We start from the raw sequence: 57,671 nt of genomic DNA on the forward strand, positions 1-57,671 counted from the left end.
AAAATTAAAAATTAAAAATTAAAAATTAAAAATTAGAGAATTAAAGAAATGAAAATAATAATAATCTCAATCGTATGTGCTTTAACTATGATTAGTGGCTATGCCTCAATATTGAAAACTAACTTAAAACTAGATGATACATATTATGCCGATATTTGGTCTAATGAAGATGATGATTTCTGGTATGAGAACTATAATTATCAAAGAGTAATTAACTCAAACGAGAGATTATTTGTTAGAGCAAAAAAAGACCTTAATTTTTTTAATGAACTACCTGGTCAATCAAACTTTTCAGAAAACGTAATGTATGCAGTGACGACAACTTACGAACCGATAAATTATCAACAATCAAGCTCTCAATATAAAGTCACACGCGTTTTGACTAAAACGGATCTTGATGCTATTCAGTCAGCAATAGATCTTGATAAAGAACAAAAGAATCAGTTAGTGATGGAATTGCAGAGGCAAGCAGAAAGACAGAAGCGGAAGGAACAAGAAGCTGAAGAAATAGCAGAAAAACAGAAGCGGAAGGAAAAAGAAGCTGCAGAAATCGCAAAAATAGCAGAAGAAAAGGCTAAAAATGCTGAAAAAGAAAAGGCGCTAGTAGAGGTCAAGAGTTGGCGGAAAAACAACTTAGCCAACGCTAATTTTATCAATGCGGTATGGTTTTTAAAATACCCTAAAAACACCAATTACGTAACTGACAAAAGCGATTGGACTAAAGCTAAATACAGCACAGACGACTGTGTTTACGCCGACTGGTTTGGCTCAAGCCTTCGCGAAATTGATTTCAATCGAGTGAACTGGAAATCTCAAAAGGTAGATGGGAATGCTTGGAGCGCAGGGGACTATGCGGGCTACAACACATACATCACAGTCGAATGTGTTGGCAAATGTGATAATGGCAGCAACAAGATGCAATTCAATACCGAAGACATATCCCGAACACAGCGCGCATTAAGAGACATCAAAGAAATGTGTCCAGGTGTTGATCTGCCTTATTGAGTGGAAGAATATTGCTATATTCTGGTCACGTCTTCCACGTAAAGCGACATTACTTCTATACTAAAGCATTTTATGGAGTGGCGCTTTAGTAACCCAAGGGTGAACAATGTGATTCATTATCTACTGAGTTGATGCTATTTTTAGCTTGCAGATAGTTAGGTAACATATAACTATCTGTACCTAAACGTGTTGCATAAAAAAACAGCAGCTAAGGTTGTGGTATTTTTCAATTTTTCCATGCTGAATCTGTACTTTTATTAAGAGATGGATGTTTTTTGTGAGTTGGCAGGCAGTAAAAAAGGTAACCTAAGTTACCTTTTTTACTGAAGACAAAAATATTAAAGAAAAAATTTAAGCGGTGCTATTTAATAAATAATATTAACGTTATTCGAGACAGTCTTGGCATTATCAATGGCTTCTTCAACTGTTTCACCACGTGCAATTGCGACACCTAAACGCCGATGACCATTAATATCCGGTTTGGCAAATAATCGAATTTGCGCACCGGCAACGCTGCCGAGTGCTTTACCCAGGTTGGCAAACTTAATATCATCAGATACGCCATTACCTAAAATAACACTCGATGCGCTTGGTCCATATTGAATAATACGACCAATAGGAAAACCTAAAATGGCGCGAACATGCAAGGCAAATTCTGAAGCATCCTGTGACACCAAGGTCACTAATCCGGTATCATGCGGGCGAGGGGATACTTCGCTAAAATAAACCTGATCGCCTTTGACAAAAAACTCCATGCCGAATAAACCATATCCGCCCAGTTCAGTGACAACTTTTTTGGCGATATCTTGTGCTTGCTGAAGTGCTAGCGCTGACATTGCTTGTGGTTGCCAAGATTCACGGTAATCGCCGTCTTCCTGACGGTGACCAATAGGGGCGCAGTAATGAATACCGTCAACGGCACTCACTGTTAATAGCGTTATTTCATAATCAAAGGGCACAAAACCCTCAATAATAATACGACCTTCACCGCTACGACCGCCAACTTGAGAATAGGTCCATGCGTTGTCTACATCAGCATCGCTTTTTACAACACTTTGGCCTTTACCAGAGCTACTCATGACAGGTTTTATCACACAAGGTTTACCTATTTTATCAACCGCAGATAAATATTCTTCTTTGCTGTCTGCGAATATATAGGGTGACGTTTTTATACCTAATGTTTCAGCTGCGAGGCGGCGAATACCTTCTCTGTCCATGGTGAGTTTTGCCGCACGGGCTGTGGGTACCACATTAAAACCTTCTGCTTCTAAGGCAAGTAAGGTATCCGTGGCGATTGCTTCTACTTCTGGGATAATAAAATCAGGCTTTTCGGCGCGAATAATTTCTGCTAATTTTTCACCATCGAGCATACTGACCACATGGGACGAATGCGCGACTTGCATTGCCGGTGCATTTTTATAACTATCTGCCGCAATCACTTCAATACCGAAGCGTTGCAATTCAATCGCAACTTCTTTACCCAGCTCTCCAGATCCTAAAAGAAGGGCTTTTGTCGCACTATTCGCTTTTGCACTGCCAAAAATTGAAACACTCATATTATTCGACTCACTGAAAATTTGAAGGGATGATATGGCCAAAGATATTAACAGAATTTTTTATGTTTTGAGGATATCGGATAAAAAAACCTCTGATATTTGTAAGAAAAATATTAAAGGTATTTAATTTCCAGGTAAGGCAGAGGGGGGGGGAGATTTATCTGCCACCACATGCCCAGTTGTGACTATTTTTTTTATTAAAGACTTTGTTCGCCATCAAAAGCCTCAAGCACCGCATCATCATAAGTAATATTTAGAGTTTTTTTTAACAACAGCAGAAAACGATTGTTTTGAATTCTGAATTATGTGAAAACCCTTGAGTAATAGACTAGAAATCGCCGGCTATTGGCCTTGCTATTACTTTACACATACCTAAATGAATCTAATCCACTTGCGTCAATATCTGGCTCATTGCCCGAGACTATATCGGCTAATAGTTTTGCCGAGCCACAAGCCATAGTCCAACCCAAAGTACCGTGCCCCGTATTGGTATATAAATTAGCTAGCTTAGTTTTACCAATAATAGGCGTGCCATCCGGCGTCATAGGACGTAACCCCGTCCAAAACTCTGCCTCGGCTAAGTTACCTGCTTTAGGAAATAAGTCCTGAACCACCATAGCGATAGTGGCTTTTCTTTTTTCAGGTAGATCTAAATTAAAGCCGTTTAATTCTGCCGTACCTGCCACCCGAATTCGATTATCAAAACGTGTTATAGCAACCTTGTAAGTTTCATCCATCACAGTTGAAACAGGTGAGAATTGTTCATCGGTCATTGGAATAGTGAGTGAGTAGCCCTTGACAGGGTAAACAGGTAAATTAATACCTACTGGCTTCAATAAGTTCACAGAATAACAACCCAGCGCGACCACATAAGCATCAGCTTTAAGCTCACCAATAGAGGTATCTACCCCAGTAATATTAGTATTATCAAGGTGTAATTTATTTACCTGAACATTGAGTTTAAACTCAACACCCGCCATTTTAGCCATGTCAGTAAGCTGCTGACAAAATTGGTAACAATCGCCCGTTTCATCATCGGGTAAATGCAGCCCAGCAACAAGCTTGTCTTTAACCAAAGCAAGGCTTGGTTCAGCTTTAACACACTCATCAACATTTAATAGATTAAATCGTACATCACTCTCTGCTAATAACTTCATATCTTTTTGCACCGCCTCAACCTGTGCATGGTGACGAAAAACTTGTAGCGTTCCTCGCTGACGACCTTGATATTTTATGGCATGATTTTTAGCTAAATCTGACAAGCATTCTCGACTGTAATTCGCCACGCGCAACATACGGTTTTTATTAATCTGGTAGTGACTCTCATTACAATTTTTTAGCATATTCATCATCCAAAGATAAAACATCGGTGAAGCACTTGGCTTTACAATAAGTGGCGAATGTTTTTGGGTTAACCATTTCAACGCTTTTAGCGGAATACCAGGGGCAGCCCAAGGAGATGAATAACCATAAGATAACTGGCCTGCATTAGCGAAACTGGTTTCTTCAGCACTTAGGCTCTGGCGATCAACAACCGTTACCTGATGCCCTGCTTGAGCCAAATACCATGCGGAGGTTAGCCCGACTACGCCAGCGCCTAAAACGATAACTTTCATACTCATCACTTAAATATTGTTAAATCATAAAATAGTTAACTACTATGTGAAAAATACCTATCTTCTACAATCGATATTAATTAACATCTGTGTTTAGTAATTCTAAAGGCTATGAGTATTGATGAAATTAAAAGGTAACATAGCATCGGGTTTAGTGACCTTTGAGGTAGCGGCCGAATTAGGCAGTTTTACTCAGGCTGCCATTTATTTAAATATTACAACAGGTGCGATAAGTCAGCAGATAAACTTGCTAGAAGAACAACTTTCAATAATCCTGTTTGAAAGGCACTCGCGAGGCGTTCGATTAACTCAAGCAGGCCAACAATTATATAAAGTAGTAAAAAGCAGTCTTGAAGATATAAGCGAGGTAATTGCAGCGTTACATCAAGAAGAAAATTTCGATGGCGAGGTAAGATTAAAATTAACGCCTTCTTTTGCATACAAATGGTTAGTGCCTCGTCTTGAGAAATTCTACAATCGTTATCCGAATATTAGCATTCAAACATTTGCTGAAGGTGCGCTAGTTGACCATCAAAGCAATAACTTTGACTTAGCCATCGATTACAGCCAATCTGCTAATTTTCAGCAAAAAAGTGACTTGTTTTTATCTGAACAATTGCTTCCTGTGATGAGTCCTGAATATTTTAAAGCCTTTAAATGGCAAGATACCTCTGTAGAAAACCAACAAACTATTTGGCAGTCGGTCACCCTATTACATGATGCTCAGCCATGGCATGGCGCAACCAAAAATACCGAATGGCAATATTGGTTCAATCACATGGGCATTACAGCAGACAGTCTTCAGGGGCATTATTTTAATCGAACTGATATGGCTATGGCTGCAGCCGAAGCAGGATTAGGGATAGCTATGGCTCGATATGCCTTAGTTGAAGAAGATTTTAAACAAGGAAAACTGGTTTCGCCATTTAATCCCATAGAAGCAAATGCGGGTTATTACCTGATCCAACACCATTCTTCTTCAGCCATTAACTGCTTTAAGCAATGGTTATTAGATGAAAAACAAAATTTTATTAACTAACCAAAGTTCAGGTTAACTAAAACGGTAGCCAAAAATAATAGCTCTTCCATTGCTCAACTAGGTCATACGGTGTTAAGACAAAGAGCGGTTTAGCTTGATAATATACTGGCCGATGAATGCCAGCAATGAATCAATCAAATGATGTTAGCGGTGTCCGAAGCGGGTGGTGTAAGTATTGCCGCACCACAGAGACTGATGCTGACCCGAGAAGTGAATGCGCGGAAGTTTTATACGACCACGCGGATATATTTTTACTTTTCATAGTAATACATGCCCATCGTAGGTAAATTTACGGTCATATTAGATGACGTTAAAACTACTATTGTATGTGTGTTCTGGCTAGAAGATAGTGCGATAAGTGTAAGGCTATTTTTAAAAAAATATAATTATAACATTAGTTTAGAGTGAGCCTGGGTTGGATGAAGTCAATGAAAGCCGAGATTCGTCTAGCAACCGAAGAAGACTTATAAAAAACGGCATTGATCTGCTCGCGATCCGTATTGGTGAGTTTTCCTTGCTCTAAAACAGCAATAAGTCTACCTGCTGCAATATCTTCATTGATCATAAAGCCGGATAAGCAGGCAACGCCATTTCCAGCAAGTGTTAGTTGACGCACGGTTTCACCGCTGCTGGCGGTCAAATTCGGTTCAATATAGTCAATCCCGGCTAATGGCCAGCGGTTTAATACTTTTGAACCCGTAAAACCAATCAGGTCATGGCAAGATAAGTCGCTGACTTTTTTTGGCACACCTCTTTTAGCGAGATACTCAGGGGAAGCCACCATATACAGCAGACTTTTTCCTAACGGGCGGGCGTGTAAAGTGGAATCGTTTAATTTACCGATGCGAATCGCTAGATCGGTTCTTTTCTCCAATAAATCCACAAAACCTTCATTAGAGGTGAGCTCGAGTTGAATGTCAGGGAACGCTTTTTTAAACGATTGGATAAGTGGAACAAGTTGATGAAATACAAAAGGGCTTGCCGCATCAATGCGCAACCTGCCTGCAGGTAATTCTCCACGAGAAATAAGCTGCTCTTCGGCCTGACGAATATGTAACAGTCCCACACGGACAGACTCAACAAACTGCCGCCCTTCATCAGTCAGCTCGATCCGCCTTGTAGTGCGGTTTAAAATGGTGACACCTAGCTGTTTTTCAACTTTGCTCACCGCGCGGGACACTCTAGCGACCTGAATATCTAAGCTATCAGCTGCAGAAGAAAAGCCGCCACTGTCGATTACCGTAAGTAGGATTTCTAAATCATCGGAACGAGTCAGCACGTTTTTTCTCTTCAATCTCAAAGTTTATTTTTGCAATATTAACAAAAGTAATTTGTTAATAACACGGTTTTTCACGACTTAAAAATCAACAATAATGCGCACATCAAACGAAAACACATATTGTGTTCCAATATTAAAGCAGAAAAAGAGAGAAAAATAATGCCGTTAGCATTACTCGCATTGGCGCTCAGCGCCTTTGCCATCGGAACGACCGAATTTGTCATTGTAGGGTTAATCCCCACCATGGCACAGGATTTAAGTGTATCACTGCCTTCCGCGGGGCTGTTGGTTAGCCTGTACGCAGTGGGTGTTGCCATTGGTGCACCTGTTTTAACCGCGCTGACAGGGAACTGGAACCGCAAGCATGTATTGCTTTGTGTAATGGCGCTTTTTGTCGCGGGTAACTTACTGGCGTGGCAAGCTCCCGGATATGAAACACTGATTGCCGCTCGTATATTAACGGGTTTGGCGCATGGTGTGTTCTTTTCAATAGGCACGACTATTGCGACAGGTTTAGTCTCAAAAGACAAGGCGGCGAGTGCGATTGCCATCATGTTTACGGGCTTAACCGTCGCACTGGTGACGGGCGTTCCGCTGGGGACCTATATTGGCCAAACGTTCGGCTGGCAGGCAACCTTTTTAGCGGTGGCACTACTCGGTTTAATTGCACTTATCGGCAGCGCGCTGTTAGTGCCAAATAACTTAAAGCAGGCAGCAGCGACTAAAATTTCCGCGCAATTGAAAGTACTATCGGAGCCTCGTTTACTCTTGGTATACGCAATCACAGCGATTGGTTACGGCGGATCCTTCATTGCCTTTACCTACTTAGCACCTATTCTGGAACAGATTTCTGGTTTTGATTCAAGCGCTATCGGTCTGATTATGTTGGTCTATGGAGTATCGGTTGCTGTAGGTAATATCTGGGGCGGAAAAATGGCGGATAAAATGGGGCCAATTAAAGCGCTAAGCATTATTTTTACAGGCCTTGCTACTGTGCTACTGGTGTTCAACTTCACTGCGGTGAATCCTATTGCAGCGGTAGCCACTATTTTAGTTTGGGGCGCATTTGCCTTCGGTAATGTCCCTGGCCTGCAAGTTTACGTCGTAAAACTGGCTGAAAAACATACACCTGATGCAGTTGATGTTGCATCTGGCCTTAACATTGCCGCATTTAACGTGGGTATTGCACTGGGTGCTTGGGGAGGCGGTTTAATCGTCGAACAAGCAGGACTAATGAACACACCTTGGATTGGCGCGATTGTGGTGTTATTTGCGCTAGTGTTAACACGCTTTAGCGGCGCATTAGACAAGAAAGCGCAGAAGAAGGCATTGATGACGCGAACCGCTTAATTCTTAATAGAGTCTAACCACATCATCATTAGAAGCGATATTTATAAAAATACCGCTTCTTTTTTTTCGCATTTTTTATACTTTAATGGATAGATAGATAGTAATGGCAACTGTTTTTATTACCGGTGCAAACCGTGGATTAAGTCTTGAATTCGTAAAGCAATATGCATAGCGAGTGCCACCCTAAGGGGTAGACACAGAGATGTGTCTAATGAACATCCATTGGTGATCCAAAAGATACTCAGTCACCTGAAGGCAAAAAATGTCGAAGTCGTTGAATTATTAGCCTTGAATTATTGGCCTCATATAGCCCCCACAAAGTAGATCGCCTCCTCAGATAAGTCTGTTTGAATAAAAGCCGTTCATCATCATAAACAATATTCAGCGCTGGTTTTAACAACAGCAGAAAGTGCTTTTTTTGAATTATTAATTACGTGAGGGCGGTTAAATAACAGACGAAAAAAGCCAGGTTTCACTCCCTTAAAAACATAAAATAGATGTCAAGATGGAAAATATGAGGCATGATGTTATTTGATTTTATGAAAAATAATGTTTTATTTTATCTATACAAAATCCTGCCCACGCCCACCAAAAGCACTATTTACATTGGACTTGATTCGGGTGTTTTTTCTTCACCTATCAACACGATGAAAAATGTGGAGTTTACTAAATGTCTGATATGCGTACCTGTGAACGTTGTTCTGATTCATATTTTTATAATTATTATAGCGACAACTCTGGCATGCTTTGGAAGTACTGCCATAGTTGTCGCCGCAGCCTTTTGGATCAGGAAGACCGACAAAATCAATCTAGGTTGAATGCGCAATTCAGGTACGCATATGGCTGGGGCTACAATATAGATTTTGAGGTCGCTACATACCGCTATGTCCTGAATGAAGATGGTAGCCTGACATATAGCTGCAAGCCAGATTATGGCTATGATTCTCGAATACGCGACCTTATCATTCAAGGCTTTTTAGCTAGGTTGAAAGACGTAGGGATTATCGGCGCAACAAGCCAATATATGCTTGATATGGCCTATAATGCCGGTGCGGATGGGAACTGTCATGATAGTTTCAGTATCCGACATGAAAGCAAAGAATTTGTTTTCTTCTTTACCGCCTACCCAAAAGTACACTTTGTCTTTAACGATGCTGGAGACGTTATTTCTATGATTTATCCGCCATTTCAAGATGCAGATATGAAAGCAGCATATGGCAGAGGATGCGCGGACTATATCAAATTAAATGCAGAAGCATGTCATGCACTTGCTGAGCAGCATCAAAAAGAGGCTCTTTTAGCTAAGACGGCTGAAAAAATACGTGAGCAATATTGGGTTCATGAAGATGCTATAAAGTATTTCACTCGATTAAAATATGTCATTTACGTACCTTGGACCGCCATTTACTTCATGGCGTTAGCAGGGGTGGTATCCACCTTATCATATGACGTTTCACAGGGCTGGTGGCCTGAAGCATGGCGAGCAATTCAAAAGATATTTTTCTTCATCATTACTTATTTCGCAATGACTATGCCTTCAAATATCATTAACAGCTGGATTAAAGACGCAAACAATGACCTGACCTTAAAAAAACAAGAAGCGCTACTGGCTATTAATGCGGAAGGTAAATATGTGGATTTTGATCATCTTGACGAACTATTTCCAATGCCATTGGACGAAGAGATTAATGCAAAAAAAGAAAATAAAACACTCGTTTTGGTACGTGATATCGCTATCATATTTGGCGGACTAGAAATTGCAGTTTATATTTACGATGAGTATGTTTCTCCGTTTGTTTTTTAGTCGCTGCTTAAATAATATTTATAAAAATGGCAATTCAACCACTATTAATGGCTAAGTGTTAAAGGTGAGGTTAAGCGCATGATGGATAATTCGTTTTATTTACGCTGATAAAATAACTAAGAATAATCAACAGTCGATTTTTATCTACTTTTAGCACATGGTGGATTTAAAAGTAATGAGCGGTAAATTTACCGGCCATTACGTTAACATAAGGTGAATTATTCTTGTCCGGTATACCAATACTTAACAATATCCTCTGCCGGTTTACCGCGGATAGATTGAGAGGTGTTAGGGAAACCTTCAAAATTGGGAGTTAACGTGGGTGAAAGCCAATAGCCGGTATGAATATCGACGCTGTTAATCATAAAGGTATCTTGCTCTTCAATCGCTTGCATAATGCCTTCTATACCCACTGATTGCACAGAAAAGTCAGTGACAAAACTTTTTTGAATACAACTGACTTCAGTCCCGTCTTCTAAACTTCCTGGGGTACAGAAACCATCTTCTTTCCAGCCATTGAGAAAAAAGTCTTCACGACTTTGTACTTGAATAATAAGTGTTACTGGTAATTCTATATTTGACGTACCGTGCCAGCATGGTTGGTTAATATCACCACAATATATTTGCATATGCTGATTGGTCAGTGACTCAAAGGTTTTCTGCTTAATCAGTTCCGTTGTTAGCTTAGCATCTTCTTCGGCGTTAAATTGATTTCCGCAGCACTGTAACGCATTGATTAAAATACTATCTACTCTGGAAAATATTCGTTGATCATTAATTACAGTCCCTATTTGCCCCCAAGTAATATCGCCGTCAAAATTGGCTCTGATATCATCGATAATTTCGGCAAATCGCTCAATATAATATTCTTTTAATTCGTCGGTATGCAAGGTGAGCCACATCGCGTTCCAGTCAGCAGAAATACCTTTTATAGCTATTTTTTGGGCATGTTTTGCCTGAATAATCATATTGTTTTGATGGGCATCTAATATGATTTTAAGCTTGTCCAACGTGAGTTTCTCACCTTGCTCAACAATAATATCGCCATCGACATTGTTTTGAGTAAACTGCCAAGAAAAATAAATATCGATGTTGAGCAAACGTGCTTGCTCGACAATATATTCTATATATTTTTTAGGCGTATGATAATTAGCTTCGGCGACTACCCATGGTTCTTGGCTATCGTTCCACTGACCATAATTGTAAACCCAAACCCTTTGTGCACCAGAAGCATTCATTGCTTGTAATGCTTCAAGATACATTAATTTTACATATTCATCTCTGGAACAATTATCCCGTTGAGACTGGGATAGGCCATCATAAATCCAACTAGGGGAGTAGTCTTTAAAACTAATACCTCTGACTATATGGCTAGAAAGTTTACCTCTGGGGGAGAGGGTTTCAAATTTACCCTTATATGATTCAGGGTAGTCAGCAGAATGAGGATTGACGCATGAAGCCGTTACAGGTGACGTGGCTACAGGAGGCGTTGTTACTGGTGGTGGATTTGAGACGGTATCGCTACTATCACCTCCGCCACAGGCACTTAGGAGAAAAATAACAACGAATTGAATAAAATACTTGTTTGAGAAAAACATCCACAACCTCTAATAAATGATGTAATTAATAAATCACAGTAAAGGTTGTAAAAATATCCATATAAATTGCAACCCCACGACCCTATGCAATGCACTTAGGCTGGTAGCTTTGCGTCTATTAATTTTCATTAATAGTTGCCAGTTATTTCACGAGTCTACTGTAAGGTAAGATAAAATCAAGGTAATTTATACTCGTCATTAAAAGTAGTAGCTCTAGCGATTATAGAAATAAAAATTATGAAATAGATTATTATTTCTGGTTCAACTTCACAAACGAGGTTGAGCGGATGATTGATCATGTTGATATGTTAGTAGCCAGTAAAATGACAACGAAGCAATAAATGCCGTCAAAATAAACCATAGATAGGCATTCCGTATAGCTTTACCTGAGTTAAACGTATAAGTCTGTCAATATTTAGGAAACTTGTTACAATGCTATTTTTGATTTTAGGTGGTCTATGAATAACAGTAATGAGCCTCTACACGGCGTTAAACTCGAACAGATTCTAACCGAGTTGGAGAAGGAAGTTGGTTGGGATAAGATGGGGGAATTACTCAATATTCGTTGTTTCACTAATAAACCACGTCTTAAATCAAGTTTAAAATTTCTTCGTACAACCCCTTGGGCACGTAGTAGAGTTGAAATTTTATACCTAAAAACATTTTGTAGTAAGCATAAAGCAACGGGGAAAGTAATCAGGGGGATACTCTCTCAGAAAACAGCCGTATCAGAAACGACTTCCACCAAGCCCGCTCCCTTTGTTTGGCCAACATAGGACAATTAATAGACGTGATTTAAAGGATTCGACTATCACTGTTTACAGCGCTAATAAGCAAAGCAGTAACGAGATAATCTACCTTTATTTTGTCAGCGCGACTAAAGAGGTCCTATTCAGTATGTTGTTTTTGCGACAGTCCCGAAATATCAGGGATTGTCTGCCATCGCCAATAAGCCTGCGAGGTTAGGTCTTTGATTTATGACCATCGATATTTCCCTTAGCGTTTATGACTGACAAATTATCAGATTAGGATAAAAGTATATATCCTAATCTCGCATAAAAAACAAAGCATTAGAAAATTTATCGCTACGTTATCCCTACATTATAGCTGCTACCTTCCGCTTAACGCCCTGAGATCTTTAAAAAGCAATGCGCCACCATAAACCAAATAAACTCACATAACCTGTTGTGAAGTGAACGAGTTCACCTTGGTCAATCACCATTACTAATGGCGTAACTTGCACACCTAACGAGTTAGCTATGCGATTATTATCGTCGTTAATGACATTAAATTGATAACTTTCTATTTCCATATGTTTTTGTAGTGTCTTATTATCACCAGATTGCATGGCAATACTGTAAACAGGGTAATGCTGTGAAATAGTATCTATAGAAGGGCTAACAAAGGAACAAACTGGACACCAAGTCCCCCAAAAGTACACTAAGATGGGTTGTTCAAAACTTAGCTCCTTTAAATTAATGGTTTTATTATAGATTGTCTTTCCTTGTAGATCGGGCAGTGATTGTCGATCAATCCCCCAAGTTCGCCACGTATCTACAGCAAAACTCGTGATGAGAAAAACGATGACAATAAAAGAGATTTGTTTTAACCACGACTTCATTTATTGCCTCTCCTACAAGACTATTTTTTTAATTATTTTCACTTTTCGTTGAGAATAGTTTCCATTAAGACTAACTATTCTAATGTTTTCAATGCGAACTGAAAAGTCGTTAGCAATAAATAATTCTTAAGGCCAAATGGCAATTACTTGGAAGATTTGGTTTAACGGTACTTACGCCACAAAATTGACCTAATTTAGGTACAAAACCATCATAATAAATAGTCTGCTTCGCCGCTACAGCTGTCATTGAATGATCCTCTTATTTGTGACAACTCAGTTCAGTAGTAAGGAAATCCTAAATGATTGAATTTGAATTTGAATTTGAATTTTTTAAGTGGGATGTTAGTTTTACACAGTTAGTGCTAAAAAATAAAAACGACTTGAAACCTTGATATATGAAACAAAACCTTACAGTCTTTGCAGTTGTGTTGTTAGATTATAGAAAATTAAGTTAATAAGGAATCAGATCATGAATAAAATTTTTTTAATGGCTTTCATTGGAGCGGTGACGTTTTTAGCCGGTAGTGTCTGCGCAAAAGAGGTAAGTCTTGAAACGGGAGAAACATTTCGCCAGGGAAACCTCACCGTCACCTGCGGCCTAACCTTAACTGAGGATGTACCGCAGGCGCTCAAAAATTGTCAGTACTGGGACGATTTTAATAAAAAGTGCCTGTTTGAAAAAAAGACTTATACATACAAAAATCTCCAATGCGTTGAAGAATGTCAGTACTGGGAAGAGTTCAACAGCAGCTGTCATTATCAGACAAAGTGTTCTTTCGACTCAGGGCAGAAGTCGTTTGTGCGAACCAGATGCGATAAGTTTGACGACTTCAACAATACTTGTGTGAAAACAAATGATATAAAAATAGCGCAATGAAACAAGAAAAAGGCCTAGTTATCGGCATCAATATTTTTTATCAACCTAAAAAATTAATCCAGGGGAAACGTTATCGAGTCTGGGCTATGGCTACGTTGGGTAACTAATATTTCAATGCAATGTTGGTTGACGTACCATGTAGTACTTGATATTCCTAGGCCGCATTGTCGATTTTGAGGCCAAATGGACAATATTGGACTCAAACGGCAAAAATCGCTGAGCAATTTAATAAACGCTGACCATGGCCACTGAGGCAAATTGAAGTTCATTGGTTTTGCCAAGGTTCCGTCAGTGATCAGCTTCATTGCTGGCTACCCGTCGCGGGTTATCAAGACGTTAGGCGTCTAATGGCGGATCCAACCAGTTTAGGGGAATAAAAGCTATGAGGGAACTAATGAGTGAATTAATTAATAGGAAGTCTGCGTTTGCCTCCACTGTCAGGCGTCCTGTGACGCGCTTCTCTAAAGGGACCCGGTGTTTAGTATGCTGTGCCGTGCTGGTGTTTGCGCATCTTCCCGCTATGGTCTTTGCCCAATCAACGTGCTCTGGAATTCAAGTGAAAATTCCGAATATTAAAAATAGCACTGGGGTTGTAGCTTGTGCGCTTTTCGAATCTTCAGCAGGTTTCCCAACTGAATTTTTGCACTCAGCAACCAATATAATGATGATGAAAATTCGAGATACGCAGGCGCGTTGCAACTTTTTAGATATCCCGCCGGGAAGGTATGCGTTGGTTGTCATTCATGATAAAAATATGGACGGTAAGCTTGGCACTAACTTGCTAGGGGTCCCGACGGAAGGCTACGGTTTTTCAAGCGGTGCAAAAGCCTTGATGAGCGCGCCATCGTTTGAAACCGCCAGCTTTTCGTACGATGGGCAAAACCTTGATCTAACGATTAGATTGACTTATTGAGCGACCTTTCCATGAGTACCTAGGCATTGTTTCAATCAGGCAGGACCATTGAGAGTTTACTGTACCTAACAAATTATTGTAGCGTACATTTTACCTGCCACCCATTTTGGCTGTCGTAAAAACAGGCTTCGACTCAAATGCCCCTGAACTCGGCGTTAGATAGCAATGCAAGTTTTGAGGCAGGTCGCAGTATGATAACAAAGCGTGAAAATTAGAATCAAATTATGGCTAACCAAATTCATACTATTTTTCAAAACTTTTATAAAGTTGAAACACAGCTTATTGCTGTTCTTGATTTTCCACAGGAATGTTTTCTAGGATCTTCAAAATCGCGTGATTATTTCCTATTTTGGCTAGGTCGATGAGGTAGCTTTTTTCAAGTTCTTGCATTACTTGGCCTGCCAGTAATTCTTTGAGCCGTTGCTCTTCGTTATTGGCTATGGTGGTTTTTATGGCGGCAAAGTTATTCATGCTTTGGTCGTTGTTGTTTTCCATTCGTCGCACTCCCTTTGTAGTTGGTTAATTAAAGCATTAGCTTGCTTTTAGTAACCACCATAGGGGGATGACTTTTGGAATGCAAGTTTATACAGGGTTTGGATATTTTTAGCCTTGTTATTAATCATTTTTTAGCCACCGATTTTATTCAGGTGTTTGGTTTTTTATATCTTGAGAAAAAGGGGAAAAGGAAAAGAAGTCAGACCCTTTAAAAAACAATCAAAGCATTGTGTATACCCGGGTGATCAAGATAAAACTTCATTACTATCAATGAACAACAATATCAGTGTTTTATGCTGTTAAGTGACAGCAAGATGTCATCAAGTTAAGTTAAGTTAAGTATTCTTGCCTTCGTAAAATTAATCAACGGCGTGTCACTTTTGTAACCCTGTTATAACAAGTGGCTAAAGTACGCTTAGCCTCAGTACTTACGGCGGCTTTTAACATCAACTAAGCGAAATAAAACCGTTAAGCTTAATCCAAAGGCTCAACCATTGAGCTTAAATAAGTCATAAAAGCCTTACTGGCTTGAGAAACAGAATGATTTTTTTTCCACGCTAAACTCAATTTAAATTCAATTTTTGGCTCAAAGGGGATGGAGGTCATCTGCGGCTCGTTTTGTAAAATACGCGATAGACAAGTGGTAATACCAACGCCATTGCGAACCAATGACTTTTGCAGCTCAATCAGATTAGTTTCCATGCGAACATCTAATGCTAAGTGATGTTTTTTTGCATACTGACTAACCACTTCACGTAAGAAATATCCTTCATGAAATAACACCAGTGGCTGTTGGCAAAACTGTGCCAGTGATAGGGTTTGCTCAGCAGCTAGTAGGTGCGACTTTGCCATGCCGGCAACAACTTCCTCATTAATCAGCTCAGTGTAACGCAGTTGTGAATTTTCTAAATCACCACGTACTAAGGCTAAATCAAGTTCGCCGTTCAGCAACATTTTCTCCAGCGCTGCGGTACCTTGGTCAACCAAGTGTATTTTTATTTTTGGATGTTTTTGTTTAAATGCGGTCAATATTTTTGGGAAGTAGTAAGAGCCCATCATGGCTGAAACGCCAAAACGAATGGTGCCCCGTTCGAGATTTTTTAACTCTTCTAATTCTAATTCAACTTGTTTTACTTGGCTTAATAGTTGGGTTGACAGTTTATACAGCACTTCACCTTCAGCAGTTAATAAAGCGTTTTTTTCCGCACGGTTAATTAACTTTAGCCCAACTTCTTGTTCTAGCTTTTGAATGGCGATAGTTAATGCGGGTTGAGCAATACCTATTTTATGTGCTGCCCGCGTAAAGTTGCCTAGTACGGCTAATTGACAAAAATATTCAAGACGTTTCAAATTCATATGAGTAAGTGCTATAAGTAAAAGTTATGAAAAATATAATAACTATATATTATATTTATTTATGCTTTAAGGATAGAGTACAATCATAAATCAAACTATTACTGCAAAACAGTACATACAGGGTAATCCTATGAGCCAAAAATTAACTGCTTTTAACTGGCAAGATCCGATGTTTCTTGATAGTCAACTCACTGAAGAAGAGCGTATGATCCGCGACTCTGCCCATGACTATTGCCAAGAAAAACTTCAACCACGTGTGCTTGAAGCCAATAGACATGAACACTTTGATCGCGAAATAATGCGTGAGTTAGGTCAGTTAGGCTTATTAGGTGCTACTTTGCCCGCTCAATACGGTGGCAGTGAAGTTAATTATGTCAGCTATGGTTTAATTGCTCGTGAAGTAGAGCGCGTTGATAGTGGTTACCGCAGCGCGATGAGTGTGCAATCGTCATTGGTTATGCACCCGATCTATGCTTATGGCAGTGAAGAACAACGTATGAAGTATTTGCCTAAACTTGCTTCAGGTGAATGGGTTGGCTGTTTTGGTTTGACTGAGCCTAATTCAGGTAGCGATCCAGCTTCTATGACCACTCATGCTAAGAAAGTCGAGGGTGGTTATTGCGTAACGGGTAATAAAATGTGGATCACGAATTCACCTATCGCTGATGTTTTTGTTGTTTGGGCAAAACTTGAGGGTAAAATTCGTGGCTTTGTCCTTGAAAAAGGTATGGATGGTTTATCTGCGCCAAAAATTGAAGGTAAATTCTCTTTACGTGCTTCAATAACCGGCGAAATTGTTATGGATAATGTGTTTGTGCCTGCTGAAAATATGTTCCCTGAAATTACAGGTTTAGCTGGGCCTTTTGGTTGTTTAAATAAAGCGCGTTATGGTATTGCTTGGGGCTCATTAGGAGCGGCAGAGTTTTGCTTTAATTCAGCGAGAAACTACACCGCAGATCGCGAACAATTTGGTCGTCCTCTATCGGCCAATCAACTCATTCAAAAGAAACTTGCTGATATGCAAACTGAGATATCGCTTGGTTTACAGGGCTGCTTACAAATGGGTCGTTTAATGGATGCGGATCAATGTCCGGTTGAATTAATTTCATTAATGAAACGTAATAACTGTGGTAAGTCACTTGATATTGCTCGTGTTGCTCGTGATATGCACGGTGGCAATGGTATTAGTGATGAATATGGCGTAATTCGTCATATGATGAACCTAGAAGCAGTTAATACTTACGAAGGTACACATGATGTTCATGCGCTAATTTTAGGTCGTGCCATTACAGGCCTTCAGGCTTTTTGTTAATGATTAGCGCATAAATAACAAAAATAGCCGTGCTAAGCATATCAACTAGATAACAACGGCCACAGCATAAGTTAAGGGCATGTCAATGAGAGTTGGCATGCCCTTATTAATTTTATGACAATTAATACTGACCCATGCGCTTGCTGTTGATAGCATTTTTATTTATAAACATAAACATAAGCGGGCTATAAATAGGCAGTCACAATTAATTTGGAGATTTAGATGAAAGATTACCGTCAATTTTATATTAATGGTCAGTGGGTTAAGCCATTAGTAAAACAAGACTATGCTGTACTTAATCCGGCAACTGAACAAGAAATTGCAACCATTTCTTTAGGCTCAAGCCAAGATGTTGATGTAGCCGTTAGCGCTGCGAAAAATGCTTTTGCGACTTTTGGTTACAGCAGCGTAGAAGAACGTATTTCGTTACTAGAAGCGCTATTAAACCAGTACATGGATAACTATGACGCCATGGCTCATGCTATTTCATTGGAGATTGGCGCGCCTATCGACTTCTCTACCAAGGCACAAGCTTATGCGGGTAAAGCTCATATTGAATCAGCATTAGCCACACTAAAAGCTTTTGAATTTTCACGTATTGTCGGCAATGCTCAAATTATAAAAGAGCCTATTGGGGTTTGTGGTTTTATCACGCCTTGGAATTGGCCGATTAACCAAATCGTTTGTAAAGTAGCACCGGCACTAGCCACAGGTTGTACCATGATCCTTAAGCCAAGTGAAATTGCGCCTTTATCAGCGCAATTGTTTTCACAAATGATACATGATGCTGGTTATCCCGCAGGTGTGTATAACATGGTTAATGGTGACGGCGTGGGGGTTGGCTCAGCCATTTCTGCTCATAAAGATATCGATATGGTGTCATTTACCGGGTCAACTCGTGCGGGCATTGCCATTGCAAAATCGGCAGCGAATACCGTTAAGCGTGTAGTACAAGAGCTAGGGGGTAAATCACCGAACATTATTTTAGATGATGCTAATATCGATAAAGCGGTAACCCATGGTGTATTTCATTGCATGAGTAATACTGGTCAATCTTGTAACGCACCCACACGTATGTTGGTACCGGTAAGTAAATATCAACAAGCGGTTAGGGTAGCAAAAGCTGTTGCAGCAAAAATAAAGGTGGGTAACCCTGCTGAGCCGGGTAATCATATCGGCCCATTAGTAAGTGCCGTTCAGTTTGAAAAAGTGCAAGCCATGATCCAAGTGGGTATTGATGAAGGAGCAACATTGGTTGCTGGCGGGGTAGGCAAGCCTGAAGGTTTTGCAAGCGGTTACTTTACCCAAGCAACTATTTTTAGCGACGTCACTAATGATATGACTATTGCGCAAGAAGAAATTTTTGGCCCAGTGTTGGTAATGATCCCTTATGAAGATGAAGCCGACGCGATTAGCATCGCCAATGATACTCCTTATGGATTAGCCGCCTTTATTCAATCAGCAAGTCCTGAGCGAGCACAAAAAGTCGCTAGAAAATTGCGCGCAGGTATGATTTGTATCAATGGCGCTGCGCATGGTTTTAATTCACCCTTTGGCGGTTTTAAACAGTCGGGTAATGGCCGAGAGTGGGGCGAGTTTGGTTTTGATGATTTTCTGGAAACTAAATCAATCAGTAGCTAATTCATTGAATATCAACATCGCAAACACGCACATTATTCACTAAATATTATGCGTGTTGGTACAATAACAAGCAGGGTTTTATATTTTTTAATACTTATAAAACCCTGCTTTTTTTATTACCAGTAAACTATTTTTTGAGATACATTAACGGTTTTATTCCTGTACCTTTCAGCTAAATCTACGCATTTTTAGTTACCTCATCATCAAAAATAATTAATCATATACAAAGGCTTAATACGCAATGTTGCAAGTCGTTTTAATGCTGAGTTATTGATAAAACTTTCTGCTTTCACTTATGTTTTTTAATAGCATCTAAGCGTATTGATCTGTACTTATGTGTATTTAAACGCACTTAATAAGTCGATGGTGAAAAATACTATTAAAAATTTTGATCACTTTATTTGACAACACAAATGATAATGATTATCATTTGTGTTGTGGGTTATTCGCAAGAATGACAATAAAAGATGAGAGATTAATTACTGAATTAAAGGAGCTGTCGTGGAGATAAGTAAACAACGCGTTGTTACAGATATCAAAAATATAAAGGATTCGCAAATGGAAGATAAACAGTGGCAATCATTATTACAACTGGGCAATGAGTCCTTTCATCAACAAGAGTGGAGCCAAGCAGAGTTGTTTTATAGTGAAGCCTATAATTTATTGGCGTTATCTTATCATAATCATCCTATGTGCACCGAAACACTGATGGCCTGGATTTGCGCTTGTCATAATTTATCAGCCTTGTACGAGTCAACCAACCATTTGGAATTATCATTGAAATTCCTAACAGTTCCACATGAATATTTACTCAGTATAGCGAACTCAAAAAGCGCAGAAGAAGATGCAAAAGTTACCGCTTTTAATGGCCTTAGGCTAACCTTATCGCCTATTTTAATGTTCGCTAAAAAGCATCCAATCTGTGAGAACTGCCTAGAGAACTTTACCTCACTAAAAGGTTTATTAAAACAACATGCAGCAGTGATTCACTAACTAAAACAAGCTAGGTTTTATGGCCTGCTCAAGCTTTAATCTGTTAGATGAAAAATTTTTTAGAGGCATTAAAATAAGCAGTTTTTAAATGATATTAGCATTGCTATCAAGTGGTTATTGGTAGATTAAATCAGCCAATAAGTCACAGAATGTGATACTTAATGGCAGAATAGAATGAACGAATGAATGGACGAATGAACGAACGTTATATTTTTTTCCAACATATAGCTTGAAATTAGCACTGTAGTAAGGTGCAGATCAATAATGAACCTTTGTCATCTGCACTTTACCCATATTTGCTTTTGTTCTGTTATATTTTATTGAAAATTTAGTTAGGCTTACTGAGTTATAAACTTTTCAGCAGAGTTTATATGCTATAAAAATTTATTTATTTCGGCCTCGCTATATTCATTGCTTGAGCTATTTTTCTTACTGAACTGGTTTGAGAAAAATCCTCTAGCGCTACCGGTAATTTTTGTAGCCAATTAGGGTGCTGATCAATGGTACCTGGAATATTCACTTGTTCTGATATTTCTAAGGCATCTTCCAATGGAATGAGTTGAATATGGCTTGGCGAAGTGGCTAAATATTTTTGCACAGCAATGCTCAGTTCGCTATTCATCAGTGCGGGTTCAAGTGGTGGCGCTTTGCTCATATCGATTACTTGCAGATCGTCTAAAGCCGCAAGCAGGTTTTCGCGTTCACTGGCTCTTGCATCTCTATCAGCATGTCCGGCTTCATCATTAGGATAAAGCTTAAGTTGTTGACGCCACTGTAAATCTCGCCCTTGCCACCAACCCGTTAATGTTGCGGTGTCATGGGTGGCAACAGTTATCACTGATTGAGTAGGGAAATTTTCAGGACGTTTGAATAAACCAGACTCCCAGCGCTCAAAAAACAATACTTTGAAAGATAAAAGACCTGCATTTTGAATAGTTTCGCTAAATCCTTCAGGTACATTACCCAGGTCTTCGCCAATCACAACACAATGATTACGACGAGACTCTAAGGCGATCACCCGTAAAATATCATCCCAAGGAAAATTAATATAAACACCTTCATTTGCTGCCATGCCTGGCGCTACCCAATATTGCCGCATTAAGCCTAAGATATGATCAATACGTAAAGCACCGGCATATTGCATACTGCTACGAAGTGCTTTTACTAATGGCTGATAGCCCTGTTTTTGTAATGCGACAGGATTAATCGGCGTTAATCCCCAATTTTGTCCTAGCGGGTTCATACCATCGGGTGGTGCGCCGATTGCAGCACCAGCAACATAAAGTTCCTTATCAGACCAAACATCAAAGCCTGAGCCATCACAGCCCACAGCTAAGTCAAGATATAAGCCAATCGCCATATCTTTGTCGACTGTATATTGACTGACGGCACTCAATTGTTGATGTGCTATCCATTGTAAGAAACAAAAGTACTCAATGCGTGCAGCATGAGCAAGTTGAAATCTATAGACCTCTTCACTATCTGGATCTTGAAAGCTAGTTGGCCAATCTTGCCAACCATAAGCATTTTTATCCGCGATATTAAAATACTCATACAAAGTATCAAAGGTGGCAAAACGTTGTAATTTTTGACCATTTATTTGTTTAAAATGATCAAACTCGACTGACATTTTTTTATAACAATCGGTTTGATTAGCACTGGTATCGTAGTGATAAAAATCTTCGAACAACAACTCGGTGATTTCAAACTTAAGTTTTGCAACCGCAGAGTAATCAATCAAATCACTGGCTTTAGCATCGGTAATGTTTTGCTGAAAGGTTTTAGTTTTTACTTTTATTTGTGCAAGTTCACAGTGTTCAAAGTTGGCTACCTTGGTGACATCAATATAAAGTGGATTTAAAAAGCAACGACTTGATGGTGAATAAGGGCTACGATGAGCAGGATTGTGTTGATAAAGCGGATGCAATGGATTTAATCCAATAGCAGAGGCCTGTTGCTGCGCAGAGGTTTCAACCAGTTTAGCTAAATCAGTAAAGTCACCTATGCCCCAATTATTTTTACTGCGCAGTGAATACAACTGGGCAGTGTAGCCCCATATTTTATTCACTGAAGCTGCTTGAGCGCTGTAACAGTTTTTAGGTGCATAGATAAGTGGACAACTCGCTTGAACATCACCAAAACTTATCGTTAGTTGGTAATAACCTTGCTCAACCTTAGGTAAAATTAATAAATATTGGCGATATTGTGTTTCAGCTATTTTTTGCTCAGCAATAATTTGCATGTCGTCAACGTTAATAGAGCCTATGACTTCACTGGCTATTTTTTTCTCTACGCCACTCTCTACCCCACTCTCTATTTCACTGCCTACCTCAGGTGTGACCTTCCAATTAAGTAATAACTTGCCCATTTTAGGCAGACTTACTCTAATCACATGTTGTTGTTCTTCAAGTTTGGCAATATGAACAACAGGTAAAATATTAAGCCACTGACTTTGCTTTAAAGAATGGATTGATTCAGTTAATGACTTGTCATCCAATTCAAAACCCATTGCTTTTAACAACGCCCGTTTCGCTTGGTCTTTAGCATACACTTGATCGCCAAATGTCCCTGTGTAACTTGAGTGAAAACCCACTATATCGGCTAATTGTTCGATGAGACTCATGTAAACTCTCTTTTTTATCATGAAATAAAATTACATATTGTTGTAATTTTAACAATTTATAGTTTAGAATTACAGCGATAAAAGCTTTTTATAGTACTTTTTTAGCTGTTAACTTATTAAATGTAATTTTTTTACATAACTTTACAACAAAAATAAAGTTACACATAAGCAAAATAGTAAAATCACTTTAATGATGCTGGTTAGTTTTTATAATTGACTCGATTTATACTTTTCTATCATGGCGATATATAAATGACTATTGCAATCAACAACGCGCATTATGGGCAATTAGTTGTAAAAATTTAGCACTTAAATAAAGCGCAATCACTGATGTTAGATCAATTAGTGCATTATTTATGGAGAATAACAATGCTAACTAAGAAATTTTTTAAAACCAAAGATGAAACTGAAGTCACTTTTGAATTTAATAGAAGTGACGTAACAACAGCCGCGCTCGTTGGTGATTTTAATGACTGGCAAGCCATTGAAATGAAGTTTAATAAAAAAACACAGAGTTTTAAAACTAAGCTGAGATTACCTAAAGGGGGCATTTTTCATTTTCGTTATCTGTTAAATGCTACTGAGTGGGAAAATGATTATCAAGCTGACCAATACTTACCCAATGAATTTGGCAGTGAAAATAGTGTCGTAGTCACTACGCCTTAAAATGTAACTGAAACTATGGTTATGTTGGGCAAGTATTGAATAAAGCCTTTGTCTTTTATTTTATAAACGACGAACACTATTTTAATAGAATAAAAATAAAAATAAAAATAAAAAGCTAATGTCTACTTCAAGTTTAGCTTTTGATGATTCAACTTATAAGAAACTTTAATTTATTACTTTAATTAAGATGGCACTCTGTATAAATTAAACGATAGCCATCTGTATTAGGTTACTGGAGAAACATGGAACATTATAGAATGGAGCCCGGCAGTGTCTATCCAATAGGCGCAACTGTTACCGAGACTGGGGTTAATTTTGCTATCTTTTCAGCTCATGCTGAAAAAATTGAACTGTGTGTTTTTGACGAATATGGCAGCAAAGAATTAAAACGCTTTGTTTTACCCCAACGTGAACATGATATTTGGCATGGCTTTCTTAAAGGTGCTAAAGCCGGTTTAGTTTATGGTTATCGCGTTTATGGGCCTTATAATCCAGAGTTTGGTCATCGCTTTAATCATCATAAATTATTGTTAGATCCCTATGCAAAAGCATTAACAGGTAACTTTTCATGGTCAGAGCGTCACTTTGCTTATAATGTCAATGATCCTAAAAAAGATCTATCGTTTGATGCTAGAGATAATGCCGATGTAATGCTCAAAGCTGTGGTTACCGACGTTTCTGCAACGCTTGTACAAAGAAAGCCCATCGCGTGGAAAAACACTGTTATTTATGAAGGACATGTTAAAGGCCTAACGGCACTTAACCCGCAAGTACCTGAACACTTACGCGGTTCTTTTTTAGGTATTAGTCATCCGGCGATGATCGCTCATTATCGTGCTATTGGTATCACAACGATAGAATTACTACCGGTACAGCAATTCATTTCAGAGCAATTTTTAACGGACAAAAAATTGTCTAATTATTGGGGCTATAACTCACTGGCGTTTTTTGTGCCCCATCAAGATTACTTAAACCAACATCAAATACTTGATTTTCAACGCATGGTTGATGAACTGCATCAGGCGGGTTTTGAAGTGTTGATTGATGTGGTTTACAACCATACGTGTGAGGGGAATAGATTAGGGCCAACGCTAAGCTTTAGAGGCATAGATAACCTTTCTTACTATCGCTTAAATTCTGCTGAACCCCGATATTACATTAACGACACTGGCTGCGGTAATACCCTGAACATCAGTCATCCCCGTGTATTGCAAATGGTGATGGACAGTTTACGTTATTGGGTTCAGGTGATGGGTGTTGACGGCTTTAGATTTGATTTAGCCACTATTTTAGGGCGAGAGCTACATGGTTTTGATAAAAGTAATGGCTTTTTAGACGCTGTTTTACAAGATCCCATTCTCAATAGTGTAAAAATGATTGCCGAGCCATGGGATATTGGTCCCGGAGGCTACCAATTAGGTGGGTTTCCATCGCCGTGGTCTGAATGGAACGACCGTTATCGAGATACCATGAGACGTTATTGGCGAGGCGATAAAGGCTTATTGCCTGAGTTTGCCCGCAGAATTCATGGCTCAAGTGATATTTTTGAACACAGTGGTCGCCAACCCTTTGCCAGCATCAATTTTCTTTGCAGTCATGATGGTAATACGTTACGTGATTTAGTCAGTTATCAAGACCGCCATAATGAAGCCAACGGTGAAAAAAATCGCGATGGTCATTCCGATAATTTTGCCCATAATTACGGCATAGAAGGTGAAACGAGCGATGAGGCTATTTTGTCGCTGAGATTACGGCAAATAAAAAACATGATGGCAACACTTATGTTGTCTCAAGGCGTACCTATGCTACTGGCAGGAGATGAAATAGGGCGTAGTCAACAGGGCAATAACAATGCTTATTGCCAAGACAATGAAATAAATTGGTTAGATTGGGATGAAAACGCGCTTTATGCGCAAGAACTTAAATTATTTACCGCTAGCTTGGCTGAACTAAGAAAACGTTTTTCTATGTTAAGCCATGATCGTTTTATTCATAAAGATGATGAAAAATCTCCCGTGGATATCACCTGGTTCCATCCGTCAGGATTCGCCATGCAAAAAGATCATTGGCATTCTCATCATGCGGCAACATTAGGTTATTTGATACAAGAGAAAGCGCCAGATACGCCGGTTATTCTATGCCTTTTTCATGCCGGAGCAGAGCCGATAGAATTTCAATTGCCAGAGATTGATACCGTAAAACACTGGCAAGTTATGATTGATACAACGTCGAGCAGTGAGCAAGCAGAAGTACGAAATATACCGGCAGAACGACTGATTACCATGGCACCATTTTCAACAATTGTTTTATTAAATGATTGTTTATAAAAACAAATAGGATGTACGGATTGATGAATAAAAAAAATACCCAATGTGAAGTTACTGCATCAGATGGAAGTGTTCTGATGAATGAACACACCTTTTCAGAAGATTTAGCCCGACATTTTCATTTTTCATTAGGTCGTGACAAGATGCAAAAGTCTCACCTATACCTTTATAACGCGCTCGCGATCACCATTCGTGATCGTTTAGTTGCACAATGGCGAACCACCAGAGAATCTCGAGGTCATCAGCGCCGTGTGGGTTATATTTCATTAGAATTTTTAATGGGGCGCACACTTAATAACGCCATTTTGAATTTAGATTTAGATGATACCGTTCGTGATGCTTTAAAAGGTTATTGCTGTGATCTAGAAGATGTTGAACAAGCAGAACATGACGCTGGCCTAGGTAATGGTGGTTTAGGACGTTTAGCGGCCTGTTTCTTAGATAGCTGTGCAAGTTTGTCTTTACCCGTTATAGGCTACGGTATTCGTTATGAATACGGCATGTTCAATCAAGAAATTAAAAATGGCGCGCAAGTTGAGCATCCTGATAATTGGTTACGTAATGGTAATCCATGGGAAATTGCCGCACCTGAAAAAACCATCAGAGTTAAATTTTTTGGTCATGTTGATGTGATTAAAGAGCGCAATGGGCAACAGCATCGCCAATGGAATAATACCCAAGACGTGCTTGCCGTGCCTTATGATATGCCGATTCCAGGCTATCAAAATGGTATTGTTAATACCTTAAGACTATGGAAGTCTGAAGCGACAGATGAATTTGATTTAGATGAATTTAACGCTGGTAGTTATACTGAATCAGTCGCTAAAAAAAATCTAGCTGAACAAATCACTATGGTACTTTATCCAAATGACAGTAGTGAAAATGGTAAAGAACTGCGCCTAAGACAACAGTACTTTTTATCTTCAGCGTCTCTGCAAGATACCATTAATAGTTATGTTGAAAATTGTGGTGACAACTTTGATCAATTTGTTGCACTGAATAGTTTTCAACTCAACGATACCCATCCAAGCATTGCTGTCGCTGAATTAATGCGTATTTTGATGGATGACTATTTTATGTCATGGGATGACGCCTGGAATATTACCTCACAAACAATGGCCTACACCAATCATACGTTATTACCTGAAGCCTTAGAGAAGTGGCCTGTTAGTTTATTTGCTAAGTTAATTCCGCGTATTTTAGAAATTATTTATGAAATTAATGCCCGCTTTCTTCAACAGGTTGCTGTTGCATGGCCTGGAGATTCGAGTAAGCAACAAGCATTGTCATTAATTGAAGAAGGCCATGAACCACAGGTACGTATGGCACACTTAGCGATTGTGGGTAGTTATTCAGTTAATGGTGTGGCGGCTTTGCATACTAAACTGTTAAAAGCTGGATTATTTAATAACTTCTACCAACTTTGGCCTGAAAAATTCAACAATAAAACGAACGGTGTTACACCACGCCGTTGGTTATCTCATTGCAATACCAGTTTAGCTAAACTTATCTCAAGTAAAATTGATAAAGGCTGGGTTGTTGATTTTGCTCATGTGGTTCAATTAAGTAAATATGCTGAAGAGCATGCTTTTCAAGAAAAATGGCGCGCAAGTAAACAGGCCAATAAAGCCGTTTTAGCTGACTATGTAGAAAAAGCAACAGGCGTTAAGTTTGCTGTTGATATGATGTTTGATGTGCAAGTTAAACGTATTCATGAATACAAACGTCAACTACTGAATATTTTGCATGTTATTGGCTTGTATGATCGTATTCGTAAAGGCGATACCGCTGATATTACACCGCGTTGCGTACTTATTGGCGGTAAAGCGGCTCCAGGCTATGTGATGGCGAAGGAGATTATTAAACTGATTAATAATGTCGCTGACACCATCAATTTAGACCCTAAAGCCGCTAAGTACTTAAAAGTTGCTTTTGTACCGAATTACAATGTTTCTGCGATGGAAATTATTTGCCCTGCAACTGACTTGTCTGAGCAAATATCAACGGCAGGTAAAGAAGCCTCGGGTACAGGTAACATGAAGTTTATGATGAATGGTGCGCTAACTATAGGGACATTAGATGGCGCAAACATTGAAATTAGAGATGCCGTTGGCGCAGAAAACTTTTTCTTATTCGGCGCTCAAGCTCACGAAATTTCAGCTATTCGAGCAAATTATCAACCTAACGACATTATAGCTAATTCCGCCACGTTATCGGCGGTAATGCACTTGTTAGAAAGTGGTCACTTTAATTTATTTGAACCCTGTATTTTCGATTCAATTATTAATGCTATTCGTAATCCAGATGATATGTGGTTAACCGCTTATGATTTTGACAGTTATTTTCAAGCTCAACGCCTTGTTGATAAAGCTTATAGCGATCAAAAATTGTGGACCAAAATGAGTATTTTAAACACTGCGGCTAGTGGTGTGTTTTCGAGCGATCATACGATCAGGCAGTATCGAGATGAAATATGGAAGCTTTAGTAATTTACTTACTTAAAAAGTAAAACGCTATTTCTTGAACGTTAATTAATGTTTATAAAGGATAAGTTATGCCCAATAATGTAGAAAGAAGAATAAGTAATTTAACAAAAGAGACTTATGCGTTGATTTTGGCGGGGGGCCGAGGTTCAAGATTGTATGAATTAACAGACAAAAGAGCTAAGCCGGCAACATTTTTTGGTGGTAAATTTAGGATCATAGACTTTCCTTTATCTAACTGTATTAATTCAGGCATTAGGCGCGTTGGTATTGCAACTCAATATAAATCACACTCGCTGATTCGTCATATCAGCCGTGGCTGGGGACACTTTAAAAAAGAATTAGGTGAGTCAATTGAAATTTTACCGGCATCACAGCAAAAGGGTGATGGTTGGTATCTAGGCACGGCAGATGCTGTTTTTCAAAACATTGATATCATCAGGCATGAATTGCCAAAATACGTGATGATTTTATCAGGTGATCATGTTTATCGTATGGATTATGGTCCATTACTGGCGCAGCATGTTGCTAATGAAGCTGATATGACGGTTTGTTGTATTGAAACCTCGGTTGAAGAAGCGGCGGGTCAGTTCGGTGTAATGACCGTTGATGAAGACAGTCGTGTTTGTCGATTTGATGAAAAACCGGCCAATCCATCTGAAGTGCCTGGTAAACCTGGTGTTACATTAGCATCAATGGGTAACTATGTTTTTAATACTGAATTCTTATTTGAGCAACTAGAAAAAGATGCCGCAGAAGCAGGCTCAAGTGGCGATTTTGGTAATGACATTATTCCTAAAATAATCAAATCTCATCGGGTATTTGCTTTTCCATTTAAAGACCCTGATAGTGAAAAACAACCTTACTGGCGTGACGTAGGTACTTTAGATTCTTTCTGGGAAGCTAATATGGAATTAGTTGAGCCTGAGCCGCAACTTAATATGTACGATGAAAACTGGCCTATCTGGACTTTTCAAGAACAAACCGCCCCAGCAAAATTTGTTTTTGACCAAGACAATCGTCGCGGTATAGCGATTGACTCTACAGTATCTGGCGGCGTTGTTGTCTCGGGTTCTACAGTGAAACGCTCTTTATTATTTTCAAAAGTAAGAGTTAACTCTTATTGTGATATTGATGAAGCAGTTGTTTTACCTGGGGTTATTATTAATCGTAACAGTAAAATTAAAAAAGCCATTATCGATCGAAGCTGTGTTATTCCAGAAGGCATGGAAATTGGCATAAATCATGATGATGACCGTGCCAATGGCTTCAGGGTTACTAATAAAGGCGTGGTTTTAGTCACTAGAGATATGCTTGAAAAACTAGAGAAGCATACTAACTAGTTAGTGATAAGCATGATTAATTTAACGGGTAATTTCGAACATCGATGAAATTACCTAAGTTATTATCAATTTTACTTAACTTTTATAGCAGTTTACAAAGGTTAGTTTGTCATGAACTATCGTGAGTAAATCTTTAGGTTTTATCTTGATTAATTACAATTAATCTCTTGTTTTTAATGATTTATTTTAAAGTCATAAAATCTAGCTTGGTAAAAGTAATCACATAAAGAGTTAACGATATACTAGGAAGACACAATGGATAACCTAGCAAAAAGCTTGTTAGATAACGAATCGGTTAAAGCAATAGTTAATCTGCAACATCAAGATGTTTTTTCTGTCTTAGGTATGCATAATCACCCAACAGTGAGTGGGTTAATTGTGCGAGCTTTTCTACCTGAAGCACTCAGTGTCGAGGTAATCGATAGCAAAAATAATAAATTGGTGGCAACACTCAATAGAGTTGATCAAGCTGGACTTTTTGAAGGAAAATTAGGTCGAAGAAGAAATACATTTGATTATCGTTTACGCGTTTATTATAAAAATGAAAGCATTATTGTCGATGACCCATATCGTTATCCCTCTTTATTAACGCATCAAGACTTATACCTTTTTTGTGAAGGTACTGACGAACAAACCTATCAATGGATGGGCTCGCATGAAGTGACAGTAGATAATGTCCAAGGAACGCATTTTGTTTTGTGGGCGCCTAACGCGTCTCGTGTTTCTGTAGTGGGCGACTTTAACTTTTGGGATGGTCGACGTCATGTTATGCGCAAACATCTAAGCTCTGGCGTTTGGGAAATATTTCTCCCTAATGTTGCTGCTAGTGCCAGTTATAAATACGAAATAGCCGATCAAAACTTTCAAATTCAACCTTTAAAAGCCGACCCCTATACGTTTTCTATGCAACTTGCCCCTGAAACTGCGTCTAAAGTGATGCAAAATAGTGACTATCAATGGCAAGACCAGCAGTGGATAAATGAACGCGACACGTCATCTAATCAATATAATGGCGCGGTTTCTATTTACGAAGTGCATTTAGGCTCTTGGAAAAGAAACCAAGAAAATAATGCGGATCATATTCACGCGCCAAGTTATTTAACTTACCGTGAATTAGCTGAGCAATTAGTCCCTTATGCCGTAGAAATGGGCTTTACCCATCTGCAACTTATGCCGGTAAGTGAATACCCTTTTGACGGTTCATGGGGTTATCAACCGATTGGACTTTTCGCACCTACGGCACGTTTTGGTAGTAGCGATGACTTTAAATTTTTTGTTGATTGTTGTCACCGCGCCGGTATTGGTTTGCTACTAGATTGGGTACCGGGACATTTTCCAACGGATAAGCATGGCACGGGTAACTTTGATGGCACTTGTCTTTATGAACACGAAGATGTTCGCAAAGGTTTTCATCCCGATTGGCAAACCCTTATTTATAACTATGGTCGCGCAGAAGTACAAAGCTATTTGATCAGTAATGCTATTTATTGGTTAGACCAATTTCATATTGATGGCTTACGCGTTGATGCCGTTGCCTCTATGTTGTATTTAGATTACAGCCGAGAAGCGGGCGAGTGGTTACCTAATATTCATGGCGGCCGAGAAAACTTAGAAGCGATTGAATTATTACAACAGGTTAATACTCGCTCTTATGCAAAACATCCCGGTGTTATGATGATTGCTGAAGAATCAACCGCTTGGCCCGGTGTCTCTAAACCGGTTGACGCTGGTGGTTTAGGCTTTGGCTTTAAATGGAACATGGGCTGGATGAATGACACGTTAAAATTTATGGCGCGTGATCCCATTCATCGCCAACATCATCACAGCGAAATGACCTTCGGTTTAGTTTACAGTTTTAGTGAAAACTTTGTTTTGCCTATTAGTCATGATGAAGTCGTGCATGGTAAGGGTTCACTACTCAATAAAATGCCGGGGGATGATTGGCAAAAGTTTGCCAACTTACGCGCCTATTACGGCTTTATGTGGACTCATCCCGGGAAAAAGTTATTGTTTATGGGCTGTGAATTTGCTCAACGTGAAGAATGGAATCATGACCAAAGTTTAGATTGGCATTTACTTGAGCATGCTAATCATAAAGGCGTACAAACGCTGATTAAAGATCTTAATCACACTTATCGAAATATCCCAGCGTTACATGAGCTTGACTGCGATAATAGTGGTTTTGAGTGGCTAGACTCACAAAATAATAAACAATCAATATTGATTTATTTAAGAAAAGGGCAAGCAGGCACTGCACCCGCTTTGGTTGTGGTTAATTTGACACCCAGCAGTTACGAAAATTTTTGTGTCGGTGTGCCTTTGTCAGGTTTTTATCGAGAATGTTTAAATACTGACAGTAGCAACTATGGCGGTAGTAATATCGGCAATGGCGGCGGTGTTTACTCGGTAAATGAGCCTTACGCAGGTCAAGAAAACCTACTTATTATGTCTGTTCCTCCTTTAGCGACCATGATTTTTGAATGGCAAGCAAAAGACTAAGTTGCCGTCATAAATAGATCGCCAGCTAGCATTATCTTTCTAGTGATTAGGAGTGATAATGCGGCGTTGGGCAAGTGTTTTGTAGATCGGACTTCAGTCCGTCAACCGTTAAGCAGGCCATTAATATGCTGGGCCAAAAAAAATTACAGCGTTTTTTTAACCAGATTTTTCGACCAGCATTGATAGCAGAGCAGTTAAATTTATTTAACCTGATGGACTGAAGTTCAACCTACAGGTGATTCTAGTCAAAGACAGATTATTTTTAAGGGTAAGTTATGACCACTGAGCAAGTGAAGCAAGTGCAGCAAAGCAAGCAAATAAAGACTCAAGCATTTACCGATCAAAAACCTGGTACTTCGGGCTTAAGAAAGAAAGTGACGCAGTTCCAGCAAACAGGTTACTTGGAAAACTTTGTGCAAGCGGTTTTTAATACCATTGCGCCTTGTGCCGGCAAAAAATTGGTATTAGGCGGAGATGGACGATTTTATAACCGTGAAGCGATACAAGTGATTATTCGCATGGCGGTTGCCAATGGCTTTACTCATATTTTGGTCGGTCAGGGTGGCATATTATCAACACCGGCAGCCTCTTGTGTGATCAGAAAAAACCAAGCCTGCGGTGGTATTATTTTATCCGCTAGTCATAACCCTGGAGGACCAGATGAAGACTTTGGGATTAAATTCAATGGCGAAAATGGTGGACCTGCGCCTGAAAAATTAACCGAGGCAATTTTTCAACAAACCTTATCTATGGAGCAATACCTGAGTATTGACGCTAATGATGTTGAACTTGACCAACTCGGTACAGTGCAAATAGCAGAGTGTAAAATTGATATTATTGATCCCGTTAATGATTATGCCAATTTGATGGAGTCGATGTTTGATTTTACGGCTATGAAGCACTTGCTTGCACAAGGCGATTTTCGTCTATGTTTCGATGCTATGCATGCGGTTAACGGCCCTTATGCCAAAGAAATACTTGAAAAACGCTTAGGTGCGCCAGCTGGTTCTGTCATTAATGGTGTGCCATTAACCGACTTTGGTGGCGGTCATCCTGATCCTAACCTAGTGCATGCTCATGAGCTTGTGGCTTTATTATATGGAGATGATCCCTTTGATTTTGGCGCCGCCTCAGATGGTGATGGCGATCGCAATATGGTATTGGGTAAGCAGTTTTATATTAATCCGTGCGATAGTTTGGCGATATTAACCGCCAATGCTGATTTAATACCGGCTTACGCTGAAGGTATTGCCGGTGTTGCTCGTTCAATGCCAACCAGCAGAGCGGTTGATCGAGTCGCCAAAGCGATGAATATACCCTGTTATGAAACACCAACCGGTTGGAAGTTCTTCGGTAATTTATTAGATGCCGGTAAAATCACCCTATGTGGCGAAGAAAGCTTCGGTACGGGTTCTGATCATATCAGAGAAAAAGATGGTTTATGGGCGGTATTGTTTTGGCTTAACTTAATCGCCGTAAAAAAACAGCCGGTCAGTGAAATTGTTAAAAACCATTGGTTGCAATATGGCCGTGATTATTTTACTCGCCATGATTATGAAGCCGTTGACAGTGACAATGCGCATGAAATGATCAGCCAACTTAAAGCCAAAATTGCAGATTTACCTGGTCAGGTATTTGCGGGTGTTAAAATAACATCAGCAGACGATTTTCAATATATCGACCCCGTCGATAAGAGTAAAACTACTGAACAAGGCGTTCGACTTTATTTAGACAATGGTGGACGTATTGTTTTCAGGCTTTCAGGTACAGGTACGCAAGGAGCCACGTTAAGAGTTTATTTAGATTGTTACCAGCAGGATCCAGCGCTGTTAGCACAAGAAACACAGCAAGCCCTTAGTGAGTTAATTCAAGTAGCAGAAACGGTAGCAGGCATTAAACAATTTACCGGCAGAGAAAAGCCTGACGTGATCACATAACGCTGATGATGTGCTTGCAATTGCCTACTAAAATTAGCTTTATCATTAGTGTGTTAGCCTATTTTTTAAGTATAGAGTTATAAGCATACTGCTGAAAAAAAACCAACAATATAAGAACAAATGAAAGGTATTGAAATGAAAATATTAATGGCGGCGGCAGAGAATGACGCTTTACCGCGCGGAAAAGTTGGTGGTATTGGTGACGTAGTTCGAGATATTCCACTCGCTTTAGCCAAAATAGGTCAAGAGGTTGATGTGGTCATGCCAGGTTATGGTAGTTTTTCTAAGCTTGCCGGTGCCCAACATGTGACAGCATTAGAGGTTATGTTTGGTGGGCAAGCGCAAAGCGTTGATATTTTCAAGATTTCATTAACACCATCGCCAACGACTTCGTCAGGCACTTTATCAGGCTCTTTATCAGACACGTCAGCAAAAAAAGTGACGCAATGGGTGATTGAACATCCTTTGTTTGCCATTGGTGGCATAGGTGAAATTTACTGTGATGACCCCAGTAATCGACCTTTTGCGTCTGACGCCAGCAAGTTTGCCTTATTTAGCGCAGCGGTGGCTAAAGCGGTTATCAGTGATGTTTTTGGTAAAATTGATGTAATACACTTACACGACTGGCATACCGCTATGGTGTCAGTATTGCGCGCATACGATCCCCAATATCAAGCCTTAAAAGCCATTAAAACTGTTTACACCATTCACAATATAGCACTGCAAGGTATTAGACCCCTTGATGGCGATGAATCATCATTAAAGGCTTGGTTTCCTGACTTAGCTTTCGATGAAAACCAAATCAAAGATCCTAGATACCACAACTGTTATAACCCGATGCGTTCTGGCATTAACCTGTCAGATAAAGTCCATGCAGTGTCACCTACTTACGCCAAAGAAATATTATTACCCAGCAATGACCAACAGGGATATTATGGCGGTGAAGGTTTAGAAAATGACTTGCGCCATGCCGCTGCTACAGGACGCTTGCACGGTATATTGAATGGTTGCGAATACCCAGATAAAGTCAATGTTCGCCTTAACATAAAAGATTTAATAACGCTTTGCGAACAGGAAGTTATGCAGTGGCTAGCCGATAAGCCTTTAGTTGATAACGCACATTTAATCGCGATAACGCGCTTAAAACAACTGGCCGCGAAAAAGCCTAAAAAACCACCTTTAGTGTTAACGTCAGTTGGACGCATTACCGATCAAAAGGTACGGCTTTTTCAACAAGTCATGGCCAATGGCGAAACCGCGTTAGAGCAGTTATTAACACACTTGTCTGATCAGGGTGTTTTTATCTTATTAGGCAGTGGCGATAATAAGCTAGAAGCGTTTTTAGCCCAGGTAGCCTCGAAGCATAGTAATTTTATTTTCTTAAAAGGCTACTCAGAAGCGTTATCAATCAGTATGTATAATTCTGGCGATTTATTCTTAATGCCAAGTTCATTTGAACCTTGTGGTATCAGTCAAATGTTGGCAATGCGAGCAGGACAAGCCTGTTTAGCGCACAGCGTAGGTGGCTTGAGTGACACAATAACCGATAATAAAAACGGTTTTACCTTCAATGGCGATAATCCGCTACAACAAGCTGAAAATATGCTCAGCCGTTTTCAGTCGGCATTAGCAATAAAACAAAAAAGCCCAAAAAGTTGGACTAAAATATCAACCAATGCTTTTAAATCAAGATACTTGTGGAGTGATGTTGCACACGACTACCTTAAACATTTATACCGTAATTAAGCCTGTTATTGCGCTTTAATCTGCTTTCTTTGCTTAGCGCTGAAACGCTATAGTGAAGGGGGTCTATATTATATACATAGTCACTTCACTCAGTGCTTTCAGTGGCAATAGGTTAAAGCACCTCATGTCAGCTAAATTTTTTCAAGGGTTTTAGTTTTAGCGACGAGTTATGGGATAAGAAGGGCATTCAGCTGATATTTTATAAATTTCATCGATAAATTCGCTACTTAGTCTATTTTTCGCGTAATATTTTCGTTAAGTCGACACACTTAACTTCTGAGCTTAATTCAGACTCATGAACGAGAAATAATATGCTAAAAAAATGCTCCCCATTACTTTTTTCACTCCTGATCAGCTTTGTTTGCTCGTTTACACTTTTAGCCAATAGTGCCGAACAGATGTGGCCTGGCAGTGAATATGACCACTCAATACCAACTTTCTCAGACGTTTTAGGCTATGACGTTGGCGAAAAAATCACTCATTATGGTGATATGCTGCGCTACTTTGAAGCGCTTGAACGTGCAGCGCCCAAGCAAATTAAATTATTTGAATACGGCCGTACATGGGAAGGGCGTAAGCTTATTTATGTCGCTATTGGTAAAAGTGATGTTATTGATAATTTAGATGATTTTGCCAATAAAATGCAAAAGCTTTCTGATCCACGTATCACCGATAAAGAGGCGGCGAAACAGTTAATTGCTCAACTGCCTGCTTCAGTATGGTTAGGCTATGGCGTTCATGGCAATGAAATTAGTAGCACGGATGCGGCGATGATGACCGCTTATCATTTATTAGCCGCGCCCAATGAAGCGACTAATCGTAAAATTTTAAAAAACACCCTCGTTTTTATTGATCCTTTACAAAATCCAGATGGGCGCAGCCGATTTACCAGTCGCTATTACGCCACGGTAGGCATGGAACACAGTGCCGACAGATTAAGCGCTGAGCATAACGAACCTTGGCCAAGCGGCCGTTCAAACCATTATCTATTTGACATGAACAGAGATTGGTTAGCGATAACACAACCTGAAACCGCAGGCCGTATTCGTGTGATGAATCATTATCGGCCATTAGTGGTGATTGATTTACATGAAATGGGCGGTGACAGCAGTTATTACTTTTCACCCGCAGCACAGCCTTTTAACCCGCACATGACGCAAACTCAAATTGATAACATGACCGCTATTGGTAAAAACCATGGCAAACATTTCGACCGTCTAGGTTTTGATTATTTTACTCGTGAAGTTTTTGATGCTTTTTATCCAGGTTATGGTGATAGTTGGCCAACATTTTATGGTGCATCTGCGTCAACCTATGAGGTTTCTTCTGCAAGAGGTGAGATCTTTAAAAAGCAGACCGGTGAAACGTTAACCTATAAAGATACCGTTCAACGACATTTTGTTGCTTCAATTTCTACAGCGGAAGGTGTTGCTGACCGTCACGATAAATTACTTAATGACTATTACCATTATCAAACCAGCGCGATTGCAGCCGGTAAAAAAAATAAAAAAGAACGGGTCTATATTTTACCTAACCGCAGAAACGTCGCAGGAGGTCATCGCCTTGCAACACTGATGGCGCAGCACGGCGTTGAAGTAAAACAAGCCGATAATGCCTTTAAACAATGTGGTAAAAGCTATCAAGCCGGTGCTTATTTTATTGATACGGCTCAGCCTAAAGGTCGTTTTGTTACCACCACCTTTACTAAGCAAGTTGATATGGCACCGGCATTTGTTAAAGAGCAAGAGCGTCGACGCGCCAGAAAATTAGCCGATGAAATCTATGATGTGACGGGTTGGTCATTACCGCTAATGTTCGATGTTGATGTTGACGCCTGTTCAAAAGCCGTGAAAGTAGCTAGCCATAGAGTTAAAAGTGATGATTCACTTATCGGCAAGGTGATTAATCCTGACGCTAGCGTTGCCTATTTAGTGTCTTGGGGTGATATGGCCGCCGGTCGATTTTTAACTGCAGCACTGCAGCAAAACATTGTTGTTAAAAGCGCGGATAAAGCTTTTACCTTAGCTGAAAAAAAATACAATGCCGGTACATTGATCATCGAAAAACGTAGTAATGACGAAGACTTAGCGATGAAAGTGATGAAAATAGCCAAAGCTTCAGGCGCACAAGTGCAAGGGGTTAATTCAAGTTGGGTTACTCAAGGCCCCAGTTTTGGTAGTAGCAATACCGTTACCATGACAGCACCCAATATTGCGATGGCATGGGACGAACCCGTGAGTTCGCTAAGTGCAGGTAATACTCGCTTCGTTATTGAACGTCAGTTTAATTACCCCGTAACGGCAATACGTACCAACACGCTTAAAAGTGCCAATCTATCAAATTACCAAGTGCTTATTTTACCCTCGGGTGACTATAAAGAGTTGCTGGGCATCAGTGGCGCTGAAAATATCAAGCAATGGGTAAAGCGTGGTGGCGTATTGATCACACTGGGTAGTGCAACGCAATTTGCTGCAGAGCATGATATTGCCTTGTTAGATGTCAAAAGAGAGCGCGCGTTTAAAGACATTAAAGATGATAAATCAAAAGCAGCTAAAGAGGTTAAAGAAGTTGAAGGCGAGTCTATGGTTGACGGGCAGTTATTTACCACTAAAAAGGCGCTAGTGTCAGCCAGTGAAAATCCAAAAGAAAAACCTGACTTTGTTGCCGGCGTTTTGGCTAATATTGAAGTTGATCAAGAACATTGGCTAACGGCTGGGGTACATAACAAGCTGACCGCTATTGCCTATGGCAGCGATATCTATGCGCCGATAAAACTAGCGTCAGGTAAAAACCTTGCTTGGTTTACTGATGCAGAAAATGTTTTAGCAAGTGGTTATTTATGGGCAGAAAATAAAAAGCAATTGGCTTATAAACCTTACCTTATTCATCAACCTATGGAACAAGGCATGGTGATCGCTTTTACCCAAGACCCCACCACTAGAGCCTATTTAGATGGGCTAAATATTATGCTAATGAATACTATTTTCAGAGCCGCAGCCCACGCTAGGCCATTGAGGTAACAGCTAAGCTAATGGGTTTTATAGCGAGTGCAGCTATACAACCCATATATTTGCCCCTTAGCGAGGTTAAGTAGGGCTTATAAAAATATCAACAGCCTGTATTCAAGTACATTTTATTAAAGCGACGAAAGTCGCTTTTTTTTACCCTGAGTTTTTCGTTATATTACCTGCTATACACTTGAGTCAGTCACTCAGTTTCAAGTTATAAATATTTGTTTAAAACTTGAAACTGCCGGCCTTTATTCTGCAGCATAATTGTTAATCAGTAATTAATTACTGATTAACTTTAAACGATTACTCTATGTAAACAACGCCTAGTGTAGAAGCCAAATAAAGATCGAAACATAAATTCCATGCAAGCCTATTCATACCAGTGAGTAAAATGGGCTTTTGTGAATAAAGATAGAAACAAATTTGGCAGTAAATTTTATTGATTAAAAAAGCACCGAAAACACTCTAAATAAAGTTGAAACCTGACTTATTGGTAAGCTAAGGGGGAAGTTAGTAACTTGTTAACCCTAACGTTGCTTCAAGCTCATTATAGTCGTTCATATTCAATTTTTAAAAGTTACCTAAGAATTCATTTTCTGGGGTGAACTGAACTTAATAAATAGTCCGCATCGTCACCAAAGTTCAAATTAAGTTTTATCAATGGTTTTTAAAATAGAAGCTCATTCCTAAGGAGCTAACTGATCCATAGTCAGTTAGACGTTAGTACCCAAAATAATGTAGTCTCTAAGGTTACTTCTAAATTCAATTATTTTATATTCCCACTTTATAGATAGTTGTATTAGGGTTACCATTTTTCAGACCAAGGTCTTAAATCAATTTCATGCGTCCATGCTGTCCGTGCTTGTTTATGAAGATTGAGATAGTTTTTAGCTATTTCCATCGGGGCTAACAGTGCATCATTTTCAAGCATCTGGTCAACATTAGGTAAATTTTCACGAATAAACGTTGAGTTAATAGGACCGTCAATAATGCTATGGATAACATGAATGTTACTTGGTCCAAGCTCCCTAGCCATAGATTGCGCCAGTGCTCGCAGCGCAAATTTAGCGCCAGAGAAAGCAGAAAAACCCTCGCTGCCTCGCATACTGGCGGTAGCTCCTGTAAATATAATTGTGCCGCGCTTACGTAACAACATGCGTTTTGACACTTCTCTGCCCGTTAAGAAGCCAGCAAAACAAGCCATTTCCCAAACCTTACGGTAAACTTGACTGGTGGTTTCAGTAATGGAAAAACGTACATTAGCACCAATATTGAATACAACGACTTCAATAGGCCCAATTTCACTTTCTATTTTTTCTATCATCTCAACCATTTGAGTTTCATCTCTGGCGTCAACACCAAAAGGATAGGCTTCACCTCCTTGATTAATAATTTCGTCAGCTAAGGAATGCAGTTTGTCGATATGCCTAGGTCGTCTTACAATACATGCCTTGAAGCCATCAGCGGCAAAGGTTTTTGCTATTGCGGCACCTGTATCATCTCCGGCACCCACCACCAAACAAACAGCTTTTTTGGAATTATTTTTCATCTTGTGTTTGCCTTTTTATCTCTTGTTCTACTTGGCTCAGGCGTTCTTTACCAAAGAAGATTTGCTTACCGACAAATATAGTTGGGATACCAAAAGCACCTCGTGCCACCGCACTTTTAGTATTAGCGACTAATAAAGCTTTTGTATCTTTACTATTTGCTCTTAAAGTAAGATCTGCAAAATCGTAGCCTGATTGTATGAGTATTTTGGCGGCCACTTCAGGATCATTCATGTTAGCTGACTTCTCCCAAATGTGATGCAGAGCAGTATCAATAAATTTCTTTAGCTCTGCTGTACCTTTAAGGCTTTCTGCTGCCGCACAGCGCATTAAAAATAGGGTGTTGATAGGAAAATGTTGATTAAAAGCAAAGTCGGTTAGATTATGCTCTTGAATAAAACGTTGGATTTCCAATCGCTCGTAAGCGATTTTATTTTTAACACCAGCAAAAGCTTCAAAAGGGGCTTTGTTACCGGTTTCTTTAAAGATGCCTCCTAATAAGCAGGGAACATAGTTAAAGCTTGCACCCGTATTTAACTCTATATTGGGGAGCATTTTATGTACGAAATACGCGTTAGGACTAGCTAGGTCAAAAATAAAATCTATTTGCATTTTTTCATCCTCATTTCTCTTTGTCATCATTGACTATTTAGAACTCGGTTAATATTTTGTGGTGCAGTTATTACTTAATCAAAAATTCAACTTTATTTGCCACTCCGTCCCATTTATCTGCATCTGAAGGTGCTGACTTTTGTTCTGAAATAACGGGCCATGTCTGGCTTAATTCTGTATTTATTTCAATAAAATGTTTTTGGTTATCCGGTAAATCATCATCACTGTATATCGCACCCACAGGGCATTCAGGTTCACACATTGCACAATCAATACACTCATCAGGGTTGATGACCAAAAAATTTTCACCTTCATGAAAACAATCAACAGGGCAAACTGAAACACAATCGGTATGTTTACAATTAATACAATTGTCAGTTACATAAAATGCCATATTATTTCCTTTTTTTATTCCATGAATTACTTTTCAACAAACGAACGTTCAATAACATAATCTGAGACATCACCTGTGTGTGCTGATGCTTTAAACCCTAAGTTATCAAGTATTTTGCATGTATCTTTGAGCATACTAGGGCTGCCACAAATCATGGCACGATCAGTTTCTGAATTTAACGGCTCTAGACCTACATCACTACAGAGCTTACCGTTAGTGATAAGATCAGTTAAACGTCCTTGGTTTTTAAATGATTCTCGTGTAACTGTAGGATAATAAATCAGTTTTTCTTTAACCATGTCACCAATATATTCATCTTCAGTTAGCTCTGTAAGCAGGTAATCATAATAAGCAAGTTCACTGACATAACGAACTCCATGAACGAGAATTATTTTGTCAAAACGCTCAAAGGTTTCAAAGTCTCTAATAATGCTCATAAAAGGGGCTAATCCAGTGCCGGTTGCAAATAAATATAAATTTTTTGCCGGTGTTAGGTCATGTATCACCAAAGTGACAACAGGTTTCATACCGAGCAGAATTGAATCATTTTTTTGTAAATGCTGTAGTCGAGAGGTTAAAGGTCCGTTAGGTACTTTAATGCTTAAAAACTCTAAGTGTTCCGCATAATTAGCACTTGCTATACTGTAGGCTCTCATTAAAGGTTTACCTTCAACTTCTAATCCGAGCATGACAAAGTGACCATTATGAAATTTTAAACCTTCCGGTCTTGTTGTTTTAAAACTAAATAACGTGTCATTCCAGTGTGTTACTTCAAGTACTTCTTGCTTATAAAAAGCCATCGTAATTCCCTATATTAAGCTATTGATAATTTTTCTATTTTTGCAGGCACATATTTATGCCAAGGCGTACCAGCAAAAAAATCTTTTCGGTCTGATGATGTCAGTTCATTTGGGGCTATGCCTATATGAACTTTCTTTCCTTGGGAATTCTTATAATCAAGTCCTAGTCCGTTTGGTAAACTAATAAAGCCAGGTCGTTGTTGTTCAGTAACAAATGCATGGGTTTGTCCTGAGCCTGTTTGAGTGCTTATTTTTACTTGATCACCTGATTCAATTTTTAATTTATCGGCATCTACAGGATGAATATATAAGCTAGATGATTTATTTTTTTTGTCCCAAGAAGCGTCACGAATGATTGTATTTGTCGTTTCACCTCGTCGTTGTCCTGCGGTCAAAATTAATGGGAACTCTTTTGGGCAAGCCAACAAACTCGTGTCTAAATTACAAACTTGTGGGAATAGTTCGGGTAGATGCAATTGAATCTGTTTATCCGCTCTAGACATTCGCTTCCACGTATCACTGTAGTCAGTGCCAGAGTCGGAAAAAATAAAGCCTGATGGACTATTTAATAGGGTTTCAAACATTTTTTCACCTGCTTGCCATAGCGAACCTGTAAAGCCAGCATTGTTAGCATAAGTTCGATTTTTACGGACAAATTGGTGACACAAAGCCCAAAAAGGAGCCGCGGATGCAGACTTTCCTTGATTTAACGTTTGTCCTAAAGAACGATATAACAAAGAAGGTAATACTTTCATCAACTCCGGTTTAAATTTAAGTAATGCGGTGAATGCAAGCGCAAAGCTTCGTCGACCTAACTTTGCTGCCGTTCTCAAAATAGCCACATGAAGAGGTTTCAAAGCACCAAGTTCTTCAATTAGGAGGGTATGAATTTCAGCTTCAATCTTAGTACCTGCCAGCTTGTCAACAATAGGGTGACGTAACTGAAAAGTGTTTTTAGGAAAGTCGACTTGGAAAAATACACATTCATGTTTTTCATAGGCGCTTGCTGCAGGTAAAACATAGTCAGCAATGTTAGCTGTTTCTGTCATGGCAACATCGATTACTACAGAAAATTCCAATGCTTGCATTGCTTCGCGCATTCGAGCGCTGTCAGCATAAGAATGAACAGGGTTTGAACTTTCAATTATTGCCGCTCTAAATCGGTCAGGATGGTCGGTTAATATTTCATCTGCTATTTCGTTACAAGGCAATAAACCTACAATGACTTTTGAGCCAAGCACAGGGCTTACTTTCTTATTGATGTTTTTCTTGGTGCTTTTTGCTGAAACATCTCCCTTACTTGCATCGGTTACTGATAATAAAGATACACCGATATTGGCCGTTCCTTTTTTGGCAAAATTGCCAGTAATAACAAATAAAATGCGCTGTAAGTAACTTACCAGTGTCGAATTAATATTTTGCTGCGTACCAAGATCTTCAAATATTGATACTGATTTCGCCTGAGCTAATCGTCGAGTAGCTCGAGTCACTAAATCAAGATCTAATTGAGAAATTTTACAATACTCTGCAATATCCAACTGAGCAAAGTAAGCGTGAATTTGATCAAAGCCTTCAGTATGATTTGATAGGAAAGTTTTGTCTTCAAGTTCTTCTTGGATCACAATAGCAATCATTGCTGATAATGCCCAAGCATCAGTACCAGGCTGTAGTTGTAAATGATAATCGGAAATTTTGGCTGTATCGGTAACACAAGGGTCTAAAACGATCATTGCCCGCTTGGGGTCTCTTGATATATCTTTTAGTATCGTGCGAGTCTTTGGGAAACCGTGCGTTTGCCATGGATTTTTACCTAGAAACACACTGACTTCAGCATGTTCAAAATCGCCATGAGGGCCACCACCAAACATTTTACCGCTAACCCAGAATTCGCCTGTTTTTTCTTGTGCTAAAGCGTTTGTGCGGTAGCGCACGCCCAAAGCTTTTTGTAAGCCATCACTATAAAGCCCACCTAGGTGATTGCCTTGACCACCACCGCCAATGAACAAAATTTTATCACCACCGTGACTATTTTTGACTTTATTTAAACCCGCCGCGACTTCTTTAATTGCCGTTTCCCAAGATACAGCCTCGTAGCTACCATCGCTTTTACGTCGCATGGGAGTATCCATCCTGTCTTGTCCCATTTGATAATAATTTAAACGAGCCGCTTTGTTGCAGAGATAACCTTGAGATGATGGATTGTCTCGATCACCTTTAATCTTTAAAAGTTCTCTACCTGATTCACCACCAGTTTGAATGTCTAGACCACAATTGACACTGCAAAGAATACACGATGATTTTTTAAACTCTACATTTTGTTTCTCTTGTGACATTTTTGTCTCCGGTTAACTACAAGTTACGTTAGGTTCTAAAATAGAACCTCACTTATTCTATGGTTGCAAAATGGAACTTGTCAAGTATAATTTGGCGATAATACTTTATGATGATAAAAGGCTGCTATTAATGAGATGGGATCAAGTCAATACTCAAACTTGCTCTATTGCCCGTTCTTTATCTATATTTGGTGACTCATGGACACTGTTAGTTATTCGGCAAGTTTTCATGAGAATTCGCCGGTTTTCGGATATACAACAATCTCTTGGGATAACTAAACACCGACTATCCGATAGGTTAAATAGACTGGTAGAAGAAGAAATAATTTATAAACATTTGTATGATGAAAAATACAATAGGTTTGAATATAAACTGACAGAGCGAGGGCTTGAGCTTTACCCCATATTAATTAGTATTACTATGTGGGGAGATAAGTGGACGGCTGATGCTGATGGACCACCCGTCGAATATGTTCACAAAAACTGCGGTGAAAATGCCAAACCGAAATTATCCTGTAGTCATTGTGATGAACAAATTAATGCGAATAATACAACAATGCGTTTAGGTCCTGGTATAGAAAAAAAATTAATGCGTGGCGAAGTGAAAGAAACCGATATCAATTTATATAGTCGTGCTTTTCAAAACTTCAATGGATAGTCTGTGGGCATTTGTAATGCCAAATAATGCTAGAACATTTGCATTAAAAATAATTCAAGCAGGCAAGAATACAATCGTTATCGCTATCTTTATTTCGGCAATGGGGCATGTAATGCATACTTACCTTCAATTGAGCAATATGCCTCACTCGCAAGCACTTGGTTTTTCCTCGATGTTGCTTCCATGTTTATATATGTGGCACTTGGGTCTAAAATAAGCCCTTTTCTCTCAAGATCTCGTAGTATGAATTTCGTTAATCGTACCGTGGGGAGTGTATTTATTCTTCTTGGAGGAGCTTTAGCGGTATCTTCGGGTGCCAACAATAATACCTAATATCAATAAATACAAAAATTTGGCTGGCTATTTTTCTTTAAAGTCGCTGCGACCTCAATGGTGGCTAAACGGACTATTTATTGCGATAAATCTTAGTCAGCTAACCTAAGAAACGACCGATAGCTAGCTTTCGCTTAACGCAAAGAATGGTGAGCTTCCACATTTAGTTGATTTTTCCTATTGGGTGTTTCCATTTTTATTTAGATAACTCCAACTTTACTCAGCTTCTACACCTAGTTTCACATCTTGCTTTGTGCCTTTGTTTTCAACGGTGAAAAAGTACTGCGGTGTAATTGCCAACAGAGCAGATAAATCAAACTATAAAGCACCATTCCTCCAGTAAGTACGCCATTCCAGCTTCCATACTGCCAGCAGGCAATTAAGTAAAAACCACCTAGGCTACCGCCAACATAATAGTGTACAAGGTATAACGCAGTGGCAGTGGCTTTCGCTGCACTCGCTTTTTGACTTACCCATGCATAAGCAAGTGAGTGGGTGAAAAAAGCGCCAGAACTAATAAGCAACAAACCCATAAGCATTGCGGGTAATGAGTCATAAGCTGCAACCCACATGCCTATTGCACTAATTGTTGTTCCTAATACTATGCCACTAATCGGGTTATAATTTTGGCTCCAACGGCCACTTAACTTTGCGGTAATTGTACCGGTGAGATAACACAAGAAAATCATCGAGGTTAAGCTAATTGACAGTGAATAGGGTGGTGCGACAAGACGAAATCCCATTACCGTGTAAAGGTTAACAAACAATGAGAAATTTAGTCCACCAATCATCATAGCCAACCACAATTTACGCTCTTTCAAATGGCCAATAACATGACGACTATGAACGCGAAACTGCCCCTTTGTTGGGATGAAATTTTGCTGTTCGGGTAACAGTCTGTTAACGAGTAACGCACCGAATAAACTGAAAATAGCCATACCTATTACCGCGAGTTCCCATCCCCAATATTCAGTGATAAAACCACCATATAAACGCCCAAAAATTCCCCCTAATGAATTAGCACTAATATAGCCACCGATCGCAAGTATTAAGGCTGTTGGGGTAAATTCTTCAGCCATATATGCCACAGCAACGGCTATAAAACCAGCAAGAGAGATGCCCATCACCGCGCGTGTTAACGTTAATGTTAGCAATGAATCGGCTAGCAACATGGCTATACCCGTAAATGGTAATAAAAAAAGACTCAGTATCATGACCTTACGATGGCCAATCATTTCTGAACCGATAGCCCATGGCACAAGAGTAAGCGCTAACGTTAACGTACATGCCGCGAGTAACCAGTTAATTTCAATGGCACTGGCGCTAAAGGTTTCAGCCATCAAGGGCAACATAGGTTGGAACATGTACAAGTTGCAAAATACGAGGAAAGACCCTAAGGCTAACGCGAAGCTTGCTCGGCGGTAAGCGGGTGTTTTTATTTCAATCATGGTGATGAGACTCAGACAGTGACATTTAATAACGATCACTATTAAAAAAAATAATTAAACAGTAGCAATATTGTAAAGATAATAAGTGTGTATTGATAACGATAACTTTTATAACCAAGCTTATCGTTATCAAAATTAACAACAGCCAAAGTTAATTGCAAATTATCGAGCCCTCTTCAGGATTAGCACATTAGTCAAGTCGGGTGCTTGATAATTACCGCTAGAGAACGCCTGGTTAGATTTATGATGCACTAAAGGTGATTTTTACCTGGTATTCGCTGCAGCTTTCTTTGCGGTGAAAGCCAACTGAGTCGCAAAAATTTAGAACACCGAAGTGATGGGTGAGAAGATGAAATGCTGACTTTAAGTCCAGTGTTTGTTATTGATGTTTGCGCTCACGACAACTACGGCTGCATATTTATGGTCATTATATAGGCACTGAATACTGACCAAAAATGTGCAGCAGTGCATAATATTTCGATGGAGTTGAGCGAATAATATACTTGTGCTGATGTTATCGTTGGTATTAATTTTTAGGATGTATTACTTACCTTAACAATGCCATGAGCTCAGTAAAAATAAATAACGGCTATTATGTTAAGTTTTCTCTAACTGCTTATCGGCTAATACTTGCTGCAACTGATTATTGGCTTCTTCCGTGAAAAGTAAGGAGGTTGACACTTCTTTAATATATTCATCATCAATAGCGCTATGCGCGAGTCTTAGCTCAAGTTGGCTAATGATTTTTGCTTCATAAACATAACAGGCTAGGGGCATTTTATGGTGCAATGTGGGTAATAATGCTGCGCGTTTAACTTTTGCTTGTAAGGCTAATGCGTCTAATATTGAATCAGGAAAATTCCAATGTTTAGCAATAAAATAAGTCAGTTTCTTTGATTCTTTAGCCATCAAATTTTTAAATAAGGTAGAGTTTGGCTGACAATCTGGATGAACAATAGCAAACGCATCAGTGAGTAACTGATAAATGACAAGGTCGCCTAAATTACAAATTAAACCGATAAAGTAAGCTTGAGCTGCACTATCTTTTATGGACGATTTAGCAACCAGTGCTTTTGCTGTTATGCCGGTAGATAAGCTATGTTGCCATATTTTCTGACCATATTGTCTAAAGTAAATAGTTGAATTTGGTACTAGCTTATTAACAAAGCCGTTAATAACGCCTTCTGATAAACCGTTGGCACCTAACAGCAAAAAAGCAGATTTAAGATCCGTGATCTCTTTATTGTTACGATTATAATAAACCGAATTAGCTAGCTCGATAACCTTTGCGGCAATGGCGGGCTCTTGCTGAATTAATTGGATTAAAGCTTCAGTATCAAAGTCTTGGTTATTTATCTGCTGAATAATTTTTGTTAAAGATAAGGGTAATATAGGTAATACATCTAAAATCAATTTTGGATTTTTCAATAAACCTTGTATTTTTGATGATATAAGTTGCGATAGTTCATGGTCATTTGGTGACTCTACCTGGTTAGATTCGCCTAATAGGTAGTCATAAAAATTTTGTTGATATTCATCTTCAAATGAGTAAAACATCAGTCCATCGTGGTTTGTATTATTGTTTATATTACGATTTTTATTAGCCTGTTGATTTTCAACTTCTTTTTCTGAATCAACACCTTGTCTGCTTTCTTCGAAAAAATATACATTAGGGGTACTACTTTCAGGTTTTTGAAATAATTGACTTAATAGTTTGTTGAACATAGCTATAAAAAACACTTAAAGGGTTAAAAGGATGTCAGTATTGAAAAAGGCCACTAAGTTAACATCCAAGTTTTTACCGAGCTTTTTTCTTATTATTGTAATTTTATTTTGTTTGATAATAACTTAATTTTGTAGACAAAATTAGTTTTATTTACGCTTTAATAAACAAATGTTTGAGCCAGATAAATATAAAATTTAGCCTGAGTTGATGCGGTAATTAATGAGTGAATTAATGACTGAATTAAGCGCTTAAAAATCAGCCACTATAGCGATTAAAATATCAACTCGAAGCTGGCGTTAATTACATCATCACCCATGACAAAAGTGTGCTTGGTCCAGCTATTTTTGCGCTAGTGCTTAAGGCTAATTTTGCTAAAGCCACTGAGCTGAAACTATTGTTTAGTGGCAGTATATGCGAGTGATTATTAGTGCCGTTAGTTAGAGCTGCTAACATTAACGTCATTAGTGTTATTTTTAGTACTGTAGTTAACCCCTGAAAATATTAACTTTAGCTCGAGGTTAGCCGCAAATTATCATTTAAATTACTCTGAGCAAGTTATGACAACATTATTGCTACTATCTTGGACATTATCAGGCTATTTTTCTTGTCGCTTGTTTTTACCCGTGTAAAATACCGCTATTATTTCTTTCTTGTTTATTGTGTAAAACTTACCTATGTTCGAATTAAAATATCAAACCCCTAAAGCTTGGGCCGATGCAGTGCTGAATGACTTCGACACCTTCTTAACTGATCATGCCGCAGCAGAAAAAAAAGCCTCAGGTATGGCGATGTCGATGATCTCTCATTATCCAGATCGAAAATCAGTAGTGAAAGCGATGGCAGACTTAGCTATTGAAGAACTTATTCACTTTAAACAGGTACTAAAATTAATTTATGCCCGTGGCGGACAATTAGGCGCGGATGAAAAAGACCCTTACATTAACCAAATTAGAAAGGTTTTTCGTAATGGTAGCGATGTGTTTTTTATGGACCGATTAATCGTGGGCGGCGTAATTGAAGCGCGTGGTCATGAACGATTTTTTTTGATCGCACAAGCGCTACCAGAAGGCAAAGACAAAGAATTTTATCAAACTATCGCTAAATCAGAAGAAAAGCATAAAAATTTATTTATTGAATTAGCTTACGAATATTTTCCTAAAGCAGACGTTGATCAACGTTTAGCCGAAGTTTTAGACATTGAAGCAGACATTTGTGCGGCGCTACCTTTTCGTGCGGCCTTGCATTAATGTGCAATGCGGCATTTAGGTCATCGCCTTGAAACTGATTTTTTCTTCAAGTACTACAAAAGCACGTAAGCTTTTAAGGTAATAAGCACCATGACTAACAACAGCGCTGCGCAACAACAGCATAAAACATGCGCTAAATATTTAGCCCATTATGCTGAGCCAGAAGCACTATTGCTGGCGTCGTTTCCAGAACAGGGCAGCTATCAGCACGTGCTTGTTATTCCAGCGTTTGAAGAGTCTGCGCAATTTATTGACCGATTTATTGCCTCGACACTGGTTGAGCAACAATGTTTGCTAATCGTCGTAATTAATCAGCCCGACAGCGATTTTGGCCGTCAGCACCAACAAGCGCAAAGTGACTTAGCGCAAAGTATTACTGAACGGGGTGAACTGGTTTGGCAGCAAGGTAATTTAAGCTTAATTGACCTGTGCCATTCGAGTCGCCATAAAAAGCTTAATGCGTCAATCTTAATGGTTAATCGTTACAGCCAACCGATTCCTGGGGATCAAGGCGTAGGTTTAGCAAGAAAAATTGGCGCAGACTTAGCGATAACATTATTTACTCAAGGTCATATTAATGCTTCGTGGGTACATTCAACAGACGCTGACGCCTATTTACCTGATAATTATTTTACCGCTCATGCTGTTAATAATGTAGCGCTTAAGCATGCCGTTGCTACTTGTTGTAATTTTTATCATTACAGTGAACACCAAGCCATTCATCAAGCCAATTTACGCTACGAAAACGCTTTACGCTATTACGTTGCTGGTTTGCACTATGCGCAATCACCTTATGCTTATTTTACCATTGGCAGTATTTTATCTTTTGATATGCTGGCCTACTGTCAGGCGCGAGGTTTTCCTAAACGCAATGCCGGTGAAGACTTTTACCTGTTAAACAAGCTGGCTAAATTGGGTGAGGTGGTTTACTTAGCCGAGGTAACGATAAAATTAGAAGCTAGGCCTTCACAGCGCGTGCCTTTTGGTACTGGGCCAGCAGTGCAAAATATCATGCAACTTGTCGAACAAGGGCTAGATTATCAATACTATAATCCAGCCGTTTTTGTGCAATTAAAAGCCTGTTTACAAGCATTTGAACGGCTATGGCAATATCGACAACAACCTGAACTATGGCTAGTTTTTTTACCTAAAAATAGCCAGCAGGCTTTAATCAGTATAGGTTTACTGAATTTTGTGGCTAAGCAAAAAGTGAACAAGCAAGCACAATTTAACAAACAACTGACGGTATGGTTTGATAGTTTTAAAACTTTGAAGTTTATTCACGCGCTACGCGACTTAGGCTTAGAGAATATAGCCCTAGAACAAGCGATAGCTGATGCACCGTTTAGTATGAGTTAGTTACCTCAGCTTTTTTACTATCAATGGGGTCAAAATATAAATGGTCTATCAATGGGGTAAGTATCAATAAGATCAGAGTCGTTGATATGCTCAATCTAAAGAAATAAACCAGTGTAAACTAGGCTTTATTCTCTTGAGTTAAATGAACTCAGTGTTGCCGCGAAAGAATTAAGCGTATCAAAAAATATCAAGCCAAACATTAACGGCTTTATAGCGCTGCATGAAGCCAGCGTAAACTGACTTTTTATCGCGTTAATCAAACTGATAGTTATTTGAGCGTTATTTGAAAGTTATTGGCTAGTGATTATTGATTTATTTTTAGTAAAGCTAGCTATGAAAGATAATTATTGACGCTATTAACGACATAAAATAGGCAATCAGAACGGACAATATGGCTTTGATTTGACGCCATGAACATTTTCAAGTTGGTTGCACAGAGCAATTTATTATCAACCATTTTAAAGTACTGTTCGATCACGTTTACGCCTTGGTCGTTTAACATTTCAAGGTTTTCTAAACCCTTATCATCAAGCCAGCCTAATAGCAGCCCCTCACAGCATCCACCATAGTTAAATTGTTCAATATTTTGTCGCAAGGTTACGCCACTATAGCCTTCGTCACGTTTGCTAAAGGATAGTTTGCGCTCTGCTTTAATGACTAAACGCAAAGGTTTGTAAAGAATTTGCACGGCCTTATCTTGTGGTAAAGTAGCATGACCATCGCAAAGGGTAAATTTTTTGATACCATTATAAGCAACATCATGCGCTTGGTCATCACAATTACCACCACACTCAATCGTAACTACAGGGCAGGAGAAATTCAGCTCCATCATAGCGCCAATGCTAATATCAGATAAAATCAAGGTATCGCAAAAATAAGACGTAATCGACAACACATTGGGATTAATCAGCGTACTGACGGCAAAGGCAGGGCCATTACCTGAAGTATTATGTAAATCAATAATGGCTGTAGGGTTAACCTCGCGTATGGCATTTTCTATTAATTTCGCTCGTTGAATATAGCCGTCAATATTTTTATTTTTTCCATCAATACCGCCTCGAATGCTTTTTTCGTTAAAACAGCGATTTAAATCAATGCCCTCGGGCAGGTATCTGTGATGAAATAAATGCTGATAAGTAGCCGCTTCAACAGATGAAATAATGATGCGAATATTCGTTTTAGGTCGAGGTAATCTATTTCCTGTGGTGAGCCATCTATGTATGGCTATCAGCCCTGAGGGTTCATTACCCTGTAATAATGTTGAAATAACTCGCCATTCATTATTGTTTTCGCCATGGATATCTATAACGGTAGGGCCAATTAACGATAACAAAAACTGCTGATGATCGGCATGTAATGTAAGACTAGATGGGTTAACTAAATAGCTTATTTCGCTAAAATCGACATCCATAAATTATCTCCGAAATGCGACCTATAATCGCGCATGTTTGTTGAGTCAGTTGCTGTTAATGATAAAGGTAAACTCGACCATTATTCGAAAATGATGCAAGAATGATTCGACCATTATTAGGCCACTATTCTCGACCTCTGTTCGATAGTGAAAGCACAACTGAGCTAAAAAATAGCGATATATCAAGAGAAAGTTCATGCTTATTTACTGTCTCGATTTACACATTTGGCTAGCATGCCACAAGGCCATATTGTGGTTTGTTGACTAAGGTCAAATAAGCGGCGTTTTTTTGCGCTATTTTTTGGCCAATGACAGTTTTTTTGATTTCAATACTATTTTTTAGGGTTTTATTACTTCACTTACTTCACTTACTACGGCATCTACTGCTGCATTTAGTGTGCACATAATCTTATGAGGGTTTATTTTACTTGGTATTCGTTGAATAATTAATTATGCTAATGTTTCAATAAGAAGGAACGACAAGTATGCAAACCGTGGTTGCCAATGTTTTGGCTCAAATTGAATCTGTCGTTATTGGCAAACCCCATCAAGTGAAATTAGCCTTGGCGTGTTTGTTCGCTAAAGGCCATATTTTAATTGAAGACTTACCCGGTATGGGCAAAACTACCTTAGCTAACACCTTAGCCTTAACTTTAGGCTTGTCATATCAACGTATTCAATTTACGTCAGATTTAATGCCAGCCGATGTTATTGGTATTGCTATTTTTGATGAAGCGACAAAGTTATTTCAATTACATCCGGGCGCAATATTTAATCAAGTGGTGTTAGCTGACGAAGTGAACCGCGCCAGTCCTAAAACCCAAAGCGCTTTGCTAGAGGCTATGGAGGAAGGACGAGTGAGTGTTGACGGTGTAACCCATCTATTACCTGAGCCATTTTTTGTTATAGCGACACAAAACCCCATGTCACATGCGGGCACTTATCCGTTGCCAGAGTCGCAATTAGACCGTTTTATGATGCGAATTTCTTTAGGGTTTCCTAGCATAGATGCCGAACGTAAAATTTTACAATCAGTAACATCACACCGCGATGTTATGGCTATTAGGCCTTTTCTTGGTGTTGAGCAATTACGAGAAATACAACAGCATATTGCGACTATTTGTGTTGCGCCTGCTATTGTAGATTATGTGATTGCACTATGCAGAGTGAGCCGACAAAGTGAGTCGCAAGCTAAGGCGTTATCGCCGCGTGCAGGAAAATCATTGCTGGCAGCCGCCAAGTCATGGGCTTTTATGCAAAATCGTGATTATGTTATACCCGAAGATATTCAAGCGGTATTCTCCCCAGTATGTGAACATAGACTAGCGCCACAACATCATCATATGTTTGAGCAAGCGGATGAAATTTCTCAGCAAATATTGTCGCAGGTTGACCCGACTAACCCATTGCTTTAAGGCTGTAATTTAATTTAAATTAAATTACTAAGTTAAATTATGAATTTAAGCTATGAAGCTAAGTTATAAAGTTAAGTGATCGCCATCGAGTAAAAAGGGGGCGTTAGTTGTTAAGCAAAGGAAAAAACACCGTGTTCTCTTCGATAAGCACAGGCTCGATAATCGCTAGCTTGAAAAGCGTACTGCATAAGTACTTTAATGCTTGGCTAACTCGTCGAATTCCGCAAGCCAGCCGGCAACAAATCAATCATCGTAATATTTTTATTATGCCCACACGTTTTGGTGCCGGTTTGTTAATGTTTATGCTGTTGCTATTTTTACTGGGCACCAATTATCAGAATAATGTCATTATATTGATCAGCTATTTGTTAGTCAGTTTTTTCATTGTGGTTTTGCATCATAGTTTTTTTAATCTTTCTGGCTTACAGTTTCAAGCGACAAATGGATTGCAAGGCTTTGTTGATTCACCGTTGTACTTTCCACTAGTGATCACCAGTAAAAAAGTGCGCTTTACTATTAGCTTTTCTTTTGATCAAGCAAGGGTAAAGACCGAACAAGTACTTGATCACAGCGTGGACGAAAATAAATCAAGCAAGCGTAAACCAAGCAAGCGTAAACCAAGCAAGAGTAAACCAAGTAACAGTGCGCTTAGTAAAATAACATTGGCACAACTCGAAATAGGTGAAAACAACATTCGGATACCTTATCGGATTTGTCAACGAGGCCAATATCCACTGGGTCGCGTGTTAATTATCAGCGAATTTGGCTTTGGGTTATTTAAAGCTTGGACCCGATTAGACTTTGCTCAGCAAGTTACCGCTTATCCAAAGCCTATCGCCAATGCTTGGACCGATAAGCAACAAAACCTGGCGATTGAAGTGGTGGAAAATAACCTTGAAAGTTACCAAGACAGTTTTCAATCGGGCCAAGATGAATTTCACCAATTGCAACATTATCAACTGGGTGAACCCCTGAGTCGTGTGGCATGGAAGCATGTGGCACAAGGACAAGGTTGGTTAACAAAACAATATCAACAAGCCTTATCAGGCAAGTTGCAGTTAGACTTTGAGCGCCTGCCAAACGGTACACTTGAACAGCGTTTAAGTTGGTTAAGTTATGCGATTAAAGACTGTAGCACTAAGCAAATTGCCTTTTCATTGAAACTACCGAACCAAGTGGTTGAGTATGACCATAGTGCACAACATACCTTAAAATGCTTAACCGCATTGGCACGTTATTGAGTGCATGATGACAAAAATAATTAAACCCAGCGTTAAGCAACACCTTAAACCCAGTCTTAAACTCAGTCTTAAACCCAGTTTTAAACAAAAATTTAAGCCCAGAAAAAGTAAAAATCCTAGTGAAAAGAATGATCTAAAACTTACTAGTCAAATGTACTTTTGTTTATTGATTTTTCAGCTACTTAACCTTGCAACCTTAGTTATACAGTTGCACCTGCTATATTTGTTGTTTGCCACTTTTGCCTTGGCGTTGCAGTTTATTGTGCATTTGAATATTGCTCGCAAAGGCGCTCTGGTATCAAGGCTAAGCCAATCGATAAAAAGCTATGTAACACCTAAAATATTACCGCCTTGGTTGATGCTACTATTGGCTATTTCAGGTAGTGTGGCTATCGCTGTTGCGGGGCAAACATTAGGGCTTTTGCTGAGCATGATGCATTTATTATGCTTCGCTTATAGTTTAAAGATGTTTGAAATACCGAGGCGAAAAGATTTATATCAACTGGTGGTATTAGGCATTTTTGTTGCCACCTCTTCATTAATTTTTATTCAATCTATTTATTTTTCATTGGCTGTCATTGTTTTAGTTTTTGGCAATTTAATGATTCTACTTAACTTATTTGCACCCACAATGGCGGTATGGGCACAAGCTAAATTAGTCGCTAAACTTGGCTTATATTCAGTGCCTTTAGCGGTGGCGTTATTTGTCGGATTTCCCAAGCTAAGTCCCTTTTGGCAAGTGCCAAGTGTTGAATCAGCAAAAGTTGGTCTGTCTGATAGCGTAAAAATTGGCGATATTGCGCAATTAGCTTTGTCGGATGAATTGGCGTTTCGAGTCAGTTTTCAAAACAGTAACCCTGAACATGCACAGCTGTATTGGCGGGCGATGGTATTAGATGATTTTGATGGCGTAACTTGGCGACAAAGCCGTCGAGACCTAAGTCAAAATAGTCAAAATAGTCAAAATAGTCAAAATAGTCAAAATGCTCAAAGTAGCTATGGTTCAGCTACCTTGGAGCAGGCGAACAGTTCAGCCGATATTGAACTAGGTGGCACAGGATTAAGCTATCAGGTGATTGCTGAGCCTAGTTTTCAATCTTGGTTATTTGCGCTCGATTTCGCCACCAGTGAGCAAGGCAATATTGGCCGGCGTAATGACTTTGCCTTGTTTTATCGCGGTATTATTAGTCAAACATTAAGCTATCAAGTCACCAGTTATCCAGCAGCCAAAATGTCAGCGACATTGTCTGATGCTAGCCGTGCTTTAAATTTGCTATTAAGCACTGATAACAACCCTAAATTGCTCGCTAAAGGCCAACAATTGCGTCAGCAGTATCATGATGACCGCCAGTTAATTAATCAGGTGTTAACTGAACTTAATGAAGAAAACTATTATTACACCTTGCAGCCGCCTCGGCTGAATAACCATAGTTTAGATCAGTTTTATTTCGACACTCGGGCGGGATTTTGCGAGCATTATGCCAGTAGCTTTACTTATTTAATGCGTGCTGCCGGTATTCCTGCTCGCATGGTGGTTGGTTACTTAGGCGGCGAGTTCAATCTCAGTGGTAATTATTTAAGTGTTTATCAGCGCAATGCCCATGCTTGGTCTGAGGTCTGGTTACCCAACAGCGGTTGGCAGCGCATTGACCCAACGGCAGCGGTAGATCCAGAACGTGTTGAAAGGGGATTTTCGACTAGCTTAATGCAGGAATATGATGATTTATCTTCCGGACTTTTTTCGCTGCAACCATTACGTGCCATGTGGTGGTATAAGCAACTTAAAATGCAAATTGACGCCATTGACTACCAATGGACACGTTGGGTTATTGGTTATACGGGCCAAAAGCAATCGCGTGTTATGGCGCAGCTGTTAGCGAGTTTAAAGCAGGGTAAAAATATTTTATATTTTTTGCTGATATTAGCTGGCGCGGTCTTGCTGTTTTATGGCTATAAAGTTGTTAAGGGCAAGGCGAAAGGGAACACTGAGGATAAAATTAAAGCCCTGTATTTAAAAACCCTAAAATTAATGGCGCAGCATCAATTGGTCAAAGCAA

The 57,671-nt window shown here is 39.2% G+C and carries 40 protein-coding genes and 1 riboswitch (1 of these 41 running past the window's edge); of the genes, 24 read left to right on the forward strand and 16 right to left on the reverse strand.

The window, feature by feature from the left end:
- The first annotated feature begins 48 nt into the window (after window positions 1–48).
- Window positions 49–1,005 (forward strand): hypothetical protein, encoded by a 957-nt coding sequence (locus H4J61_RS08345; protein WP_182184700.1) that lies wholly within the window; start codon window positions 49–51, stop codon window positions 1,003–1,005.
- A 365-nt stretch (window positions 1,006–1,370) separates the two neighbouring features.
- Here H4J61_RS08345 and purT read toward each other — a convergent pair whose 3' ends face one another.
- Together purT and H4J61_RS08355 are read right to left on the reverse strand one after the other, a co-directional pair.
- Window positions 1,371–2,561 (reverse strand): formate-dependent phosphoribosylglycinamide formyltransferase, encoded by a 1,191-nt coding sequence (purT, locus tag H4J61_RS08350; protein WP_220461227.1) that lies wholly within the window; start codon window positions 2,559–2,561, stop codon window positions 1,371–1,373.
- 362 nt (window positions 2,562–2,923) lie between these two features.
- Window positions 2,924–4,177, reverse strand: coding sequence for a D-amino acid dehydrogenase (locus H4J61_RS08355; RefSeq protein WP_182184701.1), 1,254 nt, complete (start codon window positions 4,175–4,177; stop codon window positions 2,924–2,926).
- Window positions 4,178–4,298: 121 nt separating this feature from the next.
- Between H4J61_RS08355 and H4J61_RS08360 the strand changes: the two genes are divergently transcribed.
- Window positions 4,299–5,216 (forward strand): LysR substrate-binding domain-containing protein, encoded by a 918-nt coding sequence (locus H4J61_RS08360; RefSeq protein ID WP_259363224.1) that lies wholly within the window; start codon window positions 4,299–4,301, stop codon window positions 5,214–5,216.
- A 394-nt stretch (window positions 5,217–5,610) separates the two neighbouring features.
- On the opposite strand, the gene H4J61_RS08365 is transcribed toward H4J61_RS08360, so the two are convergent.
- Window positions 5,611–6,495 (reverse strand): LysR family transcriptional regulator, encoded by an 885-nt coding sequence (locus H4J61_RS08365; RefSeq protein ID WP_182135433.1) that lies wholly within the window; start codon window positions 6,493–6,495, stop codon window positions 5,611–5,613.
- 159 nt (window positions 6,496–6,654) lie between these two features.
- On the opposite strand from H4J61_RS08365, the gene H4J61_RS08370 reads away from it, so the two are divergent.
- Window positions 6,655–7,845, forward strand: a complete 1,191-nt coding sequence (locus H4J61_RS08370) for an MFS transporter (RefSeq protein WP_182135550.1) — start codon at window positions 6,655–6,657, stop codon at window positions 7,843–7,845.
- Between the two features lie 670 nt (window positions 7,846–8,515).
- On the forward strand, window positions 8,516–9,649 hold the full coding sequence (locus H4J61_RS08375) for a hypothetical protein (RefSeq protein ID WP_182135435.1): 1,134 nt from the start codon (window positions 8,516–8,518) through the stop codon (window positions 9,647–9,649).
- Window positions 9,650–9,867: 218 nt separating this feature from the next.
- Here H4J61_RS08375 and H4J61_RS08380 read toward each other — a convergent pair whose 3' ends face one another.
- Window positions 9,868–11,247, reverse strand: coding sequence for a hypothetical protein (locus H4J61_RS08380; protein ID WP_182184703.1), 1,380 nt, complete (start codon window positions 11,245–11,247; stop codon window positions 9,868–9,870).
- 64 nt (window positions 11,248–11,311) lie between these two features.
- Window positions 11,312–11,397, reverse strand: a riboswitch (cyclic di-GMP riboswitch).
- 308 nt (window positions 11,398–11,705) lie between these two features.
- Here H4J61_RS08380 and H4J61_RS08385 point away from each other — a divergent pair.
- Window positions 11,706–12,023, forward strand: coding sequence for a VF530 family DNA-binding protein (locus H4J61_RS08385; RefSeq protein ID WP_182184704.1), 318 nt, complete (start codon window positions 11,706–11,708; stop codon window positions 12,021–12,023).
- A gap of 362 nt (window positions 12,024–12,385) precedes the next feature.
- Here the strand turns inward: H4J61_RS08385 and H4J61_RS08390 are convergent, their stop codons facing one another.
- Complete coding sequence (locus H4J61_RS08390; protein WP_182184705.1) at window positions 12,386–12,868, reverse strand: protein disulfide oxidoreductase; 483 nt, start codon at window positions 12,866–12,868, stop codon at window positions 12,386–12,388.
- A 469-nt stretch (window positions 12,869–13,337) separates the two neighbouring features.
- On the opposite strand from H4J61_RS08390, the gene H4J61_RS08395 reads away from it, so the two are divergent.
- On the forward strand, window positions 13,338–13,745 hold the full coding sequence (locus H4J61_RS08395; protein WP_182184706.1) for a hypothetical protein: 408 nt from the start codon (window positions 13,338–13,340) through the stop codon (window positions 13,743–13,745).
- Window positions 13,746–14,139: 394 nt separating this feature from the next.
- Complete coding sequence (locus H4J61_RS08400; protein WP_182184707.1) at window positions 14,140–14,658, forward strand: DUF2141 domain-containing protein; 519 nt, start codon at window positions 14,140–14,142, stop codon at window positions 14,656–14,658.
- A gap of 279 nt (window positions 14,659–14,937) precedes the next feature.
- Here the strand turns inward: H4J61_RS08400 and H4J61_RS08405 are convergent, their stop codons facing one another.
- Together H4J61_RS08405 and H4J61_RS08410 are read right to left on the reverse strand one after the other, a co-directional pair.
- Window positions 14,938–15,153 (reverse strand): hypothetical protein, encoded by a 216-nt coding sequence (locus H4J61_RS08405; protein ID WP_182184708.1) that lies wholly within the window; start codon window positions 15,151–15,153, stop codon window positions 14,938–14,940.
- A 474-nt stretch (window positions 15,154–15,627) separates the two neighbouring features.
- Entirely contained in the window at window positions 15,628–16,509 is an 882-nt protein-coding gene (locus tag H4J61_RS08410; protein WP_182184709.1) for a LysR family transcriptional regulator, read from the reverse strand.
- Window positions 16,510–16,639: 130 nt separating this feature from the next.
- On the opposite strand from H4J61_RS08410, the gene H4J61_RS08415 reads away from it, so the two are divergent.
- The 3 genes from H4J61_RS08415 to H4J61_RS08425 all read left to right on the forward strand — a co-directional run bounded on the left by H4J61_RS08415 (window position 16,640) and on the right by H4J61_RS08425 (window position 20,455).
- A complete protein-coding gene (locus H4J61_RS08415) occupies window positions 16,640–17,821 on the forward strand; it encodes an acyl-CoA dehydrogenase (RefSeq protein WP_182184710.1) in 1,182 nt (393 codons plus the stop codon).
- Window positions 17,822–18,043: 222 nt separating this feature from the next.
- Window positions 18,044–19,462 (forward strand): aldehyde dehydrogenase family protein, encoded by a 1,419-nt coding sequence (locus H4J61_RS08420; protein WP_182184711.1) that lies wholly within the window; start codon window positions 18,044–18,046, stop codon window positions 19,460–19,462.
- 501 nt (window positions 19,463–19,963) lie between these two features.
- A complete protein-coding gene (locus H4J61_RS08425; protein ID WP_182184712.1) occupies window positions 19,964–20,455 on the forward strand; it encodes a hypothetical protein in 492 nt (163 codons plus the stop codon).
- Window positions 20,456–20,843: 388 nt separating this feature from the next.
- Here H4J61_RS08425 and malQ read toward each other — a convergent pair whose 3' ends face one another.
- A complete protein-coding gene (gene malQ, locus H4J61_RS08430) occupies window positions 20,844–23,078 on the reverse strand; it encodes a 4-alpha-glucanotransferase (protein ID WP_182184713.1) in 2,235 nt (744 codons plus the stop codon).
- Between the two features lie 369 nt (window positions 23,079–23,447).
- On the opposite strand from malQ, the gene H4J61_RS08435 reads away from it, so the two are divergent.
- The 8 genes from H4J61_RS08435 (at window position 23,448) to H4J61_RS08470 (ending at window position 39,099) form a co-directional block, all read left to right on the forward strand.
- The gene (locus H4J61_RS08435) at window positions 23,448–23,744 is read left to right on the forward strand and encodes an isoamylase early set domain-containing protein (protein ID WP_182184714.1); all 297 of its coding nucleotides are present in this window, start codon (window positions 23,448–23,450) and stop codon (window positions 23,742–23,744) included.
- A gap of 242 nt (window positions 23,745–23,986) precedes the next feature.
- On the forward strand, window positions 23,987–26,071 hold the full coding sequence (glgX, locus tag H4J61_RS08440; RefSeq protein ID WP_182184715.1) for a glycogen debranching protein GlgX: 2,085 nt from the start codon (window positions 23,987–23,989) through the stop codon (window positions 26,069–26,071).
- Window positions 26,072–26,094: 23 nt separating this feature from the next.
- Window positions 26,095–28,557 carry a glycogen/starch/alpha-glucan phosphorylase gene (locus H4J61_RS08445; RefSeq protein WP_182184716.1) on the forward strand — a complete coding sequence of 821 codons (2,463 nt, stop codon included), beginning with the start codon at window positions 26,095–26,097 and terminating at the stop codon, window positions 28,555–28,557.
- 68 nt (window positions 28,558–28,625) lie between these two features.
- Window positions 28,626–29,897, forward strand: coding sequence for a glucose-1-phosphate adenylyltransferase (gene glgC, locus H4J61_RS08450; RefSeq protein WP_182135465.1), 1,272 nt, complete (start codon window positions 28,626–28,628; stop codon window positions 29,895–29,897).
- 255 nt (window positions 29,898–30,152) lie between these two features.
- On the forward strand, window positions 30,153–32,396 hold the full coding sequence (glgB, locus tag H4J61_RS08455; RefSeq protein ID WP_182184717.1) for a 1,4-alpha-glucan branching protein GlgB: 2,244 nt from the start codon (window positions 30,153–30,155) through the stop codon (window positions 32,394–32,396).
- Window positions 32,397–32,671: 275 nt separating this feature from the next.
- Window positions 32,672–34,333 (forward strand): alpha-D-glucose phosphate-specific phosphoglucomutase, encoded by a 1,662-nt coding sequence (locus H4J61_RS08460; protein ID WP_182184718.1) that lies wholly within the window; start codon window positions 32,672–32,674, stop codon window positions 34,331–34,333.
- 135 nt (window positions 34,334–34,468) lie between these two features.
- Window positions 34,469–36,079: a glycogen synthase gene (locus H4J61_RS08465; RefSeq protein WP_182184719.1), complete on the forward strand. Its 1,611-nt coding sequence runs from the start codon at window positions 34,469–34,471 to the stop codon at window positions 36,077–36,079.
- Between the two features lie 311 nt (window positions 36,080–36,390).
- Window positions 36,391–39,099: a M14 metallopeptidase family protein gene (locus H4J61_RS08470; protein WP_182184720.1), complete on the forward strand. Its 2,709-nt coding sequence runs from the start codon at window positions 36,391–36,393 to the stop codon at window positions 39,097–39,099.
- A 796-nt stretch (window positions 39,100–39,895) separates the two neighbouring features.
- Here the strand turns inward: H4J61_RS08470 and H4J61_RS08475 are convergent.
- The 5 genes from H4J61_RS08475 to H4J61_RS08495 form a co-directional block, all read right to left on the reverse strand.
- Window positions 39,896–40,639, reverse strand: a complete 744-nt coding sequence (locus H4J61_RS08475) for an SDR family oxidoreductase (RefSeq protein WP_182184721.1) — start codon at window positions 40,637–40,639, stop codon at window positions 39,896–39,898.
- Window positions 40,629–41,249: a 2-hydroxychromene-2-carboxylate isomerase gene (locus H4J61_RS08480; RefSeq protein WP_220461229.1), complete on the reverse strand. Its 621-nt coding sequence runs from the start codon at window positions 41,247–41,249 to the stop codon at window positions 40,629–40,631. Before H4J61_RS08480 ends, H4J61_RS08475 begins: the two co-directional genes overlap by 11 nt.
- A gap of 70 nt (window positions 41,250–41,319) precedes the next feature.
- A complete protein-coding gene (fdxA, locus tag H4J61_RS08485; protein ID WP_182184723.1) occupies window positions 41,320–41,643 on the reverse strand; it encodes a ferredoxin FdxA in 324 nt (107 codons plus the stop codon).
- A 26-nt stretch (window positions 41,644–41,669) separates the two neighbouring features.
- The gene (locus H4J61_RS08490) at window positions 41,670–42,443 is read right to left on the reverse strand and encodes a ferredoxin--NADP reductase (protein WP_182184724.1); all 774 of its coding nucleotides are present in this window, start codon (window positions 42,441–42,443) and stop codon (window positions 41,670–41,672) included.
- A gap of 14 nt (window positions 42,444–42,457) precedes the next feature.
- Window positions 42,458–44,776 (reverse strand): molybdopterin-dependent oxidoreductase, encoded by a 2,319-nt coding sequence (locus H4J61_RS08495; protein ID WP_182184725.1) that lies wholly within the window; start codon window positions 44,774–44,776, stop codon window positions 42,458–42,460.
- Window positions 44,777–44,906: 130 nt separating this feature from the next.
- Between H4J61_RS08495 and H4J61_RS08500 the strand changes: the two genes are divergently transcribed.
- Window positions 44,907–45,434, forward strand: a complete 528-nt coding sequence (locus H4J61_RS08500) for a helix-turn-helix domain-containing protein (protein WP_182184727.1) — start codon at window positions 44,907–44,909, stop codon at window positions 45,432–45,434.
- Window positions 45,435–46,006: 572 nt separating this feature from the next.
- Here the strand turns inward: H4J61_RS08500 and H4J61_RS08505 are convergent.
- Together H4J61_RS08505 and H4J61_RS08510 are read right to left on the reverse strand one after the other, a co-directional pair.
- Window positions 46,007–47,215 carry an MFS transporter gene (locus tag H4J61_RS08505; RefSeq protein ID WP_182184728.1) on the reverse strand — a complete coding sequence of 403 codons (1,209 nt, stop codon included), beginning with the start codon at window positions 47,213–47,215 and terminating at the stop codon, window positions 46,007–46,009.
- A 597-nt stretch (window positions 47,216–47,812) separates the two neighbouring features.
- The gene (locus H4J61_RS08510; protein ID WP_182184730.1) at window positions 47,813–48,940 is read right to left on the reverse strand and encodes an HDOD domain-containing protein; all 1,128 of its coding nucleotides are present in this window, start codon (window positions 48,938–48,940) and stop codon (window positions 47,813–47,815) included.
- 675 nt (window positions 48,941–49,615) lie between these two features.
- Here H4J61_RS08510 and H4J61_RS08515 point away from each other — a divergent pair.
- Together H4J61_RS08515 and H4J61_RS08520 are read left to right on the forward strand one after the other, a co-directional pair.
- Complete coding sequence (locus tag H4J61_RS08515; RefSeq protein WP_182184731.1) at window positions 49,616–50,188, forward strand: tRNA-(ms[2]io[6]A)-hydroxylase; 573 nt, start codon at window positions 49,616–49,618, stop codon at window positions 50,186–50,188.
- A gap of 90 nt (window positions 50,189–50,278) precedes the next feature.
- The gene (locus H4J61_RS08520) at window positions 50,279–51,547 is read left to right on the forward strand and encodes a hypothetical protein (protein WP_182184733.1); all 1,269 of its coding nucleotides are present in this window, start codon (window positions 50,279–50,281) and stop codon (window positions 51,545–51,547) included.
- A 331-nt stretch (window positions 51,548–51,878) separates the two neighbouring features.
- Here the strand turns inward: H4J61_RS08520 and H4J61_RS08525 are convergent, their stop codons facing one another.
- Window positions 51,879–52,958: a succinylglutamate desuccinylase/aspartoacylase family protein gene (locus tag H4J61_RS08525; RefSeq protein ID WP_182184735.1), complete on the reverse strand. Its 1,080-nt coding sequence runs from the start codon at window positions 52,956–52,958 to the stop codon at window positions 51,879–51,881.
- 485 nt (window positions 52,959–53,443) lie between these two features.
- Here H4J61_RS08525 and H4J61_RS08530 point away from each other — a divergent pair, with 485 nt between their 5' ends.
- From H4J61_RS08530 to H4J61_RS08540, 3 genes are all read left to right on the forward strand, one after another.
- A complete protein-coding gene (locus H4J61_RS08530; RefSeq protein ID WP_182184737.1) occupies window positions 53,444–54,373 on the forward strand; it encodes a MoxR family ATPase in 930 nt (309 codons plus the stop codon).
- Window positions 54,374–54,504: 131 nt separating this feature from the next.
- Entirely contained in the window at window positions 54,505–55,614 is a 1,110-nt protein-coding gene (locus H4J61_RS08535; RefSeq protein ID WP_182184739.1) for a DUF58 domain-containing protein, read from the forward strand.
- A 7-nt stretch (window positions 55,615–55,621) separates the two neighbouring features.
- Window positions 55,622–57,671 carry the 5' portion of a DUF3488 and transglutaminase-like domain-containing protein gene (locus H4J61_RS08540; protein ID WP_182184741.1) on the forward strand. It continues 221 nt past the right edge of the window, so 2,050 of the gene's 2,271 nt are visible here — the first part of the coding sequence; the start codon lies at window positions 55,622–55,624; its stop codon lies off the right edge, out of view.

The sequence above is a fragment of the Colwellia sp. MB3u-4 genome (assembly GCF_014077065.1).
GTDB lineage: Bacteria > Pseudomonadota > Gammaproteobacteria > Enterobacterales > Alteromonadaceae > Cognaticolwellia.

Bases quoted from the DNA above. Each gene is read 5' to 3' on its own strand.
- H4J61_RS08515 (WP_182184731.1), top strand. From the start codon at position 49,616: ATGTTCGAATTAAAATATCAAACCCCTAAAGCTTGGGCCGATGCAGTG.
- H4J61_RS08530 (WP_182184737.1), top strand. From the start codon at position 53,444: ATGCAAACCGTGGTTGCCAATGTTTTGGCTCAAATTGAATCTGTCGTT.
- H4J61_RS08355 (WP_182184701.1), bottom strand. From the start codon at position 4,177: ATGAAAGTTATCGTTTTAGGCGCTGGCGTAGTCGGGCTAACCTCCGCA.
- glgC (WP_182135465.1), top strand. From the start codon at position 28,626: ATGCCCAATAATGTAGAAAGAAGAATAAGTAATTTAACAAAAGAGACT.
- H4J61_RS08500 (WP_182184727.1), top strand. From the start codon at position 44,907: ATGAGATGGGATCAAGTCAATACTCAAACTTGCTCTATTGCCCGTTCT.
- H4J61_RS08405 (WP_182184708.1), bottom strand. From the start codon at position 15,153: ATGGAAAACAACAACGACCAAAGCATGAATAACTTTGCCGCCATAAAA.
- H4J61_RS08480 (WP_220461229.1), bottom strand. From the start codon at position 41,249: ATGCAAATAGATTTTATTTTTGACCTAGCTAGTCCTAACGCGTATTTC.
- malQ (WP_182184713.1), bottom strand. From the start codon at position 23,078: ATGAGTCTCATCGAACAATTAGCCGATATAGTGGGTTTTCACTCAAGT.
- H4J61_RS08525 (WP_182184735.1), bottom strand. From the start codon at position 52,958: ATGGATGTCGATTTTAGCGAAATAAGCTATTTAGTTAACCCATCTAGT.
- H4J61_RS08395 (WP_182184706.1), top strand. From the start codon at position 13,338: ATGAATAAAATTTTTTTAATGGCTTTCATTGGAGCGGTGACGTTTTTA.
- H4J61_RS08370 (WP_182135550.1), top strand. From the start codon at position 6,655: ATGCCGTTAGCATTACTCGCATTGGCGCTCAGCGCCTTTGCCATCGGA.
- H4J61_RS08400 (WP_182184707.1), top strand. From the start codon at position 14,140: ATGAGTGAATTAATTAATAGGAAGTCTGCGTTTGCCTCCACTGTCAGG.
- H4J61_RS08360 (WP_259363224.1), top strand. From the start codon at position 4,299: ATGAAATTAAAAGGTAACATAGCATCGGGTTTAGTGACCTTTGAGGTA.
- glgB (WP_182184717.1), top strand. From the start codon at position 30,153: ATGGATAACCTAGCAAAAAGCTTGTTAGATAACGAATCGGTTAAAGCA.
- H4J61_RS08460 (WP_182184718.1), top strand. From the start codon at position 32,672: ATGACCACTGAGCAAGTGAAGCAAGTGCAGCAAAGCAAGCAAATAAAG.
- H4J61_RS08385 (WP_182184704.1), top strand. From the start codon at position 11,706: ATGAATAACAGTAATGAGCCTCTACACGGCGTTAAACTCGAACAGATT.
- H4J61_RS08420 (WP_182184711.1), top strand. From the start codon at position 18,044: ATGAAAGATTACCGTCAATTTTATATTAATGGTCAGTGGGTTAAGCCA.
- H4J61_RS08345 (WP_182184700.1), top strand. From the start codon at position 49: ATGAAAATAATAATAATCTCAATCGTATGTGCTTTAACTATGATTAGT.
- H4J61_RS08490 (WP_182184724.1), bottom strand. From the start codon at position 42,443: ATGGCTTTTTATAAGCAAGAAGTACTTGAAGTAACACACTGGAATGAC.
- H4J61_RS08495 (WP_182184725.1), bottom strand. From the start codon at position 44,776: ATGTCACAAGAGAAACAAAATGTAGAGTTTAAAAAATCATCGTGTATT.
- H4J61_RS08470 (WP_182184720.1), top strand. From the start codon at position 36,391: ATGCTAAAAAAATGCTCCCCATTACTTTTTTCACTCCTGATCAGCTTT.
- H4J61_RS08505 (WP_182184728.1), bottom strand. From the start codon at position 47,215: ATGATTGAAATAAAAACACCCGCTTACCGCCGAGCAAGCTTCGCGTTA.
- H4J61_RS08465 (WP_182184719.1), top strand. From the start codon at position 34,469: ATGAAAATATTAATGGCGGCGGCAGAGAATGACGCTTTACCGCGCGGA.
- H4J61_RS08475 (WP_182184721.1), bottom strand. From the start codon at position 40,639: ATGAAAAATAATTCCAAAAAAGCTGTTTGTTTGGTGGTGGGTGCCGGA.
- H4J61_RS08390 (WP_182184705.1), bottom strand. From the start codon at position 12,868: ATGAAGTCGTGGTTAAAACAAATCTCTTTTATTGTCATCGTTTTTCTC.
- H4J61_RS08510 (WP_182184730.1), bottom strand. From the start codon at position 48,940: ATGTTCAACAAACTATTAAGTCAATTATTTCAAAAACCTGAAAGTAGT.
- glgX (WP_182184715.1), top strand. From the start codon at position 23,987: ATGGAACATTATAGAATGGAGCCCGGCAGTGTCTATCCAATAGGCGCA.
- purT (WP_220461227.1), bottom strand. From the start codon at position 2,561: ATGAGTGTTTCAATTTTTGGCAGTGCAAAAGCGAATAGTGCGACAAAA.
- H4J61_RS08415 (WP_182184710.1), top strand. From the start codon at position 16,640: ATGAGCCAAAAATTAACTGCTTTTAACTGGCAAGATCCGATGTTTCTT.
- H4J61_RS08445 (WP_182184716.1), top strand. From the start codon at position 26,095: ATGAATAAAAAAAATACCCAATGTGAAGTTACTGCATCAGATGGAAGT.
- H4J61_RS08410 (WP_182184709.1), bottom strand. From the start codon at position 16,509: ATGAATTTGAAACGTCTTGAATATTTTTGTCAATTAGCCGTACTAGGC.
- H4J61_RS08435 (WP_182184714.1), top strand. From the start codon at position 23,448: ATGCTAACTAAGAAATTTTTTAAAACCAAAGATGAAACTGAAGTCACT.
- H4J61_RS08520 (WP_182184733.1), top strand. From the start codon at position 50,279: ATGACTAACAACAGCGCTGCGCAACAACAGCATAAAACATGCGCTAAA.
- fdxA (WP_182184723.1), bottom strand. From the start codon at position 41,643: ATGGCATTTTATGTAACTGACAATTGTATTAATTGTAAACATACCGAT.
- H4J61_RS08380 (WP_182184703.1), bottom strand. From the start codon at position 11,247: ATGTTTTTCTCAAACAAGTATTTTATTCAATTCGTTGTTATTTTTCTC.
- H4J61_RS08375 (WP_182135435.1), top strand. From the start codon at position 8,516: ATGTCTGATATGCGTACCTGTGAACGTTGTTCTGATTCATATTTTTAT.